This is a genomic window from Xenorhabdus sp. Sc-CR9 (genome assembly GCF_963897815.1).
In the GTDB taxonomy this organism is placed as follows: Bacteria; Pseudomonadota; Gammaproteobacteria; order Enterobacterales; family Enterobacteriaceae; genus Xenorhabdus.
In genome coordinates this window covers 1-57,671 of sequence record NZ_CAWQTY010000129.1, presented here as the reverse complement: position 1 = coordinate 57,671, position 57,671 = coordinate 1, and the positions used below count along the sequence as shown (strand labels likewise).

48 protein-coding genes, 4 tRNA genes and 2 pseudogenes (1 of these 54 running past the window's edge) are annotated in these 57,671 nt (G+C 41.3%); 34 read left to right on the top strand and 20 right to left on the bottom strand.

Annotation, left to right across the window (positions count from 1 at the left end):
* The 8 genes and pseudogenes from AACQ81_RS06455 to AACQ81_RS06420 all read right to left on the bottom strand — a co-directional run.
* Window positions 1-160: the beginning of a PhzF family phenazine biosynthesis protein gene (locus AACQ81_RS06455; RefSeq protein ID WP_237386669.1), read on the bottom strand. 692 nt of this gene lie to the left of the window's left edge; the window shows 160 of its 852 coding nt (coding positions 1-160); its start codon is at window positions 158-160; the stop codon falls past the left edge of the window.
* Window positions 153-2,060, bottom strand: a complete 1,908-nt coding sequence (locus tag AACQ81_RS06450; RefSeq protein WP_237386668.1) for an anthranilate synthase family protein — start codon at window positions 2,058-2,060, stop codon at window positions 153-155. The genes AACQ81_RS06455 and AACQ81_RS06450 overlap by 8 nt, the downstream gene beginning before the upstream one ends.
* The gene (locus AACQ81_RS06445) at window positions 2,053-2,682 is read right to left on the bottom strand and encodes an isochorismatase family protein (RefSeq protein WP_237386667.1); all 630 of its coding nucleotides are present in this window, start codon (window positions 2,680-2,682) and stop codon (window positions 2,053-2,055) included. The genes AACQ81_RS06450 and AACQ81_RS06445 overlap by 8 nt, the downstream gene beginning before the upstream one ends.
* Before the next feature lie 140 nt (window positions 2,683-2,822).
* Window positions 2,823-3,299, bottom strand: coding sequence for a PhzA/PhzB family protein (locus AACQ81_RS06440; RefSeq protein WP_237386666.1), 477 nt, complete (start codon window positions 3,297-3,299; stop codon window positions 2,823-2,825).
* Between the two features lie 996 nt (window positions 3,300-4,295).
* Window positions 4,296-4,424: pseudogene (locus tag AACQ81_RS06435) on the bottom strand (IS5/IS1182 family transposase); the annotation flags it as partial.
* Window positions 4,425-4,469: 45 nt separating this feature from the next.
* The gene (locus AACQ81_RS06430; protein ID WP_237386665.1) at window positions 4,470-5,336 is read right to left on the bottom strand and encodes a DUF817 domain-containing protein; all 867 of its coding nucleotides are present in this window, start codon (window positions 5,334-5,336) and stop codon (window positions 4,470-4,472) included.
* Between the two features lie 126 nt (window positions 5,337-5,462).
* A complete protein-coding gene (locus AACQ81_RS06425) occupies window positions 5,463-5,978 on the bottom strand; it encodes a sigma-70 family RNA polymerase sigma factor (RefSeq protein ID WP_237386664.1) in 516 nt (171 codons plus the stop codon).
* Window positions 5,979-6,116: 138 nt separating this feature from the next.
* Window positions 6,117-8,426: pseudogene (locus AACQ81_RS06420) on the bottom strand (TonB-dependent hemoglobin/transferrin/lactoferrin family receptor).
* A gap of 322 nt (window positions 8,427-8,748) precedes the next feature.
* Between AACQ81_RS06420 and AACQ81_RS06415 the strand changes: the two are divergent.
* Together AACQ81_RS06415 and AACQ81_RS06410 are read left to right on the top strand one after the other, a co-directional pair.
* Entirely contained in the window at window positions 8,749-9,270 is a 522-nt protein-coding gene (locus AACQ81_RS06415; RefSeq protein ID WP_237386663.1) for a YtxH domain-containing protein, read from the top strand.
* 184 nt (window positions 9,271-9,454) lie between these two features.
* Window positions 9,455-9,892: a GNAT family N-acetyltransferase gene (locus AACQ81_RS06410; protein ID WP_237386662.1), complete on the top strand. Its 438-nt coding sequence runs from the start codon at window positions 9,455-9,457 to the stop codon at window positions 9,890-9,892.
* Between the two features lie 104 nt (window positions 9,893-9,996).
* Here AACQ81_RS06410 and betA read toward each other — a convergent pair whose 3' ends face one another.
* From betA to betI, 3 genes are read right to left on the bottom strand one after another with little or no spacing between them, the layout of a single operon-like run.
* Window positions 9,997-11,682 carry a choline dehydrogenase gene (gene betA / locus AACQ81_RS06405; protein WP_237386661.1) on the bottom strand — a complete coding sequence of 562 codons (1,686 nt, stop codon included), beginning with the start codon at window positions 11,680-11,682 and terminating at the stop codon, window positions 9,997-9,999.
* Window positions 11,683-11,709: 27 nt separating this feature from the next.
* Window positions 11,710-13,188, bottom strand: a complete 1,479-nt coding sequence (gene betB, locus AACQ81_RS06400; RefSeq protein WP_237386660.1) for a betaine-aldehyde dehydrogenase — start codon at window positions 13,186-13,188, stop codon at window positions 11,710-11,712.
* A 36-nt stretch (window positions 13,189-13,224) separates the two neighbouring features.
* The gene (gene betI / locus AACQ81_RS06395) at window positions 13,225-13,821 is read right to left on the bottom strand and encodes a transcriptional regulator BetI (protein ID WP_237386659.1); all 597 of its coding nucleotides are present in this window, start codon (window positions 13,819-13,821) and stop codon (window positions 13,225-13,227) included.
* Window positions 13,822-14,031: 210 nt separating this feature from the next.
* On the opposite strand from betI, the gene AACQ81_RS06390 reads away from it, so the two are divergent.
* The gene (locus AACQ81_RS06390; protein WP_237386658.1) at window positions 14,032-16,068 is read left to right on the top strand and encodes a choline transporter; all 2,037 of its coding nucleotides are present in this window, start codon (window positions 14,032-14,034) and stop codon (window positions 16,066-16,068) included.
* 82 nt (window positions 16,069-16,150) lie between these two features.
* Here the strand turns inward: AACQ81_RS06390 and AACQ81_RS06385 are convergent, their stop codons facing one another.
* Entirely contained in the window at window positions 16,151-17,437 is a 1,287-nt protein-coding gene (locus AACQ81_RS06385; protein ID WP_237386657.1) for an MFS transporter, read from the bottom strand.
* 331 nt (window positions 17,438-17,768) lie between these two features.
* Between AACQ81_RS06385 and AACQ81_RS06380 the strand changes: the two genes are divergently transcribed.
* Both AACQ81_RS06380 and dinB read left to right on the top strand, forming a co-directional pair.
* Window positions 17,769-18,950, top strand: a complete 1,182-nt coding sequence (locus tag AACQ81_RS06380; protein ID WP_237386656.1) for a Cmx/CmrA family chloramphenicol efflux MFS transporter — start codon at window positions 17,769-17,771, stop codon at window positions 18,948-18,950.
* Between the two features lie 87 nt (window positions 18,951-19,037).
* Window positions 19,038-20,093 (top strand): DNA polymerase IV, encoded by a 1,056-nt coding sequence (gene dinB / locus AACQ81_RS06375; protein WP_237386655.1) that lies wholly within the window; start codon window positions 19,038-19,040, stop codon window positions 20,091-20,093.
* Window positions 20,094-20,203: 110 nt separating this feature from the next.
* Here dinB and pepD read toward each other — a convergent pair whose 3' ends face one another.
* Window positions 20,204-21,664, bottom strand: a complete 1,461-nt coding sequence (gene pepD, locus AACQ81_RS06370; RefSeq protein WP_237386654.1) for a beta-Ala-His dipeptidase — start codon at window positions 21,662-21,664, stop codon at window positions 20,204-20,206.
* A gap of 260 nt (window positions 21,665-21,924) precedes the next feature.
* Here pepD and gpt point away from each other — a divergent pair, with 260 nt between their 5' ends.
* The 18 genes from gpt to luxS all read left to right on the top strand — a co-directional run bounded on the left by gpt (window position 21,925) and on the right by luxS (window position 39,328).
* Window positions 21,925-22,386: a xanthine phosphoribosyltransferase gene (gene gpt, locus AACQ81_RS06365; protein WP_237386653.1), complete on the top strand. Its 462-nt coding sequence runs from the start codon at window positions 21,925-21,927 to the stop codon at window positions 22,384-22,386.
* Window positions 22,387-22,401: 15 nt separating this feature from the next.
* The gene (gene frsA / locus AACQ81_RS06360; RefSeq protein ID WP_237386652.1) at window positions 22,402-23,649 is read left to right on the top strand and encodes an esterase FrsA; all 1,248 of its coding nucleotides are present in this window, start codon (window positions 22,402-22,404) and stop codon (window positions 23,647-23,649) included.
* Between the two features lie 72 nt (window positions 23,650-23,721).
* The gene (gene crl, locus AACQ81_RS06355; protein WP_237386651.1) at window positions 23,722-24,123 is read left to right on the top strand and encodes a sigma factor-binding protein Crl; all 402 of its coding nucleotides are present in this window, start codon (window positions 23,722-23,724) and stop codon (window positions 24,121-24,123) included.
* 163 nt (window positions 24,124-24,286) lie between these two features.
* The gene (proB, locus tag AACQ81_RS06350; protein ID WP_237386674.1) at window positions 24,287-25,390 is read left to right on the top strand and encodes a glutamate 5-kinase; all 1,104 of its coding nucleotides are present in this window, start codon (window positions 24,287-24,289) and stop codon (window positions 25,388-25,390) included.
* Window positions 25,391-25,419: 29 nt separating this feature from the next.
* Window positions 25,420-26,673 (top strand): glutamate-5-semialdehyde dehydrogenase, encoded by a 1,254-nt coding sequence (gene proA, locus AACQ81_RS06345; protein WP_237386650.1) that lies wholly within the window; start codon window positions 25,420-25,422, stop codon window positions 26,671-26,673.
* Window positions 26,674-26,845: 172 nt separating this feature from the next.
* Entirely contained in the window at window positions 26,846-27,376 is a 531-nt protein-coding gene (aroL, locus tag AACQ81_RS06340) for a shikimate kinase AroL (RefSeq protein ID WP_237386649.1), read from the top strand.
* Between the two features lie 125 nt (window positions 27,377-27,501).
* A complete protein-coding gene (gene aas / locus AACQ81_RS06335; protein ID WP_237386648.1) occupies window positions 27,502-29,649 on the top strand; it encodes a bifunctional acyl-ACP--phospholipid O-acyltransferase/long-chain-fatty-acid--ACP ligase in 2,148 nt (715 codons plus the stop codon).
* Window positions 29,650-29,653: 4 nt separating this feature from the next.
* Window positions 29,654-30,850 carry a lysophospholipid transporter LplT gene (gene lplT / locus AACQ81_RS06330; RefSeq protein WP_237386647.1) on the top strand — a complete coding sequence of 399 codons (1,197 nt, stop codon included), beginning with the start codon at window positions 29,654-29,656 and terminating at the stop codon, window positions 30,848-30,850.
* 25 nt (window positions 30,851-30,875) lie between these two features.
* Window positions 30,876-31,379, top strand: coding sequence for a nicotinamide-nucleotide amidase (pncC, locus tag AACQ81_RS06325; RefSeq protein ID WP_237386646.1), 504 nt, complete (start codon window positions 30,876-30,878; stop codon window positions 31,377-31,379).
* 103 nt (window positions 31,380-31,482) lie between these two features.
* Window positions 31,483-32,559 carry a recombinase RecA gene (gene recA / locus AACQ81_RS06320; RefSeq protein ID WP_237386645.1) on the top strand — a complete coding sequence of 359 codons (1,077 nt, stop codon included), beginning with the start codon at window positions 31,483-31,485 and terminating at the stop codon, window positions 32,557-32,559.
* A 304-nt stretch (window positions 32,560-32,863) separates the two neighbouring features.
* Entirely contained in the window at window positions 32,864-35,491 is a 2,628-nt protein-coding gene (alaS, locus tag AACQ81_RS06315) for an alanine--tRNA ligase (RefSeq protein WP_237386644.1), read from the top strand.
* Window positions 35,492-35,737: 246 nt separating this feature from the next.
* Window positions 35,738-35,923, top strand: a complete 186-nt coding sequence (gene csrA, locus AACQ81_RS06310; RefSeq protein ID WP_010845367.1) for a carbon storage regulator CsrA — start codon at window positions 35,738-35,740, stop codon at window positions 35,921-35,923.
* Window positions 35,924-36,383: 460 nt separating this feature from the next.
* Window positions 36,384-36,476, top strand: a tRNA-Ser gene (locus AACQ81_RS06305).
* Window positions 36,477-36,491: 15 nt separating this feature from the next.
* Window positions 36,492-36,568: transfer RNA gene (locus AACQ81_RS06300), tRNA-Arg, on the top strand.
* 85 nt (window positions 36,569-36,653) lie between these two features.
* A tRNA-Arg gene (locus AACQ81_RS06295) sits at window positions 36,654-36,730 on the top strand.
* An 85-nt stretch (window positions 36,731-36,815) separates the two neighbouring features.
* Window positions 36,816-36,892, top strand: a tRNA-Arg gene (locus AACQ81_RS06290).
* Window positions 36,893-37,090: 198 nt separating this feature from the next.
* Entirely contained in the window at window positions 37,091-38,650 is a 1,560-nt protein-coding gene (gene gshA, locus AACQ81_RS06285) for a glutamate--cysteine ligase (protein WP_237386643.1), read from the top strand.
* 162 nt (window positions 38,651-38,812) lie between these two features.
* Window positions 38,813-39,328, top strand: a complete 516-nt coding sequence (gene luxS, locus AACQ81_RS06280; protein ID WP_237386642.1) for an S-ribosylhomocysteine lyase — start codon at window positions 38,813-38,815, stop codon at window positions 39,326-39,328.
* Between the two features lie 88 nt (window positions 39,329-39,416).
* On the opposite strand, the gene AACQ81_RS06275 is transcribed toward luxS, so the two are convergent.
* Together AACQ81_RS06275 and AACQ81_RS06270 are read right to left on the bottom strand one after the other, a co-directional pair.
* Window positions 39,417-40,691 (bottom strand): HlyC/CorC family transporter, encoded by a 1,275-nt coding sequence (locus tag AACQ81_RS06275; RefSeq protein WP_237386641.1) that lies wholly within the window; start codon window positions 40,689-40,691, stop codon window positions 39,417-39,419.
* Window positions 40,692-40,746: 55 nt separating this feature from the next.
* Window positions 40,747-41,538 (bottom strand): cytochrome C assembly family protein, encoded by a 792-nt coding sequence (locus tag AACQ81_RS06270; protein WP_237386640.1) that lies wholly within the window; start codon window positions 41,536-41,538, stop codon window positions 40,747-40,749.
* Window positions 41,539-41,775: 237 nt separating this feature from the next.
* On the opposite strand from AACQ81_RS06270, the gene ffh reads away from it, so the two are divergent.
* The 5 genes from ffh (at window position 41,776) to rplS (ending at window position 45,298) form a co-directional block, all read left to right on the top strand.
* Window positions 41,776-43,137: a signal recognition particle protein gene (ffh, locus tag AACQ81_RS06265; protein ID WP_237386639.1), complete on the top strand. Its 1,362-nt coding sequence runs from the start codon at window positions 41,776-41,778 to the stop codon at window positions 43,135-43,137.
* A 137-nt stretch (window positions 43,138-43,274) separates the two neighbouring features.
* Complete coding sequence (gene rpsP / locus AACQ81_RS06260) at window positions 43,275-43,523, top strand: 30S ribosomal protein S16 (protein WP_092551758.1); 249 nt, start codon at window positions 43,275-43,277, stop codon at window positions 43,521-43,523.
* 18 nt (window positions 43,524-43,541) lie between these two features.
* Window positions 43,542-44,090: a ribosome maturation factor RimM gene (gene rimM / locus AACQ81_RS06255; RefSeq protein ID WP_237386638.1), complete on the top strand. Its 549-nt coding sequence runs from the start codon at window positions 43,542-43,544 to the stop codon at window positions 44,088-44,090.
* 37 nt (window positions 44,091-44,127) lie between these two features.
* Window positions 44,128-44,868, top strand: coding sequence for a tRNA (guanosine(37)-N1)-methyltransferase TrmD (gene trmD / locus AACQ81_RS06250; protein WP_237386637.1), 741 nt, complete (start codon window positions 44,128-44,130; stop codon window positions 44,866-44,868).
* A gap of 76 nt (window positions 44,869-44,944) precedes the next feature.
* A complete protein-coding gene (rplS, locus tag AACQ81_RS06245; RefSeq protein ID WP_010845356.1) occupies window positions 44,945-45,298 on the top strand; it encodes a 50S ribosomal protein L19 in 354 nt (117 codons plus the stop codon).
* A 172-nt stretch (window positions 45,299-45,470) separates the two neighbouring features.
* Here the strand turns inward: rplS and AACQ81_RS06240 are convergent, their stop codons facing one another.
* Window positions 45,471-46,814, bottom strand: coding sequence for an anaerobic C4-dicarboxylate transporter (locus AACQ81_RS06240; RefSeq protein ID WP_237386636.1), 1,344 nt, complete (start codon window positions 46,812-46,814; stop codon window positions 45,471-45,473).
* Window positions 46,815-47,374: 560 nt separating this feature from the next.
* On the opposite strand from AACQ81_RS06240, the gene AACQ81_RS06235 reads away from it, so the two are divergent.
* Together AACQ81_RS06235 and tyrA are read left to right on the top strand one after the other, a co-directional pair.
* Complete coding sequence (locus AACQ81_RS06235) at window positions 47,375-48,469, top strand: 3-deoxy-7-phosphoheptulonate synthase (RefSeq protein ID WP_272903034.1); 1,095 nt, start codon at window positions 47,375-47,377, stop codon at window positions 48,467-48,469.
* A 5-nt stretch (window positions 48,470-48,474) separates the two neighbouring features.
* Window positions 48,475-49,596 (top strand): bifunctional chorismate mutase/prephenate dehydrogenase, encoded by a 1,122-nt coding sequence (gene tyrA / locus AACQ81_RS06230; RefSeq protein ID WP_237386673.1) that lies wholly within the window; start codon window positions 48,475-48,477, stop codon window positions 49,594-49,596.
* A gap of 56 nt (window positions 49,597-49,652) precedes the next feature.
* On the opposite strand, the gene pheA is transcribed toward tyrA, so the two are convergent.
* Both pheA and raiA read right to left on the bottom strand, forming a co-directional pair.
* Window positions 49,653-50,807 carry a bifunctional chorismate mutase/prephenate dehydratase gene (pheA, locus tag AACQ81_RS06225; RefSeq protein WP_237386634.1) on the bottom strand — a complete coding sequence of 385 codons (1,155 nt, stop codon included), beginning with the start codon at window positions 50,805-50,807 and terminating at the stop codon, window positions 49,653-49,655.
* 401 nt (window positions 50,808-51,208) lie between these two features.
* Window positions 51,209-51,541, bottom strand: a complete 333-nt coding sequence (gene raiA / locus AACQ81_RS06220) for a ribosome-associated translation inhibitor RaiA (RefSeq protein WP_237386633.1) — start codon at window positions 51,539-51,541, stop codon at window positions 51,209-51,211.
* A 101-nt stretch (window positions 51,542-51,642) separates the two neighbouring features.
* Between raiA and AACQ81_RS06215 the strand changes: the two genes are divergently transcribed.
* On the top strand, window positions 51,643-51,765 hold the full coding sequence (locus AACQ81_RS06215; protein ID WP_272903033.1) for a hypothetical protein: 123 nt from the start codon (window positions 51,643-51,645) through the stop codon (window positions 51,763-51,765).
* Between the two features lie 240 nt (window positions 51,766-52,005).
* On the opposite strand, the gene bamD is transcribed toward AACQ81_RS06215, so the two are convergent.
* On the bottom strand, window positions 52,006-52,728 hold the full coding sequence (gene bamD, locus AACQ81_RS06210) for an outer membrane protein assembly factor BamD (RefSeq protein ID WP_237386672.1): 723 nt from the start codon (window positions 52,726-52,728) through the stop codon (window positions 52,006-52,008).
* Between the two features lie 147 nt (window positions 52,729-52,875).
* On the opposite strand from bamD, the gene rluD reads away from it, so the two are divergent.
* From rluD to clpB, 3 genes are all read left to right on the top strand, one after another.
* The gene (gene rluD, locus AACQ81_RS06205; RefSeq protein ID WP_237386632.1) at window positions 52,876-53,853 is read left to right on the top strand and encodes a 23S rRNA pseudouridine(1911/1915/1917) synthase RluD; all 978 of its coding nucleotides are present in this window, start codon (window positions 52,876-52,878) and stop codon (window positions 53,851-53,853) included.
* A 4-nt stretch (window positions 53,854-53,857) separates the two neighbouring features.
* The gene (gene yfiH / locus AACQ81_RS06200; RefSeq protein ID WP_237386631.1) at window positions 53,858-54,589 is read left to right on the top strand and encodes a purine nucleoside phosphorylase YfiH; all 732 of its coding nucleotides are present in this window, start codon (window positions 53,858-53,860) and stop codon (window positions 54,587-54,589) included.
* Between the two features lie 129 nt (window positions 54,590-54,718).
* Window positions 54,719-57,292, top strand: coding sequence for an ATP-dependent chaperone ClpB (clpB, locus tag AACQ81_RS06195; protein ID WP_237386630.1), 2,574 nt, complete (start codon window positions 54,719-54,721; stop codon window positions 57,290-57,292).
* A gap of 174 nt (window positions 57,293-57,466) precedes the next feature.
* Here the strand turns inward: clpB and AACQ81_RS06190 are convergent.
* Window positions 57,467-57,671 (bottom strand): hypothetical protein (locus AACQ81_RS06190; RefSeq protein ID WP_237386629.1); only part of this gene is annotated, 205 nt, incomplete at its 5' end.

The following is a 57,671-nucleotide window of genomic DNA, read 5'->3' as shown; positions in this document are numbered from 1 at the left end:
TAAATGTGGTTTCTGAGAGCTGTAGTTGACGGGCAATCGCTTGCATTACCGGTGCAGACAACACCTCACTATCGTGAAATACAGCAACAGGGTTCCCTTCCAGCGGTATATGGGTAAATGCATTCATTACGTTATAATTAATTACTATATTGTTAGGCATTTTCTCTGCTTCCTGAACATTGCGTTTGCAAAAGAGGTTTAACAAAACGGTCTAAAATCTCCAGCCCATCAATGGTCAGAAAAGACTCCAGATGGAATTGAACAGATGAGAACTGAGCATTGCTAATGGCATGTACTTGTTTACCATCATCAAAGTACAGGGTGATCCCTGCTTTATGCAGTTTGTTGATAGTTTGCTCATCCGCCTTGGCGCAAAATGTGTTGTAAAAACCAACACGTTCTTGTCGGTCACCAAGCCAAATCGTTTTCTGAATACCTTGATTGGGCGGTGATAAGCGAACAATCGGCAATCCCAATAATGCCGAGAGAATTTGGTGGCTAAGACATACCGCAAAAAAAGGGTATTCAGCTGTAATCATGCGCTGGATGACACTGCGCATGTCTGTAACACGCCTGTCGTGCTCATCAAGCGGGTTGCCTGGCCCGGGACCGGCGACAACAAGGTCATAAGGTTTAAAATCGACATCGTTGTGGACTTTCTCAACGAATGCGGTTGCACCAAGGGATACGAACAACGTTTTAAACATTGATGTGAACGTATCATTACCATCCAGAATCAATACCCGCTTTCCTCCGAAATGAGGTAAACAACGCATACGTTCGTCAGGTGCTGTTAGCCAGAAACGAGATACTCTTGCATTCCGGTTTATCAATGCATCAGATATGGCCGGAATATCGCTTAAGTTTTTCATCTTATTTTTATGCACATTCATGTTCAGGAGCCGATTTGTCTCTGGTAACATGGCGCTGTATAACGACTGTGCTTTACTACGGGTTTCATTTGCTTCATCAACGGGATTAGAATCTCGCACTATCGTTGCCCCCACGCTGATTTCAACATGTCCCTGAGGGGTAATTTCTGCAGTGCGAATCGCAATCGCCGAATCAAGCGATATCTGATCAGAGGAATGACTGACTAACGCAATAACACCACTGTAATAACGGCGTCCTTCTGGCTCATAACGCATAACGACATCACATGCGCTTTGTACCGGGCTGCCTATCACTGTCGGCGCAGGTAAGGTCTCACGCAGAATATCAGCAATCCCGGCATGACTTTCCCCGCGTAAAACGTATTCCGTGTGTGCGACATGGCTCAGTTGCTTCAATTTCAGTTCACTAACTTGTGCCCCTTTTTCACACAACTGAGACATCACTTTTAGCTCTTCATCTACAACCATGAAAAGTTCGTTGGTCTCTTTTTGACAGGAAAGAAAAGTTAATAATGACTCAACCGTTGGCCCATCAACGGGATACGGGTATGTGCCACTGATAGGGTTCATACTCACTTCACCCTCATTCAATGACGCATGTAATTCCGGGGAAACCCCAATAAATGCCTGCTCACCCGTATTGATTAAAAAGACCCAGTAAGCAGAAAATTCCATTTTCAATAAGCGTCGATAAAGGCTTAATAAATGTGCAGGCTCATACTCTGAAATCGTTGCGCGTAGCTTACGGTGCAGAACAAAGTTAGAACCGGCACCTTGGCCAATTTCATTTTCAATCAGGCGTGTTACTCTTTGGCCAAACTGTTTATCATTCAGATTGAAATGGACATTATCTACAGCAAAAGAAGCTTCAGGTAATTGTTCTACCAATGACGAAACTGAAATTTGCTGACGTGCAATGATAGGTAAACTTAGAATCGGCATCCCATCATCAACGGCTGAATAACCACGTTCAATCACTTGTCGAAAAGGCAGCAATAGCAACTTTTCTTTATAAAGCGGATCACGACTGACAGCATGTTCAATGGTGTCAGTTTTTCCTAAATGTAATTGAAAAATCTCAACCTCGCCTGAATTGACTGTTGGGCGATACAACAATGCAAAAGGTTGTTCAGGAGAAGAAATAATAGAAGATAAGAGATTACTCATAATCCACCACGTCCGCAGAGGTCAGTACTTGTGCACAATTGTCCGACATATAATTGACCGCATTTTGATGCCCTGCCTGAGTGAAATCAGCAAGGGCGTCGGCCACAATAAAAGGACGAATACCATGACTAAAGGCATCAATACTCGTGGCTTGAATACCAACGGAGGCATAGATACCCGTAATAATGAGTGAATCACACTGACGTTCACGTAACTTGTCAGCAAATTCAGATTGATAAAAAGCGCTATAACGCCACTTTGTCAGTATGACATCCTCTGGACTCGGAAAAAGCTCATCAATAATTCGCTGATCATCTTCCGTTGTACGCATACCCGGTCCCCATAAATCAACAAGTAACCCTCGTTGCTCCACTGTCATTCGCCCAGGCTGTGCACTATAAAAAACAGGGATACGGTTATCTCTGGCCCAACGTAATACTTTTGTTGTGGAATTAATCAAATTGATTACTAGTTTATTAGGTAAAGCATTCACAAAATAACGCTGCATATCATGAATCAATAAAGCACACGTTTCTTTCTTTATTTTCCAATTTAAAGGTTGATGAGAGGGAATATGAATGCTGTCTATGTTATAGGACTCAGATTTTAATGTTCTGCTCATTTTATTAACTTGCCTTTTAATTATTACCTAAGAGCATGACTCAGAAAAAGAACTGAATTGATTTTAATTAACTACTATATAAATAATAGTAGTTAATTATTTTAAATATTTTACTCAGAGAATCATTAATTAATGAAAATTTAAGTGGGGATTCCTTGGCGATTTATTTTTGGCACAATAATATCAAGTGCTTTGAGCTGATTAATAGGGTTCATAAATTCCCGGTTACGTATGATAAGCCCATCACGTAATTCAAAAGAATGAATAAAATGATTTTCATAGTAACGTTCAGGATAATTAGGGAAACGAATAACACCATGGCCATCACACTCAACCCAAATATGATTAGGGTTGTCAGTAGTGAAAATTTTGATATTGTACCATTCCCAGTCGGGAAAACATTGAAGCGACCAGTGGGCATGGCGTTCTAATTTCTCAATACCCCGTATAATAATTGGTTCACCCGTTTCTGTGGTCCAGAGCCCACCTTCTGCATCTTCTGCAAAAAGTTCATGTCTTTTTAAGCGTGCTTCACCCTTGGTTAATTCCAAATACTTCTCTACAATCTTACGATTTTTTTCGCGAATCTGATCAAACTCATCATTATACTTTATCATAAAGAACCTATTGAAATAGTAAGTTGAAAATAGCCAGAATCTTTATTAACCAGATGGCAATTTCGATCTGACCTAGATCTAGTAATAATGCGGCTTTTGGAACATATGAAATAGATATAAACTACCATCTAATTAATATTGTTGAACAATAAGTAGGCTCAAAATGCAATATTATTGTAGATGGTTAAATAATAAATAATAAATAATAAAAGACAAATATATTATGAAAAAATTGTCTATTACTCCCTGTTTTACAATTTTATAAGTAATTATAATCTCGTCATTTTTTACCCAATCATTAGATTTATTATCGTGATTGTTATGAAAATTTATCACATGAAATATATTTTATTTTAAAATGAAAGTATATTTAAGATTTTTGTAATTAATGAAAATTCTGTTGTTCCTTTTAAGGATGGTTCATGTTTTTAGTCCTGAAGTAATATTGGTACATTGAATGATATGAATAATTCTTTGTCATAGAGATAAGAAAAAATAATAAACTTTTGTAAATTGCATAGACATTTACGACTGAATAAAATTTAAAAATCATTATGAAATATAGGATAACTGCCTAATTAATTTCGTATTTTTTAATCTAATGGGAAAATACGAATAATATAACCAAGCGTAGGTTAGTAAAGACAGGATCTGTTTTGAATAAAAATTTGTAGAAAACGGTTGCACGTTCAATATCAGAAAAATAGCCAGTTGCAAATTGGCAGTCATTGGAACAAAAGTCGTACCACACATAAAAAACCTCGAATTTAACAAAGTATCGATGTCAGAATTATCGGTATAATTAGTAATGTACACACAACTAAGGAGATAAATACTGATAAAACAATGTGTTATAAAGGATCTTACTGCTAGTAAAACCTTATTTTAACAAAACATTAAACTTATTAAAACAAAAATGCAAGGGGTTTTTTGTTATAGATAAGTTCGGGGTTGTTGATGTTTTATGTTCATAAATCAATCAACCCACATAGGTAATCAGATAATGATAAATGCCAGTGCTGACATGCTGGCATAATTTCGTTCTAATTTATCATATCTCGTTGTTATAGAACAAAAATGTTTGATTATGGCAAACGCATTCTCCACTAAATGTCGGTGATAATATCGCTTCATACTGTTATGCATGAGTGAGAAAGAGACATTACTAAATTAACGGGAAATGGCTACATTCGCTTTGATATGTTTAAGGTGAACTACAATCGTAAAGGTAACCACCACCAATAATGACCATGCTCCCCATTTTCCCGCATGAACAACAGACCAAGCGCCTAATTGATGTGGGTATTGCCAGATCCCAAAGAAAGTCCCGAAGTTTTCCGCCAGCCAAATAAAAAAACCAATTAGTATAAAAGCAAGTAATAGTGGCATTTTGCGTTCTTTATCCAACGGAGTATAAAAAACAGTACCACGAGCATACAAACCGAAAATAAAAGCAGTTAAGTACCCGCGATAATCATCAATATAATGATGACTAAAGAAGTTGATATAAATGGCCAATGCCACCAGTGTTGCCATCCAATACGGTGGGTAATGCTCAATACGTACCTTAAAAAAGCGCCATGATTGTATAATGTAGCTCCCCACAGCCGCATACATAAAACCTGTAAATAGCGGGACTCCCCAAAGTTTAGTAAACGCAGCGTCAGGATATTGCCATGAACTGATAGATGCTGATGTTTTAAATAGCTCCATTATGAAGCCGACTAAGTGGAAGACACAGATCGCTTTCAATTCATCCCATGTTTCGAGTTTTGACCATATTAGTAATGCTTGAAAGGCCACTGCAAATACGAATAGTACATCATAACGTGGTATGCCTATGATGCCTTTTGCCGGAACCAAAAATAAAGCCAAAAAAAAGAAACCAGCAAATAAGCACGAGCGTGCATTAATCAATCCAAAGAAAAGAAACTCTAAGATAAATCGCTTAATACCCTTGCTGCTATTGGGATTGTGAGCCATTAATAAGTTATCAACTTTACGCAGAATATTCAGTTTTTGGCTCATACTTTCCATTTAATTAACCTGTTGGTATTATTTTCCGTCAACTCACTACGATAATGTTTATTTCACGCCGCGAATTCTAACAGGATTTTAATAACCATTCACCAGTACCTATTCTGCTGCCGGAGCATTGATTTATTACAGGAGAAAAAGAGGGGAGCACTTCTTATGGGCTTGCTGTAAGTAGGTTTTTACCGAACTTATTGAAACACCGAGGTCTTCCGCTACATCTTTATAACGCATCCCTTGAAGTTGGGTCAGCAAAAATGCCAGCCGAACTTTTGTCGGAAGTTCATCAAGAGTTTTATCTATACTGTCTAACTGTTCTAACAGTAAAAACTGATACTCAGAAGAAATTGATGAGATTTTCGGGACTGTACTCACATATTTCAGATAATTGTCTTCAAGTTTTTTCCTGCGGTAATGATTAGAGATGGTTCTGCGGGCTATCGTCATTAAAAAGGCTTTTGGCTGGCAGAGATTGGTGAGATCTGACGACTGCATCAGTTTGATGAAAATTTCATGAGCGAGATCTTCGGCATGATTTGAATAAGCACTGTTTTTTCTGATCCAGCAGCATAACCAAGAGTAATAATCGGAATAGAGTTGTCGGGCAATTTCATTATGCCCAAGTGTGTGTTTTTGCACCGTCATGATTATATTGCCTAGTAGGAGGGGTAAGGGTGATGATAATAATAATTATTTGTATTTAATGGAGGGAAGTCAACGCCACATTTCAGATCTAACCCCCTTAATTTTTAAGAGGGTTAGGGATTAAGTAGTTAAATGCAGTTAGAATTGCTGCGAAATACTGAGCTTGTAATTACGGCCAATACCGGAAACTGCTTCTCCTAAGTAAGGATAATAACCACGATTGAACAAATTATCGACGGTGATACGTGCTTCAAAACCATTCATGAAAGTAGGATGCCAGCTCGCAAACAGGCCGTGCAAGGCATAACCTTTACTTTTAGGTAATGCCCAATATCCAGCCATTGGATCATCATCCACAGGTGAGCGATCTTGTTTGCGGACAAATTCTCCTTTCCATCCCATCTCCATCTGCAATTGTGGGATTTTGAAACCTAGCATGGCATGGACAGAGGTCGGCGGAATTTCCGTAAACCAGGTTTTATGGCCTATCCATGGGTCTCGCATAGAAGTATCACGCTGGCCGCGGATAGTAGAGAAAGATAATTTCCCGAATAGTTTGCTGCTGTTGTAGAAGGTTTCAATTTCCAGACCTTCGATGGTATATCCCGGCAAATTGCGGTAGTTTGACAGGTTTTTTTCACATGAACTGCTGGAGCCACTGTCAGTTTGAACTTTACAGTAAATCCCTCGTCTTTTGAAGATTTCATCCTTACCACGGTTATGGAATAAAGTGGTACGAATTTGCAGGCTGTCATCCTCAAACATCAGATTATCGAAATCAAGAATTGCGCCGAATCGTACTCCTGTCATCCTTTCAACATCAAGGTTACGGCTGGAGCCAGTGAGGCTGGTGAGAACTGATTGAACCTCATATTGTTCATCAACCAATGGTGCCCGCCATGTACGGCTGATATCTGCAAACAGGGAAATATTTTTGCTGGCTTGCCACATTACGCCCAAATGAGGCGACCAGCCAGTATAAGTTACACTGCGGTAGTCATGGTTTGCTTCAGGTGATTTGTTGTTAAATCTCGGTGCCTTATTCTCTTCACCAGTATTTTTGATATGGTCGTAGCGGACACCTGGAATTACAGTTACACGCCCCAGTTTCAAAGAATCCTTAATATATAAGCTGTAAGCTTGCTGACTACCGGCTGGCATATAGCTAGGTTGATAATAGCCATAATTGTACTCTGCTTCATTTTTCTTCCCCCTGTCAAACATTAAAATATCGCTATCCTTTTTATGCCAACGTGTTCCCAGCAATAATTCATGCTCGATTATGCCTGTTGAGAATACACTCTTATTCTGGATTTCCGCGCTATTATCGATGTAATTAACCCAGCTTTTATTGCCCATTAATCCGCTGAAAGTATTAGCAGCATTTTCCGCACGGCTATCGTCTTGTTTGGTTTTGGAATACCCATAAGTCATCGTCAGATTTAGCCACCGATTGTCCTCTGGCGCGATATTCCACTTAGCTGTGTAGTTTTGATCAACTTGTTCACGGAAGACCAGTTTCCTTTTCCATGCATCATCCTAGCCATATTTTTTTACCTCGGCAGCCGATGGAACTACCATTCCATCTCGTTTAGCTGCCCATGGTTGCCAACCATCCGCTTCGGAACGCATAGCAGACAGGCTTATGGTATGGGTATCATTGGGGTAGAAGTTGGTTTTTAATAAATAAGATGTTTGGTCGTTGTGTGAAAACTCAAAACGAGTACCATCAGGGCGTTTAATATTATGACCATCGCGCTTACTCACATAGAGTAACCCATCTGCAAAACCATCAGGATCTCTGCCAAACAGGGCACCACTGCTGATCCATTGTCTGTCATTGGTGTGATAGCTTTGTTTGATCAAGCCTCCCCAGTTTTCATCAGGCCTCAGCAAATCATTGGCATCCTTGGTGACAATTTTAACAGATCCACCAAATCCACCATTACCATTCAGTAAATTGTGCGGCCCTTTATCAATATCTATGCGTTTAACTAACTCTGGCTCAATAAAGATAGAACCCTGACGATATTTCTGGAAACCTTTTGGGGCATCATCCAGCGTGATTTTTACATCTTCATTTGCCCCCATCCCCCAAATGTTTAATGTTTGCCCGCCAGGACGCGGAGATCCTGACATCGAAACACCCGGCAGTTGATCGAGCAATTGAGCAATGTTATCAGCTTGTGTCCGGTCAATATCAGCCTTTTTAAGTACTGAACTGCCCGCATCATTGCTATTGTATAAACTTTCCACAACAGAAAGTGTGGATAATTTCATCACCTCACTTTTCTTTTCAGGTTCTTGCTCAGTTGAATTTGCAGTAGCGTAAACCGAGCCGGAAAATACAGCACCTAGCACTAATGTTCCTGAGACTGTGCTGGTTAAAATTTTCTGAATCACGGTTACAAGTGGGCGTTTTTCCAATTTTTGACTATTATTTGCCATAAATTTCCTGAAATATGATCAAGTAAAATATTTTCATTGTTATAAGTCATCTGAGAAACTAAATCGGGCAAACAAAAATGAGAATTATTTTTATTTGTGGATTTTGTTAAGCAGTACGGTGATAGCTTTTATACCCAACCAACAAAGCTAGCAGCTTGGAAGACGACGGGTATATTCTATAAATTGTGTGATCTTTATTCATTGCAGTTGATTGAAATAATTGTTTATTTCGTTTCACCTTCTCAATCGCTGACTATGTCAGCAATGAGATCAAAGTGCTTATTACTTAAGTTAAATTTCTGTAAGTACAAGGGGTTAGTCAATGAAGAAGAAAATTTTTGGTTCTTTGATAGTGGCTGGTTTCGTAACACTGATTGTGGGTTGTGATGATGCGTCGAAAAAAGCCGAAGATGTTGCTCAGCAAGCTGAAGAAAGTGCAGTACAAATGAAAAAGGATGATGAACAAAAAGCGACGAGTGTGATGGATAGAACAAAAGAAAAATCACATGATATTAAGGAAAATACTCAGCATGAAAGCCACGGCATGGTTGATAAGTCTAAGGATGCGCATGGCGGAATCAGTAATTCTGTCAGCGACATTGCCGATCAGGCGAAGTCAAAAATGGCTGATATGCAAAATGAAGCCGCTAAGACAGCAAATGATCTGATGGATAATGTGAAATCGAAAGCCGGAGAAATAAAAGATCAGGCTACTGACAAGCTTAATCATCTTTCAGATGGAATAAAATCGAAGACGGAAGATATAAAGTCTGAGGCCGATAAAAAAACGGATGATTTGACCAATAGTCTGAAAAGTAAGGATGATAAAAAAGATGAAGATTAATTTATCAATGTGATCTCCTGTCAGTATGAAAAATGATTTAATATTGGAAGGGTGATCTGAAAAGATCACCCTTATCCTTACATAAATTAAGCTAAATATTCTTTTTATTACCCTAACTTGACTTAATCTATCCATTTAAACATAGGTCAGGGTTTACTCTGAGAACCACATTCAGGACATAATAATGAAAATAAAACACAGCTTAGGAAGACAGAATTCTGAAGTAATTCAGCAAGCATTCGACATCCGCAAACAGGTATTTACGGATGAACAGGGATTTGCGGCTGAGATTGATATTGATGAGTATGATGATATTGCTCTGCATGTAGTGATATATGATGATGAAAAGCCGATTGGTGTATTACGGGCAATTCTGATGGACAATAATATGCTTAAAGTCGGTCGTGTTGCGATATTAAAGGGTTATCGTGGTCGGGGAATTGGTCGTAACATCGTGGAGTTTATTGAAGATTATGGGCGCAAAAATAACATTACGACTATTAGTTTATCCTCACAATGTCATGCTCAACCATTTTATGAAAGCCTGGGTTATCAAGCCCATGGTGAAATTTATTTGGAAGAGGGCGCGGAACATATCTTTATGACATTGGATTTGGTCTAAGTTAGTTGAATATCAATACGGGAAAAAATGACGATGTAAAAAATATTACAATATATTTCAATTTTCCCGTATTGATGGTTTATCACATTTTTATGTGAATAAATTTATTGGTGATTATTTTTCGTCAATTGACGAACTGGCGTGTCATTGGCAATGTAATATTTCGCCTGACTACGTGGCAGGGGGGCAATTCCCCGAATTCTATCGGCGATTTTTTCTGCCATCATAATTGTTGTGGCGTTCAAATTTCCGGTAATGATGCTTGGCATAATAGAAGCATCAATAACACGTAAATTCTTAACGCCGTGTACACGCCCTTGACCATCCACAACAGCCATTTCGTCTGTTCCCATTTTGCAGCTGCTTGATGGATGGAATGCCGTTTCGGCATGTTCGCGAATAAACGCATCCAACTGTTCATCTGTCTGAATTTCAGCACCCGGACTGATTTCTCGTCCACAGTAGGGAGAGAGCGCGGGTTGTGCCATGATTTCCCGTGTTATGCGAATAGCATCGCGGAATTCCTGCCAATCTTGCTCCGCAGACATATAATTGAACAAAATACTGGGATGCTGACGTGGACACCGTGACTTAATTTTCACTCGGCCACGGCTTGGGGAACGCATAGAACCGACGTGAGCCTGAAAGCCATGCTGATTGACGGCATTGCTGCCATTGTAATTAACAGCAACAGGCAGGAAGTGAAATTGAATATTCGGCCAGGCAAATTTTTCACTGGTACGAATAAAACCACCCGCTTCAAATTGATTGCTGGCACCAATACCCGTGCCTTTGAATAACCACTCAGCCCCAATCTGAGGTTGGTTATACCATTTTAAGGCAGGGTAAAGAGAGATGGGTTTGATGCATTCATACTGTAAATACATTTCAAGGTGATCTTGCAGGTTCTGACCGACTCCCGGTAATACTTGTACAACCGGAATGCCAAGTTCGTTCAAGATTTTTTCAGAACCAATACCTGAGCGTTGCAAAATCTGTGGGGAAGCGATGGCTCCGGCACAAAGTAAAACTTCTTTACGAGCTTTGGCTTTCATCACAGTAGCGCTATTACCCCGATAAAAATCAACGCCAACTGCTGTTTTTCCTTCAAATTTGAGGATATCAGTTAAGGCATGGGTAATGATTGTGAGATTAGCCCGAGATCGTGCTTGATCCAGATAGCCACGAGCGGTGCTGGCCCGACGCCCATTAAGGGTGACAGTGCGATCCATTGGACCAAAACCTTCTTGCTGATAACCATTGAGATCATCAGTACGTGGGTAACCTGCTTGGATACCCGCTTCGACCATAGCGTGAAAAAGTTCATTATTTCCCGGCTTGGGCGTTGTGACACTGACAGGCCCTTCACCACCGTGATAGTCATTTGCGCCGATATCCCGTGATTCAGCTTTGCAAAAATAGGGGAGGCAATCAAGATAAGTCCAGTCTTCCAGCCCTGGCTGCATCGCCCAATTGTCAAAGTCCAGTGCATTGCCACGGATATAGCACATACCGTTAATCAGTGAAGAACCACCAAGCCCTTTTCCGCGACCGCATTCCATGCGTCGATTATTCATATGAGGTTCAGGATCGGTTTCATAAGCCCAGTTATAACGGGTTCCCTGCAAGGGATATGCCAGTGCAGCCGGCATTTGAGTGCGGAAATCGAATCGGTAATCCGGCCCGCCAGCTTCCAACAGCAGGACAGTCACATTGGGATCTTCCGTCAGACGAGTTGCAAGCACATTACCCGCTGAACCAGCACCGATAATAATGTAGTCAAATACCATTGTTATCTCCTCTGTTTCAGTTATGGATTAAAATAGGGATTCAAAATCGCCCAGTTCCACCTGTATTGATTTAGTCTGTGTGTAATGTTGCAGTGTCATCAGCCCATTTTCACGACCAACACCAGAATGTTTATAACCGCCCACAGGCACGGTAGCCGGAGATTCACCCCACGTATTGATCCAACAAATTCCGGCTTCCAGTTGATGGATGACCCGGTGTGCACGAGAAAGATCTTTTGTCACTAATCCGGCACCTAAGCCGTAATTGGTGTTATTGGCTCGCATGATAACTTCATCTTCCGTTTCATAAGTCAGGATACACATGACAGGGCCAAAGATTTCTTCCCGTACAATCAGCATGTCATCAGTACAATCACTGAATACCGTTGGTGCAACAAATGCGCCTTTTGCCAGTTCGCCTTCCTGTATGCGTTCACCACCACAGAGCAAGCGGGCATCAGTGTTTTTGCCACTGTTGATATAGCGTAAAACAGATTCCATATGCGGGAAGCTGACCAGAGGGCCAAAATTGGTGTTGAAATCAAGAGGTGAACCAATGCGAATACGTTTAACTCGCTCAAGAATTTTGGCTTCAAATTGTGAGAGCATGGCTTTGGGAATAAAAACGCGTGTTCCGTTAGTACAAACCTGACCTGAACTGAAAAAGTTTGCCATCATCGCAATATCAGCTGCGCGATCCAGATCTGCATCATCAAAGATAATCAGAGGGGACTTGCCACCCAGCTCCATTGTGACTTCTTTTAAGGTGGAACTGGACGCATTTGCCATGACTTTTTTGCCGGTGACTGTGCCGCCGGTAAAAGATACCTTGGCAATTTTCGGATGGATTGCCAGATAGTGCCCTGCTTCATGACCTGCGCCAGTCAGGACGTTAAACACGCCATCAGGCAAACCGGCTGCGGTATAAATTTCAGCTAATTTTAGAGCAGTGAGAGAAGTGAATTCACTGGGTTTGAAAATCATTGCATTACCGGCAGCCAGTGCGGGTGCAGATTTCCAAAGAGCGATTTGAATAGGGTAGTTCCATGCACCAATGCCTGCCACAACACCCAGTGGCTCTCGACGTGTATATACAAAAGATGATTCACGCAATGGAATTTGCTGCCCTTCAAGGGCAGGGATTAAACCTGCATAATATTCCAATACATCAGCACCAGAAGCAATATCAAGTTGCCGGGTTTCAGAAAGTGGTTTCCCTGTATCCAGTGTTTCCAGTTCAGCCAGTTCATCATTGCGCTCACGCAAAATATTCACTGCCTTGAGTAAGATCCGGGAACGTTCCACTGCTGTCATGGCTGCCCAAATTTTCTGTCCTTGAAGAGCACTCTGGACAGCCAGATCAACATCCTGCTCTGTTGCGGACTGAAATTGAGCAATAATCCCGCCATTAGTGGGATTGATTGCATCAAAGGTCTTGATGTCAGGGGTGATGCTATCAACATAAGCACCATGGATATAAAGTTTCTGTAATCCAAAATGGGTCATAGATTCTCCTTAAGAGCCTATCCATAAGGTTTGAACTCAGGTCATACCAGATGTACTGAGTTTCTGTTTGATGTAATCGATAGTGATTTTAAATGCCCCTTCAATGTCAAAGGGCTTGCTGCTTAATGCACTTCTTAACCAAATACCGTCAATCAATGCTGCAAGTCCCTGAGCCGCCAGCCGTGCTTCTGCTTTGGGAAGAGCGCGCCTAAATTCAACACAGATATTAGAATACAAGCGGCGTTCATTAACTTGTTGTAAACGATACAGTTTGGGCTGGTGAATGCTGCTTGCCCAAAATGCCAACCAGGTTTTCATTGCCGCATTGCTGATTTGGCTGGGATCAAAGTTCCCTTCGACAATCGCTTTTAGCCGCTGCGCGGGAGTTGCGTTGTCAAGCAGACGTAATCGACGTGCTACTGCCATGCCCAGTTGATTCAGCAGATAACGCATGGTGGCTTCCAGTAGCCCATTTTTATCTTTGAAGTAGTGGCTGATAATTCCGTTGGAAACGCCTGCTTTTCGGGCTATTTGCGCAATACTGGCTTCCTGCATTCCAACTTCATTGACAACGGTTAATGTCGCATCAATGAGTTGCTGTTTTCTTATCGACTGCATTCCAATTTTGGGCATTATCTTAGGCTCAGAAAATCAATCATTAGGCGGGTATTAAACTTTTTTTTAATTGAATGTTCAATCAAAATTAAATATGTTTTATTACAATATTTTTACAATGTGAAATCTAAATTATTAAATGTAATTTAAAATTTAATTTTAATTCATATGGTTATACCCGTTATTCTTTTTCTGTTTTTCTACACTCATTAATTTCAGGAACTGCCTATGAACACACAAGACAGTCCAAAAAACACTCAGAAGGACATACTAAATTCTGTCGTTTTTTTCTTCTCGGCTGGACTAATTATTATTTTTTCTCTATTCACGATTTTCTTTACTGATGCGACAAGTATCTGGATAAAAAATACGCTGAATTGGGTTTCTAAAACCTTTGGTTGGTACTATTTGCTTGCTGCGACGCTTTACATCGTATTTGTCGTTTTTGTTGCTGCTTCCCGTTTTGGCTCCATCAAATTGGGACCAGAGCAATCCAAGCCGGAATTTAGCCTGCTTAGTTGGGCCGCCATGCTGTTTGCTGCCGGGATAGGTATTGATTTGATGTTTTTCTCGGTGGCAGAACCTGTGACGCAATATATGCGACCACCAACGGGTCAAGGAGAAACGATAGAAGCAGCCCGTCAGGCGATGGTGTGGACGCTGTTCCACTATGGCCTGACGGGCTGGTCTATGTATGCCTTGATGGGCATTGCGTTGGGGTATTTTAGTTATCGTTACAATTTGCCCCTGACCATTCGTTCAGCACTTTATCCCATTTTTGGTGATCGCATAAAAGGTCCTATTGGTCATGCCGTGGATATTGCGGCAGTGATAGGAACTATTTTTGGGATTGCAACCACGTTGGGAATTGGGGTGGTGCAGTTGAATTACGGCCTGAAAGTGCTTTTCGGATTACCGCAAGGCTTGGGCGTTCAGGGCGGTTTGATATTGTTGTCCGTGGTGATGGCAATTATTTCTGTGACTTCTGGTGTGCATAAAGGGATTCGTTTTCTGTCCGAATTGAATGTACTGCTGGCTCTGGGACTTGTCTTGTTTATCTTGTTTGTGGGCGATACCGAGTTCCTGCTCAACGGATTGGTGCAGAATGTTGGAGATTATATTAGCCGATTCATGGGAATGACGCTGAATAGCTTTGCATTTGAACGTCCGACTGAATGGATGAATAGTTGGACGCTATTTTTCTGGGCATGGTGGGTGGCTTGGTCGCCGTTTGTTGGATTGTTCCTGGCACGTATTTCCCGTGGCAGAACCATTCGTCAATTTGTTATGGGAACATTGGTTATTCCATTTGTTTTTACCCTGTTATGGCTTTCGATTTTTGGTAACAGTGTGTTGTATGAAATCCTTCACGGTAATCGTCAGTTGGCTGAAACTGTGCTGCAACATCCAGAACAAGGTTTTTATGGTTTGTTGGCACTTTATCCTGCCTTCACGTTCAGTGCATCGGTTGCCACAATCACGGGATTGCTGTTTTATGTGACATCAGCAGATTCGGGTTCATTGGTCTTGGGTAATTTCACGTCCAATCTCAGTGATATCAATAATGATGCCCCTAATTGGTTAAGAGTCTTCTGGTCTATAGCTATTGGGGTATTAACATTAGGTATATTAATGACTGATGGCATTTCTGCTTTGCAAAATATGACAGTTATAATGGGGTTGCCTTTTAGTTTTGTGATCTTCTTTGTGATGGCAGGGTTATATAAATCTTTGCGGGTAGAAGATTTCCGCAAAGCCAGTTCATTGCAAAATACGTCACCTACTCTCGTACATGACAATGGTTCTTTGAATTGGAAGCAGCGTTTAAGCCGCATGATGCATTTTCCGGGGACAAAAAACACACAACGAATGTTAGATATGGTGTGTCGCCCAGCCATGTTGGAAGTCGCGAAAGAATTAGTGGTGAGTGGTGCAAGGGTTCAGTTTAATGCTTTGCCCCCGAAAGAAGACAAGCGATTGAATCCACTTGAGTTGATTGTTGATTTGGGAGATGAACAGAATTTTGTTTATCAAATCTGGCCGCAACGTTACTCAGTACCCGGGTTTACCTATCGGGCAAGGTTGGGTAAATCCTATTATTATCGATTAGAAACATTTCTGATGGAAGGAACTCAGGGAAATGATTTAATGGATTACACAAAAGAGCAGATTATCAGTGACATTCTTGACCATTATGAAAAACACCTGAACTTTATTCATCTGAATAGGGAATCTCCGGGACAGACATTGATATTTCCGAGCTAAAAGTTAATACTGAATAATAAAAAACTGCCTGTAATTTTATATAAAACAGGCGGTTTTTACCGAAACAGAAAGTGAATGTTATTTATGATTTTTTTATTCCCTCGGAATAGTAAGCTTCAGGGTAAATCTTACCGTAATAACCCTCTAATTGAGATTCTGACATTTTTGATATCTCTACGTATTTGGGTGAGAATAAAACAAAAAATGACATTAATCCCATTAAAGCTGAAAATCCAAGTAACAAAATTCTTATATCATAGCTTTCCACAATATATGTTGCAGATATCATGCCTAACGGAATTGATACAATGCAAATGGCAAGGAATTTAGACTCCATTGTATTGCGATACGACTCTGGTGTAGCCAGGCATCTAATTGAAGTTGTGTTTATATTATAAATAACTAAACCCACTCCACTAATTAACATATAACAGCATAATTGAAATAATGATGTTGCAGTTGATATTCCAGCTATGCAAAGAGCCATAGTTAATGCAGAAATAAAGGCAGTATGAGCTTTACAAAATATCTTATTTATATATTTAATGACAATGGTACTGCCAATCATCATGCCTATGCCAAATGTTGCTTCGGCTATTCCTACCTGTAGGGCACTTAGTTTAAACTCATTTATAATGATAATGATAATGATAATGATAATGATAATGATAATGGGAATAATATAGGCGACTAAAGGAACAATAGTGAAATTAAAAAACGAAGAAACAATCACTAAAGTTGCTTCTGTCGGATTTTTGGTGATGATTTTAAGGCTCCCGACATTACTTTTATGAGAGTGTGATGGTTTTTCTTTTTGTTGATTTTTTATGAAATAAAAACCAAGAATTGATGAAAGGGACATTAAAGAAATAAAAGCTAACGCCCCATTCATATTTAAATAATGTATTACGATCCCGGATATTGCAGGGCCAAGTATGATATTAACAGAGTTAACAATACCTCTATATTTAAATGCGGATTCTAGCTTATTGGTATCGCTTATTTCTGGAAGAATGCTGGTGCCGATGGGTTGAATGAGTATGGCTGAAATTGAGGAAAAAATGTATATAATTCCTAATGGTAGATATAGATTGCTATCTATAAAATTAGAAATTATGAAAAGTAAGGAGGTTGGGGTAATGCAAAATAAGATTATATTTTTTTTATTGAACCTATCACCGAGATTACTCATGAATATCAAGAATAAGACTTGCAAAAGCCAAGATGAAAAAATAAACCATCCAAGTTGAAAATCCAGATTTAATATTTCAATCATCCACCATGAGAATAGCATGCCAAACGCTCTTGTAGAGGATGTGAATAAAATATCAGATATTTGATATAAGAAAAATGAAATATTATTTTTCATTACTACCCTTATTTTTATTAATAATCATGTTTATTGATAAATCACATTAATGATACATATTAAATTCACTTATGTCACTTTTATATTGGGTCAGAGTGAAAGGTTTGATTGGTTATTTATTGCTTTTGTGGATTAAGATTCTAATAATGTAACATAGTGCGAATTTTTATATTGACATGTAAGTTGGTTAGGTCTATCTCCATACTTTTTTCTGTTATTGGCATTTAAATTAATCATTAAATTGATTTATTGAACGTTTGTGTTGTAATTTATTCATCAATGATAATTTATATCTGTATTGCATTAATCACTAAGGAATCGGGAGCTTACTATGTCTGTTATGAATGCCACGCAACTGAGACTTCCTTTTGCTGTGTATTTACTGGGTTTAAGTTTATTTGCAATGGGAAGTTCAGAATTTTTGATTGCGGGGGTATTACCCAAGATAGCGGAAGATTTGCAAGTTTCTCTGCCATCCGCCGGTATGTTGATTTCTGCATTTGCAGTAGGGGTGTTGTTTGGTGCCCCTCTATTGGCAATGGCAACATTGCGCTGGCCGAGACGCACAACATTGTTAGTCAGTCAGGTTCTGTTTGTTGCTGCAACAGCAATTGGTATGCTTTCTCCCGGTTATTGGCCATTATTAATTGCTCGCGTAGTCAGTGGTGTTGCTTATGCAGGATTCTGGGCTGTTGCGGCGACTACAGCGGTGAATTTAGTCACTCAGGATCGTACTGCGAGAACGCTGGCTGTTGTTGTCAGTGGTTTGAGTTTGGCAATGGTTGTAGGTGGGCCATTAGGAACAGTTATCAGTGATATCGCGGGTTGGCGTGCAGGGTTTTGGGCTGTTGCAGTAGCTACATCAATCACAGCAATCGCATTATGGTTTATGTTACCTGATACGCAACAGAATGAAGGAGATATTCCGGTATTAGAGGCTGAATTAAAGGTGGTGGCGCAGCCAAAATTATGGGTTGCTTATACAACGACAATCCTGACAACAGCAGCTTATATGGCAACGTTTGGTTATCTGGGCGCTTTGTTGATTGATGTCAGCAAGTTGATGGTGAATTGGATTCCGGCTGTTTTGGCGCTTTTTGGTATCGGTGCTTTTATTGGATTGAGCATTGGTGGGCGTACAGCAGATAAATATCCCTTCAAAACGTTATTGCTTGGCATCTTTGGCATGATTATCACTTCGGTTGCGCTGGCATTGGTGGCTCATGATGCGGTGGTCACCATTTGTTTAGTATTTTTGCTGGGAATATTTGGGTTTGTTGTAAATCCGGCAGCCATGAATAGGGTTTACACCATAGCCGCGGAAGCTCCCACGTTAGCAGGAGCAACCAATGTCTCTGCATTCCAGTTGGGGATCACATTAGCCCCTTTATTGGGGGGATTAGCAATCAGCGCCGGATACGGTTTACCTTCCATTGGTTGGGTTGGCGCATTCCTTGCTATGGCGGCATTGGTGCCAGTTTTAGTGGATATGTGTTTGCATTCAGAAAAATAAATTTGCTTAAAATTTTCTGAAAAAAGGGGCTAGAGTTTCATGATCTCTTTCTGTATATTCATACAGTGTTTTGATATGGGGGATCTGATGCGCAAAATTATTCATGTTGATATGGACTGCTTTTTTGCTGCCATTGAAATGCGGGATAATCCATCATTTAGCAATATTCCTATTGCAGTAGGCGGAAGTGCTGATCGGCGGGGAGTAATCAGTACAGCAAATTATCTCGCCCGCCATTTTGGGGTACATAGCGCGATGTCTACTGCCATGGCTCTAAAACTTTGCCCTCAATTGAAAGTCATCCCGGGAAGGATGGCGCTTTATAAAGACGTATCTCAACATATTCGCCAAATTTTTTCCCGTTATACTGAACTGATTGAACCTCTTTCTCTGGATGAGGCGTATTTGGATGTTACGGATTGTCACCATTGCCACGGCTCCGCCACGTTGATTGCTCAGGAAATCCGTCAGATAATTTTTGATGAGTTAACATTAACCGCCTCCGCAGGCATTGCTCCGATCAGGTTTTTAGCTAAGATTGCGTCTGATATCAATAAACCTAATGGTCAATATGTTATCTCTCCTGAAAATGTAGACACTTTTGTTAAGTCATTACCATTACGCAAAATTCCCGGGGTTGGAAAAGTCACGGCCAAGCGTCTGTCAGATATGGGGCTGGAAACCTGTTCTGATGTTCAGCAATACGATAAATTGTCATTAATTAAAAGATTGGGCAAATTTGGTCTGGCACTTTGGGATCGCTGCCACGGTATCGATGAGCGGCAAATTACACCTGAACGTTTGCGTAAATCTATTGGGGTGGAAAAAACTTTGGCGCAGGATATTCATGAATGGGGTGAATGTGTTGAATTAATCGAAAAACTTTATCCTGAGCTGGAAAGACGATTGGAAAAAGTTAAACCTGATCTTCGGATTGCTCGTCAGGGAATTAAATTAAAGTTTGACGATTTTCAATTGACGACACAAGAGCATGTCCATCCTTTGTTGGATAAGTCTGATCTGATTAAAGTCGCAAGACAGGCTTGGGATATGCGAAGAGAAGGGAGAGGCGTCAGGTTAGTCGGGATACATGTTACATTGCAAAGCCCACAGTTGGAACGGCAGCTTTTATTAGAGTGGTAAGCCCAAAATGGCAAAACCGATGCGGTATGTGATGTAAAAAAGGATCTCTCCCACACTGCCTGCCGTGGGAGAGATAGTGTAGTTTTATTGCTTTCTACGGTTGTTAAGTATCACTCTTTAACCGGAATAGATTTCAGAATAGCGGTGAGTAATTGCCAGTATTGACCAACACTCTTAATGTGAACTTTTTCATCAGGGGAGTGAGCGCCACGAATGGTCGGGCCAATGGAAACCATGTCCATATCAGGGTAAGGTTTTTTGAACAGGCCACATTCCAGACCCGCGTGAACTACCATGATATTTGGAGTTTTGTCAAAGAGTTGGTGATAAGTTTCACGAACTAAATGCATGACCGGAGAATTGGCATCAGGCTGCCAGCCCGGATAGCTACCACTTACCACTGTTTCTGCACCAGACAATTTCGCGAGAGAATGCAGCATGTCAACGACATAAATCTTACCGCTTTCAATCAGTGAACGAATCAGGCAAATAACTTCGGTTTTCTCTTCATCCATTGTCACAACTCCAACATTCAGAGAGGTTTCTACAACCCCTTTAACAACGTCACTCATACGAATAACGCCATTAGGCATAGCATTGAGCATGGATAAGAAACGAGTTTGGCAATCTTTCGTTAACGTCTGTGATGAGGTTTCGATTTCATCCAGTAAGAGCGTAAGATTAGTTTCAATTACCGAATATTCGTTTTTCAGTGTTTCCAGATAACTATCTTTCAACTGGTACAATTTTTCGAGTTTATCGGCAGGAACTGCAATGACAGTATAACCTTCACGAGGAATGGCGTTACGCAGAGTTCCACCTTGCAAATGGATTAATTTCATATCTAGATCATCGGCATGGGCTGAGAGGAAACGAGCCAATAATTTATTGGCATTACCGAGTCCCTGATGAATATTCCCACCAGAGTGACCGCCTTTTAATCCCTTAATTGTCAGTTTCAGGGTTTTGTAACCCTCCGGCAATGCTTTACGGGAAAGCACCAGAGTGGTGATAAAATCAATGCCACCAGCACAACCCATGTAGATTTCGCCTTCTTCTTCTGAATCGGTATTGATCAGAATGTCGGCCTGTAACCAGCCAGATTTAAGGCCAAATGCGCCATCCATGCCCGCTTCTTCAGTCATGGTCAATAAAACTTCCAATGGACCATGTTTGACTGATTCGTCTGCCAATACCGCCAGAGCAGAAGCCATACCAATACCGTTATCAGCTCCCAGCGTTGTACCATCTGCCGTGAGCCAATCTCCGTCAATATAAGGACGGATAGGATCTTTTATAAAATCATGCTGGGTATCATTGTCTTTCTGTGGAACCATATCAAGGTGTGCTTGAAGTACGACCGCCTTGCGGTTTTCCATCCCTTTTGAAGCGGGTTTTCTGATCAGAATATTACCGACTTCATCCCTCTCTACATGGAATCCTTTGTTTCTGGCCCACTCAATGATATGGGATGCCAGTGCTTCTTCATGATAAGACGGATGAGGGATAGAACAAATTTCGGCAAAAATATCCCATAGGGGTTGAGGGGTTAATGTTGATAATTCGGACACGGCGAATCTCCTGTAATGACATCTGGTGAGATGAAAATGGTAATTTTTGACACATTGGGGAGCTTTTGTCATTTAGCGTTAGCCCAATGCCCACTCCATGCCTGAGGATACCATTTTATTGCCTGCAATGCTTAGTCAGAATGAGGATTTACCTTGTTTTTACTGGTTTTTGTCTACTCAAATCACTATAATCTTGCGCAACCTTTTTCCCGCAAAAAAACGCTTTTTTGAAATATTATTAGTTTTCAGGATCAAATTTTATGAGTGAAAAATATGTTGTAACGTGGGATATGTTGCAAATACATGCACGTAAATTGGCGCAACGTTTACTTCCCGTAGAACAGTGGAAGGGTATCATCGCAGTTAGCCGTGGTGGCCTTGTGCCGGGAGCATTATTGGCTCGTGAATTAGGGATTCGCCATGTCGATACTGTTTGTATTTCCAGTTATGATCATAGTAATCAGCGTGAATTGACCGTATTGAAAAAAGCGGAAGGTGACGGTGAAGGCTTCATCGTTGTTGATGATTTGGTTGATACCGGTGGTACTGCGAAGGCAATTCGCGATATGTATCCTAAAGCCCATTTTGTAACTATTTTTGCGAAACCCGCTGGTCGCCCTCTTGTGGATGATTATGTTGTTGATATTCCGCAAAACACATGGATTGAGCAGCCATGGGATATGGGCGTAATGTTCATTCCACCTATTTGTGATGAGCAGTAAGATTTTTCTTTTGACATGACTAAAAAAAACCTTTCAGAATCGTTGTTTAAGCCGGGTTTTAAACATCGGGAAACCTCTACACTGGTAAAATTCACTCGCCCGCAGTCTGCAACTACCAGTGAGAATATGCTTGGTGGGGAGCGCCGTGAGCATTGGTATCGAATGATCGATTGGCTTGCTTGGATCTGGAGGGGAATAGATCCGCTGGAGATCCAAGAAGTTCTCAGCCGGATTGCTGTAACGGATGCCGAGCGCAGTACTGACCATCTGTTGGATACTGTGATCGGTTATCGCAAAGGAAACTGGGCATTTGAGTGGTCGCAACTTGCAATGTACTGGCAGCAAGAAGCATTGTGTGCCGAAGAGGCAGAACAAGCCGGAGCATGTTGGTTAAAGGCTTCGACTTTATATAGTATCGCGGCTTACCCTCATTTACACGGTGATGGGTTGGCAGCTCAAGCTATTGTGCTTGCCAATAAAGCGTATGAAAATGCAGCGCGATTTTCTGATTATGAATTGAAAAAGTTGGAATTTCAGTTAGAAGATGGCAAAAGTGTCACAGGTCTACTGCATATTCCTTCCCATGTTAAAGGGCCTTGCCCGACAATATTAGTCTGTGCCAGCCTTGATAATGTACAGAGTGATTGTTGGCGTCTATTCCGTGAACATTTTTCCCCCCTCGGCTTTGCTATGCTGACGCTGGATGTGCCTTCTGTAGGTTATTCTGCCAAATTTACATTAACGCAGGATACCTGTGCGCTTCATCAGAAAGTTTTGCAGCAATTGAATAGCGTACCGTGGATTGATCATACCTGTGTAGGCGTATTTGGTTTCCGTTTTGGGGCAAATATTGCTGTTCGCCTCGCCTATCTGGAACCAAAGTTGATTAAAGGGGTATCTGTAGTCGGGCCGATTGTGCATGAATTACTGCATGATGAAAAACTACAGCAGAAAATCCCGTCAATGTATATTGATGTATTGGCTAATCGTTTGGGTATCTACCATGTCGATGAAGAACGATTGCGTTCAGAGCTGAGTTGTTATTCGCTGAAAAATCAAGGTTTGCTTGGGCGTCGCTGTAGTGTCCCTATGTTGTCGGTATATTGGGAAGATGACATTTTCAGCCCAAGAAAAGACTCAAAATTGATTGCAATGTCATCAATAGATGGTTCGTTGAAGGCAATTCCTGCTAAGTCAATTTATGGTGGTTTCAATAAGGCGTTACACGAAATAAGTGTATGGCTGAAAGATAAAGTTTTATAAAATAAAATTTATTACTTGATATTTTTTAATCATTTGATACAAAGGTGATTCTGTATATAAGGAGACCTTTGTATGACTTTACCCGCAAGTTATTCTAAAAATAAGTTGTTAAAGCGTTTTTCTGCATTAGGGCCGTATGTACGTGAATTAAAATGCCAAAACGGTTATTTTTTCTTTGACTGTTTAGCTGTTTGTGTCAGTGCAAAAGTGGTGCCGGAAAAACGTGAATTTTGGGGATGGTGGTTAGAATTAGAAGAACAGGGACAGGGCTTTGTTTATAATTATCAGATAGGCTTATTTGATAAAAAAGGCGAATGGAATTCAATGAATATCAGAAAAAAGGCTGATCTTGAACACCTTGAATCAACTTTACAGGCATTCCATAAACGTTTGGCCGATTCTTTCGATACTCTCAAACTTATTTTGGTTCCATCTGAAAATACCATCACCCTCCAAACTCAAACCATGGTATGAGTCTTCTTTCTTTAAATTTTGCGTTATGCCAGTTGGCATAACGCTTCTCTCCTGTTAAAACTGAATATTGTTTTTTAACGGTTCGTCTTTTTAAGCGAATTGTTTTTTAAACATATTGTTTTTCTCAAATTTTTTTTCAAATAACTGTAATGGCAGAAATATGATGAATGGCAGCCAAACGTTGGTTGTGAAACTGGGGACGAGTGTATTGACCGGCGGCTCTCGTCGTTTGAATCGTGCCCACATTGTGGAATTGGTTCGCCAATGTGCTAAACAGCATGAAAAAGGCCACCGCATTATTATTGTAACTTCTGGCGCAATTGCGGCTGGACGTGAGCATTTAGGATATCCGGATCTTCCTGCAACAATTGCTTCAAAACAGTTGTTGGCAGCGGTTGGACAAAGTCGCTTGATTCAATTATGGGAACAGCTTTTCTCAATTTATGGTATTCATGTCGGTCAAATGTTGCTGACTCGTGCAGATTTGGAAGATCGTGAACGTTTTCTGAATGCGAGAGATACACTGCAAGCGTTGCTTGATAATCACATTGTTCCCATTATTAATGAAAATGATGCCGTTGCTACGGCAGAAATTAAAGTTGGTGACAATGATAATCTTTCTGCGTTGGCCGCCATTTTGGGCTGTGCGGATAAATTATTGCTCCTGACTGATATTGAAGGTCTTTATACTGCTGATCCTCGTAGTAACCCCGATGCAGAATTGATCGCAGAAGTGCATGACATCAGCGATGAGTTGAAAATGATGGCCGGAGACAGCGTTTCCGGTTTAGGTACGGGAGGAATGGCCACAAAGCTCCAGGCGGCAGGTGTGGCCGGGCGTGCGGGAATTGATGTTATTATCGCTGCTGGTGACAAGCCGGATGTGATTTCCGACGTTATTGAAGGAAAACCAGTTGGAACACGTTTTCATGGCTTGTCTAGCCCGATGGAAAACCGTAAGCGCTGGATTTTTGGAGCGCCTCCGGCTGGAGAAATCATTATTGACCATGGCGCAGAAACGGCCATTCTTCAGAAAGGCAGTTCTTTATTGCCAAAGGGGATCAAAAACGTCAAAGGTAATTTTTCCCGTGGTGAAGTTATTCGCATCCTCAGTTTATCCGGCAAGGATTTGGCTCATGGAGTTTGCCGTTATAATAGTGACGCTTTACGTTTGATAGCTGGGTATCATTCACAACAAATTAGCCAGATACTAGGTTATGAGTATGGCGCCGTTGCGGTTCACCGTGACGATTTGATCGTAAGTTAATTAATTGATCATGAGTTAAGGATTCCACCATGCTAGAACAGATGGGAAAAGCAGCCAAAGCAGCATCATGGCAATTGGCACAATTAAGTACCAGCCAGAAAAATCAGGCGTTGAATCACATTGCTGATTTGCTTGAAACAGAAAATGAAGTAATCCTTGCAGCCAATCAACAAGATATGGATCATGCTCGTGGGCAAAGCATGAGCGAAGCCCTACTTGATCGGTTACTGCTGACACCAGAACGGTTGAATGCCATTGCAAATGATGTACGTCAGGTCTGTCATTTGGCTGATCCGGTAGGGCAGGTTATTGATGGGCAGTTACTGGATAATGGATTGCAATTGAGCCGTCATCGGGTTCCTTTGGGTGTCATTGGCGTGATTTACGAAGCCCGTCCTAATGTGACCATTGATGTGGCATCACTGTGCCTGAAAACGGGTAATGCAGTAATACTGCGCGGTGGAAAAGAGACCCACCATACCAATCAGGCTATGGTTAAAGTTATTCAGCAAGCGTTGGAACAAAGTGGTTTACCTGCTGCGGCAGTTCAGTCTATCAATAGACCAGATCGTGAGCTGGTAGCTGAATTACTGAAAATGGATCGTTATGTAGATATGTTGATCCCGCGCGGTGGTGCTGGATTACATAAACTGTGTCGTGAACAATCTACGATCCCAGTGATTACTGGAGGCATTGGTGTTTGCCACACTTATGTAGATGAGAATATCAATACTGAAAAAGCATTAGAAATCATCACTAATGCGAAAGTTCAACGACCAAGTGCCTGTAATTCATTGGAAACCCTGTTGGTGAATGAGAAAATTGCAGCTGGTTTCCTGCCAATTCTGAGCACCAAAATGAAGGAACAGGGAGTGACACTACATGCGAGTGCATCAGCAATGGTATTGTTGAAAGATGGCCCAGCGACTGTCGTCGAAGTAGTGGAAGGGGATTACTGTGATGAATGGTTATCGCTGGATATGAATGTGGAGATTGTCAGCGATATCGATCAGGCTATCGATCATATCCGTACTTATGGTACTGCTCATTCTGATGCAATTTTGACTGAATCTTTGCGGCAGGCTGATTATTTTGTGCGTCATGTGGATTCTGCTGCTGTCTATGTGAATGCAAGCACTCGCTTTACTGATGGCGGTCAGTTTGGTTTAGGGGCTGAAGTGGCTGTCAGTACTCAGAAATTGCACTCCAGAGGCCCAATGGGGCTTGATGCTCTGACAACATATAAATGGATTGGCTATGGCGATTATTTACCCCGCCGCTAATCAAATTCTATTTTAATTAGAATTCATTCAACTATGTTGAGTCACACTTAATTTAGGTGTGACTTTTTGTTTGATGAAAAAATCATTTACATTATTTACATTAGTGTAAACTTTTAGTTACTATACTTTATATTTAAGCTTAATTTTATATCACCTTCAGGAAAACAACGAAATGAAACAGACTCTATTTATCGTAGGCGCACGAGGTGCAGGGAAGACGACAATAGGTAAGTTGTTGGCTGAAGCATTGTCGTACAAGTTTATTGACACTGATGACAGTATTCAAACCTCCAGTAAAATGACTATCTCCGATCTTGTTGAAGAACATGGCTGGGAATATTTCAGAAGAGTGGAAAGCCAGATATTGAAAACGGTTAGCCAAAATGAATGTACTATTTCAACGGGAGGGGGAATGGTATTGTCATCGGAAAATCGCCATTATATGCAACAAAATGGTATCGTGATTTATTTACAAGCATCCGCAGAAGTTTTAATCAAACGATTATCCCTCAACCCAGAAAACTCACAGCGCCCTAGCCTGACAGGGAAATCTATCATTGAAGAAATCGAGGGCATATTGGTTGAAAGAGAGCCATTATACCGTGAGTGTGCTGATTTCATTGTAGATGCCAGTTTAGCGACAGAAAATATCGTATCCAATATTAAGGATTATATTTTAACGCGAGAAAATAAACTAATTTGATATATTAAGGTATTTAAAGTTTATTTTTTATAGTGTGGGGAAATCTTATATATCAGGCTGCTTATACAAATTATAGTATTATCCTACTCACTTTAATTTTATTTAATTATATTTGAGATATGGATATGCTCTTAAATTTTATTCGGTTACTTGTTCGTGTACTTTTTAGGGTCACGGTAGAAGGTGATGATAAGCAGCTTAAACACCCTAAATGTATTATTACACCCAATCATATTTCGTTTCTGGATGGTCTTCTCATTGGCTTATTTCTTCCGGTAAAGCCTGTATTTGCTATCTACTCTAATATTACGGCCAGTCACTTTCTCAAATTCATCAAACTTTATGCGGATGTTGTCCCTTTAGATCCGACTAATCCGATGGCAGTGAGGACTCTGGTTAAAGAAGTAGAGAAAGGACGTCCCATCGTGATTTTTCCAGAAGGGCGGATCACTGTAACCGGCTCTCTAATGAAAATCTATGATGGTGCCGCTTTCATCGCGGCTAAATCAGGCGCAAAGGTGGTTCCTATCCGTATTGATGGTGCGGAACAAACCATTTTTGGTCGATTGAAAGGAATTATGAAACTGCACTGGTTCCCGAAAATCTCTATCAAAATCTTACCGGCCGTTGATTTGCCAATGCCTGATGCTCTCGATGCAACAACACGTCGTCGTTTAGCCGGAGAACGTCTCCATGCCATTATGATGGATGTGAGAATGCAAACGCGCCCAAAGGAAACATTGTTTAGTGCTTATTTGGCCTCGCAGAAACGTTTTGGTCGTTTTAAACCATGTATCGAAGATGTGAATTTCAAAGAAGATAACTATCATTCATTGCTGAAAAAAATATTGGGTGTCAGCCGAATTTTAGAACGCTTTACGAAAGAAGGTGAGCGAGTTGGTTTGCTATTGCCGAATGCGACTGTAATGGCAGCAGCTATATATGGTGCCTCCTTGAAAAAACGTGTGCCTGCACTGCTGAACTATACGGCAGGAAGTAATGGAATTAAAAATGCCATGCAGGCAGCAACCATAAAAACTATTATGACATCTCGTCAATTTCTGGCGAAAGGACAATTAACCCATTTGCCAGAACAGGTGGCAGAAGCTAATTGGGTATACCTCGAGGATTTGAAAGATACAATTACTCGGGAAGATAAGCGTTGGATATTGTGGCACTTGATTTTCCCTTCCAAGGCTATCATGGTTTCGCAGAAACCGGACGATGATGCCCTGATCCTGTTTACATCAGGTTCAGAAGGAGCGCCTAAGGGGGTTGTTCACAGCCATACCAGTTTATTGGCAAATGTTGAACAGATAAAAACGATTGCTGATTTTACTCCACAAGATCGTTTCATGTCTTCCTTACCATTGTTCCATGCTTTTGGTTTGACGGTAGGTCTACTTACTCCATTAATGACGGGAAGCCGTGTATTTCTTTACCCAAGCCCACTGCATTATCGTGTAGTGCCTGAGCTGGTTTATGATCGCAACTGTACTGTGCTGTTCGGTACTTCGACTTTCTTGGGAAATTATGCCCACTTTGCACATCCTTATGATTTTGCACGTTTACGCTATGTAGTCGCTGGCGCAGAAAAATTATCAGAAAACACTAAACGCGTTTGGCAGGATAAATTTGGTATCCGTATTCTGGAAGGTTATGGTGTGACCGAATGTGCGCCTGTTGTAGCAATCAATGTCCCGATGGCGGCAAAAACGGGAACAGTCGGACGGATTTTACCGGGTATGGAAGCTCGTTTACTGCCTGTTCAGGGGATTGAGGAAGGTGGACGCTTGCAGCTGCGCGGGCCGAACATCATGAAAGGTTATTTACGTGTCGAAGCGCCTGAACGTCTGGAACCGCCCTCAGCGGAAGATGCGGAAGGAAATATCCAAACGGGCTGGTATGACACTGGAGATATTATCTCTATTGATGACGAGGGTTTTTGTACGATAAAAGGACGTGTGAAGCGTTTTGCCAAACTGGCGGGGGAAATAGTTTCTCTCGAAGCAGTGGAACATATTGCATCATGCATTTCCACTGATGCGTTGCATGCAGCAACGGCCAAAAGCGATAAAAGTAAAGGAGAAGCACTGGTATTGTTCACGACCGATGCGAATTTGCATAGAAATGCAATGCTGGAAGTTGCCCGTAAAATAGGTATGCCAGAGTTGTCGGTTCCACGCGATATTCGTTATGTGAAGCAATTGCCTTTGCTTGGCAGCGGTAAGCCGGATTTTCTCACTCTAAGAAAGATGGCTGAACAGGAGTAAGGAAATGAATGGCACTATAGAAGCACAACCGCTGTTGAATCGGGGAATGAAAGCTGTATTGTTGTCGCAATTTTTTTCTGCTTTTGCCGACAATGCACTGTTTTTTACTATCTTGGCTCAATTGAAGGCTGAGGCTTATCCTGGCTGGAGTTTACCGGCCTTACAAATTGTCTTTGTACTAACTTATATAATGCTAGCACCTTTTGTGGGGCAAATTGCTGATCGGTTTTCAAAAGGGCGCGTTATGCTCTTCTCCAATGGTATCAAATTGCTTGGTGCCATTAGTATCTGTATCGATATGAATCCGTTCCTAGGGTATACCTTAGTGGGTATTGGTGCCGCAGCTTATTCTCCTGCTAAATATGGGATCTTGGGAGAACTGACAGACGGAGGGCGTTTGGTAAAAGCCAATGGCATGATGGAAGCGTCAACCATAGCCGCTATCTTAATTGGCGCGGTCGCTGGTGGTTTCCTTTCTGACTTTAGTCTGATAATGGCATTGGGGCTTTGCGCTCTGCTGTATAGTGCGGCAGTTGTAGCCAATTTCTATATTCCTCGTTTGGCGGCCGCACGTCAGGGAAAAGGCTGGAATCCTAAAAAGATGCTGGTGGACTTTATGGAGGTCTGTGTCTCGCTTTGGCGTAATCAAGAAACACGGTTTTCACTGGTTGGAACCAGCTTATTTTGGGGAGCAGGTGTCACACTGCGACTGCTTCTGATTGCTTGGGTTCCTGTTGTACTGGGAGTTGAAGGAAATACAACACCTACATTGATGAATGCGGTGGTTGCGATTGGTATCATTCTCGGTGCGGGAGCCGCTGCGCGGCTGATTACGTTGAAGACTGTCCGCCGCTGTATGCCTGCGGGTATTTTAATTGGCTTCATGATTATTCTTTTTGTCACACAGCAATCAATATGGCTTTCTTATCTAATTTTGGTTGTCCTCGGTGTATTTGGTGGACTTTTTGTCGTTCCACTAAATGCGTTATTGCAGGAACATGGAAAACATACCATGGGCGCGGGTAAAGCTGTTGCTGTGCAAAATCTTGGTGAAAATAGTGCCATGTTGGTTATGCTGGGGTTGTATCTGGTTTCCATGTGGTTTGGGGCATCGGTCGTTGCTGTTGGCATTGGCTTCGGTATCTCGCTCTCTTTGGCAATAGGCGGATTATGGATTTGGGATATGCTTCGGAAAAATTAATTTCTTATAGAGTTGAAGGCTTGTTATGGGTGAAAAAATCCTGAATCAGCTTAGTATTGAACTGAGTGATAAATTAAAACAGAAGAAACTATCTATAACCTGTGCAGAATCCTGCACAGGAGGCTGGATTGCCAAAGTGATCACAGATATTGCGGGAAGTTCAGCCTATTTTAATCGTGGATTCGTGACATACAGTAATGATGCCAAGTATGAAATGTTAGGGGTTTCACTGGACTCATTGGCACAATTTGGGGCAGTAAGTGAACAAGTTGTAAAAGAGATGGCTACGGGGGCGTTAAAAGTTGCCAAAGCGGATTTTGCTATTGCTGTCAGTGGCATTGCCGGACCAGACGGAGGCAGTGAAGAAAAACCGACTGGCACGGTTTGGTTTGGGTTTGCCTTCTATGTTAATGAGAATATACAGGTTTTGACATATCGTCAGCATTTTGCGGGTGATCGCAAAGCCGTGCGTTTGCAGGCTGTTATTTTTTCTTTAAAAAAATTGCTGACAGAAATCACAAAAAATTAGCTTGATGCTGTATGATTATACAGTATAATCATACAGCACTTTGGTATCAGAAACAGTTTATCAGCAGTGGGGCAGCCCCTTCATTGCTTGCGAAGGAGTAAACATGGCTAACGATGAAAACAAACAAAAAGCACTAGCAGCAGCATTGGGTCAGATTGAGAAACAATTTGGTAAAGGTTCCATTATGCGTTTGGGTGAAAATCGCTCAATGGATGTTGAAACCATCTCTACCGGTTCTCTGTCACTGGATATTGCGTTAGGCGCAGGTGGCCTGCCAATGGGTCGTATCGTTGAGATATACGGGCCTGAGTCTTCCGGGAAGACGACACTGACATTGCAAGTGATTGCAGCTGCTCAGCGTGAAGGCCGGACGTGTGCTTTTATTGATGCCGAACATGCCCTTGATCCAGTTTATGCCAAAAAGCTGGGTGTAGATATTGATAATCTGTTGTGTTCTCAGCCTGATACAGGTGAGCAGGCATTGGAAATTTGTGATGCTTTATCACGTTCCGGTGCGGTTGATGTCATCATTGTTGACTCTGTTGCGGCATTGACACCAAAAGCAGAGATTGAAGGTGAAATCGGTGATTCTCATATGGGGCTGGCAGCACGTATGATGAGTCAGGCTATGCGTAAGCTGGCGGGTAATTTGAAAAACTCGAATACCCTGTTGATTTTTATCAATCAGATCCGTATGAAAATAGGTGTGATGTTTGGTAACCCTGAAACTACGACTGGTGGTAATGCACTGAAATTCTACGCATCTGTTCGCTTGGATATTCGTCGTACTGGCTCCGTGAAAAATGGCGATGAGGTTGTTGGTAGCGAAACCCGTGTGAAAGTGGTCAAAAACAAAGTTGCAGCACCATTTAAACAGGCTGAATTCCAAATCCTTTATGGCGAAGGTATCAACACTCTCGGCGAGTTGATCGACCTCGGTGTTAAACACAAGATGGTGGAAAAAGCGGGTGCATGGTATAGCTATAACGGTGATAAAATTGGGCAAGGTAAAGCTAATGCCACTATTTATCTGAAAGAGCATCCAGAAGCTGCGGCTGAGTTGAACAAAAAACTTCGTGATCTGTTGTTGCATAATACAGGAGATTTCAGCAGTGCAGCTTCAGACTATGTGACAGATTACGAAGATAATGCTGAAGAAGTGAAAAACGAAGAATTCTAATTTCTTCTCAATCGTAATTTTGTTTTTTAAAACCACATCTATATCGGGTGTGGTTTTTGTTTTTAATGAGGAAATAAACATTCTTGAAATAGGCGTATCGAAACTGGCTTAACGAACAGACTTTCAGAAAATGCCCAGACGAATTACAATGCTGAAAAGCGAATGGATTTATATGGGATTTTACTTCTTACGGAAGACACTCTATCTTAACCCTATTTTAATTTATTCGTGAGTTGAAATGGTAATGCGTTATACCATCTCAACCATTCACACATCTGTTTTTCAGCTTGATTTCGGGACAATTATGAGCAAAAGCACCGCTGAGATCCGTCAAGCGTTTCTTGACTTTTTTCATACTAAAGGCCACCAAGTAGTACCGAGTAGTTCGCTGGTGCCAAACAATGATCCAACATTGTTGTTCACCAATGCAGGGATGAACCAGTTCAAAGATGTATTTCTAGGATTGGATAAAAGGCCTTATTCTAGAGCAACAACGTCTCAGCGCTGTGTTCGTGCTGGCGGTAAGCATAACGATTTAGAAAATGTGGGTTATACAGCCCGTCATCACACTTTCTTCGAAATGTTGGGTAACTTCAGTTTCGGTGACTATTTTAAACAAGATGCAATCAAATACGCATGGGAACTGTTGACCAGCGAAAAATGGTTTAATCTGCCAAAAGAAAAACTGTGGGTTACTGTCTATGAGACAGACGATGAAGCCTATGATATTTGGCATAAAGAAGTCGGTGTTCCAGCAGAAAGAATTATTCGTATTGGCGATAATAAAGGTGCCTCTTATGCGTCAGATAACTTCTGGCAAATGGGTGATACCGGTCCTTGTGGACCTTGCACCGAAATTTTTTATGATCACGGTGAACATATTTGGGGTGGCCCTCCAGGAAGTCCAGAAGAAGACGGTGACAGATATATTGAAATTTGGAACATCGTTTTCATGCAATTCAACCGTCATGCTGATGGTATGATGGAACCGCTGCCAAAACCTTCAGTTGATACTGGAATGGGACTGGAGCGCATCGCAGCAGTTTTGCAACACGTCAACTCCAACTACGAGATTGACCTATTTCAACGTTTAATTGCTTCGGTTGCAGAAGTAACAGAATCGACAGATTTTACCAATAAATCTCTGCGTGTTGTTGCAGACCATATCCGTGCATGTGCATTCTTAATTTGTGATGGTGTCATTCCATCCAATGAAAACCGTGGATATGTACTTCGCCGCATCATTCGCCGTGCAGTTCGCCATGGTAACATGCTGGGAGCAAAAGAAGCTTTCTTCTATAAACTCGTTGCACCATTAATCAATATCATGGATGCAGCTGGTGAGGAGCTAAAACAACAGCAGGCTTTGGTTGAGCAGGTATTGAAAACAGAAGAAGAACAATTCGCCCGTACTTTAGAACGAGGTTTGCAGCTTCTGGATGACGAGTTGTCTAAATTATCTGGTGATATTCTCGACGGTGAAGCCGCTTTCCGTTTGTATGACACTTATGGATTCCCTGTTGACCTTACTGCGGATGTTTGCCGTGAGCGTAACATCAAAGTGGATGAGGCTGGTTTTGATTTGGCTATGGAAAACCAGCGCCGCCGTGCTCGTGAATCCAGCGGTTTTGGTACAGATTACAATGGATTAATCAAAGTCGACGGCCAAAGTGATTTTTGTGGTTATGAACATAATTCTCAGCAGGCTGTTGTTATTGCCATCTTCCGTAATGGTGAGTCTGTTGAACAAATTCATGCAGGTGAAGAAGCGATCGTTATACTTGATAAAACGGCTTTCTATGCTGAATCTGGTGGACAGATTGGTGATACGGGTAATTTATTGAATGGCAATGGTGTATTTGAAGTCCTCGATACACAGAAATATGCTCAGGCAATTGGTCATGTTGGTAAATTGATAAGTGGCACTTTAAGCGTTAATCATACTGTTAATGCTGAAATTGATGTGGTACGTAGAGGTGAGATCCGTTTGAACCACTCTGCGACTCATTTATTACATTCAGCATTACGGCAAATTTTGGGAGAGCATGTTGCCCAGAAAGGTTCTTTGGTTAATGATAAGTACTTGCGTTTTGACTTCTCTCATTTTGAAGCAATGCAACCAGAACAGATCCGTCAGGTAGAAAACTTGGTGAATGAAGAAATTCGCAAAAACTCACCAATTGTTACAGACCTAATGGAACTGGAAGAAGCAAAGTCTAAAGGTGCCATGGCGTTGTTTGGTGAGAAGTATGATGAGAAAGTACGAGTACTGAGCATGGGCAGTTTTTCTACCGAGCTATGTGGTGGTACTCATGCGAGCCGTACTGGTGATATTGGGTTATTCCGTATATCCAGTGAGTCAGGTACAGCTGCAGGAATTCGGCGCATCGAAGCTACTACAGGGCAAACCTCGTTGAATACAATCTATCAGCAAACTGATTTACTGCAAGATATTGCTCATTTAGTGAAAAGTGATATCAGCAGCCTGAATGATAAAGTGAAAACGACACTAGACAGAACGAAACAGTTGGAAAAAGAGTTGCAACAATTGAAATCTCAGCAGGCAGCTCAGGAAAGTTCTTCTCTAGCAAATCAGGCTAAAGAAATTCAAGGTGTTCGTTTGTTGGTAACGCAGTTAGGTGATGTTGAGCCGAAAATGCTCAGGACGATGGTTGATGATCTGAAAAACCAATTAGGATCAGCAATTATTGTGCTTTCTACAGTGACTGGTGATAAAGTCAGCCTAATTGTTGGTATAACAAAGGATTTGACTGCTAGAATAAAAGCAGGTGATTTAATCTCTTTTGTTGCCCAACAAGTTGGGGGTAAAGGAGGAGGGCGTCCTGATCTGGCACAGGCTGGTGGAACGGATGTAGTTGCTCTACCTTCAGCATTGGCTAGTATAGAAGAGTGGGTAGCACTGCGGTTATAGTTGGTATTGCCGTGACAGCAGCGGCATTGTGAAAGAATTTTTTATGATGCCGGATGTTTTTTGTTGTGAAATTGTTGAAATGTTGGGCACATACTTATATTTTAGCTATCCTATAGATATAGGAAATGTGTTCAAAACTGCTTATACTTTAAGTAGATATCATTGCTTTACGTTTTCACGGTGTTTGATGGATAATAGCGGGGAAACCTAGAGACCCGACTCTTTTAAATTTTCAAGGAGCAAAGAATGCTTATTCTGACTCGTCGAGTTGGTGAAACACTCATGATAGGCGATGAGGTAACAGTCACAGTACTGGGAGTTAAAGGCAACCAAGTTCGCATTGGTGTAAATGCACCCAAGGAAGTTTCTGTTCACCGTGAAGAAATTTATCAACGGATCCAGGCAGAGAAATCTCAGCCTACAACTTTTTAATTCAAGAATGGCGTCCATGCTTTTTTAAGACTTGGGCGCTACTCTACCTTTATTTCCCTTCCCTTCCTTTCTTATGAACCTAGCTGTTATATCCTTCTTGTTAGTCTAATTCTATTCTCTCACGCCTTTTTATTTTCTATCTGTCGAAAAGACATTGTTCATGAGGCTATAGCGATGAATAATTATCTTCATAAATTTTAACGGCGATTAGATGATTTCACTGTTGATAAAACAGCCCCTTAGATGTTAATCCAAGCATTTTGCGTGCTAAGTGTTCAAACGGAAAAAAGTTGCGAAAAATTGTTTGACTTATCAGGCAGGAAAAGTAATATGTGCGCCATCGCAGCGACGAAGAGCTTAGAGAAAAGCTTCTGAGTAAGATTCAGAAGTAAAGCTTCAAAAGCTAAGAAGTTAAAACTTCCGAGTTGTAATTTTTTAAAGCGAATATTTTTAGAAATATGGTGAGGTGGCCGAGAGGCTGAAGGCGCTCCCCTGCTAAGGGAGTATGTGGTTAAGAGCTGCATCGAGGGTTCGAATCCCTCCCTCACCGCCATTATTTATAAGCAATGCATCCGTAGCTCAGCTGGATAGAGTACTCGGCTACGAACCGAGCGGTCGGAGGTTCGAATCCTCCCGGATGCACCATTTTAAATACCGCGATTTTTAGATGTCTTAATTCTGTCAAGTCAGGCAATTATCAACGTCTGAACAGAAATAGTAAACCGACAATGCATCCGTAGCTCAGCTGGATAGAGTACTCGGCTACGAACCGAGCGGTCGGAGGTTCGAATCCTCCCGGATGCACCATATTCAATATTGTGATTTTATCACGATATTTACATTTTGAAGAAAGACAGCAATAGTGTCTGAACAGAAATAGAAAACTGATAATGCATCCGTAGCTCAGCTGGATAGAGTACTCGGCTACGAACCGAGCGGTCGGAGGTTCGAATCCTCCCGGATGCACCATTTTAAACCCTTGCCTTATTAAGGCAGGGGTTTTTTGTTTTTACTCTCTTTCCAACCATAATATTTTCTCATTATTTCTCTTGTTTGAAATTTAATCGGTGGTATGGCGCTACCTATATGTAATCAGCGACAATTTGGTCTGTTTAATATAAAGTAAACTCTTAGTAATAATCTTTTAAAACTCCACGGGAGGTCAAATTGATCCCGGACGTATCAAAAGCATTGTCATGGTTAGAGGCAAACCCTACCGTATTAGATGGGATTTGTCGCGGTATTGAACGTGAAACATTGCGTGTTACTCCAGATGGTCATTTAGCTAGCACGAAGCATCCAGAATCACTTGGCGCTTCTTTAACGCATAAATGGATTACAACTGATTTTGCTGAATCTCTATTGGAGTTTATTACCCCTGTTGATAACAATATAGATAGAACCATTGATTTTCTTAAAGATTTGCATCGTTATACTGCGCGGAATCTGGATAATGAAAAAATGTGGCCTCTGAGTATGCCATGTTTTATTGACAGAGAAGAGAATATCATTCTAGCACAATATGGTACGTCTAATATAGGCCGTTTTAAGACCTTGTATCGTGAGGGATTAAAGAATCGTTACGGCGCATTAATGCAGACGATTTCCGGTGTACATTATAACTTTTCTCTGCCGATAAGTTTTTGGCAGGCTCGGTTAGGTGTTAAAGACGTAGAAACTGGAAAAGAACAGATTTCGGATGGTTATCTTCGCTTGATCCGAAATTATTACCGCTTTGGATGGGTAATTCCTTATTTATTTGGTGCATCACCAGCGATTTGTCCCTCTTTCCTGCGCGGACGAAACACCACATTATCCTTTGAAGAAACGGAAAAAGGAACTTGTTATCTACCTTACGCGACTTCATTAAGGATGAGTGACTTAGGATATACTAACAAATCACAAAGTGATCTGAATATTACCTTTAATCATCTCCATACATATGTAGAGGGCCTGAAGAAAGCGATTCATAAACCGTCAGCAGAATTTGCGGCAATTGGTATCAAAAAAGAGGGTAACTATTTACAGCTCAATACTAATGTCCTCCAGATTGAAAATGAATTATATGCACCTATACGGCCCAAACGTGTTACTAAAGAGGGAGAGTCGCCTTCAGATGCCTTGCTGAGAGGTGGTATAGAGTACATTGAAGTTCGTTCTCTGGATATCAACCCGTTCAGTGCAATTGGTGTGAATGAAACTCAGATTCGTTTTCTTGACTTGTTTTTGATATGGTGTGCTTTAGCTGATGCTCCTGAAATGGGAAATAAGGAGCTTGATTGCTGCCGTCAAAACTGGAGTAAGGTTATTTTGGAAGGGCGTAAACCAGGGCTGAGTATTGGCATTGGTTACGATATTGAACAACAGCCCCTTAAAATTGTGGGACAGAAGTTATTCAGGGACTTAGAAAGAGTTGCTGAAGTCCTGGATACCTGCTCAGGAACGCAGTATCAATCAGTCTGCAAAGAACTGGTGACTATGCTCGAAGATCCATCACTGACATTTTCAGGCCGTGTACTGGATAAAATGAAAGCTCAAGGAATCGTAGGTTTTGGGTTGGAGTTAGCAAACGGGTATCATCAGGAATTGATTGAAGAACCTTATTCAATTTTGAATGAAGACAGTTTCTCCATTCAGCGTGATGCTTCTGTATCGCTTCAACACCGTATTGAACAGCAAGACAGTATGAGTTTCGAAGACTATCTAAAACTTCATGCTGGGTGTTAAAAAAAGAAAATGGCCACCACTGGTGGCCGAATAAAGTATCTTAGAGAATAGGGATGATAACAATTTGCGCGTCTTCATATATTATGACCAGCCGCAAATGAAAAGGTTTCATTTATCTGGAAAAACTTTTGTAAAAAATCTGATGCCTAAGGAGGTAGAGTAATGCCTTTATTGGATAGTTTTACAGTTGACCATACTCGCATGTCTGCACCTGCTGTTAGGGTTGCCAAGACAATGCAAACACCTAATGGTGATATCATCACGGTATTTGATTTACGTTTTTGTGTTCCCAATGAAGCAGTGATGCCAGAAAAAGGTATTCACACACTTGAGCACTTGTTTGCGGGTTTTATGCGCAATCATTTGAATGGTGATGGTGTTGATATTATCGATATTTCTCCAATGGGATGCCGTACTGGTTTTTATATGAGTTTGATAGGTGCCCCAGATGAACAGAGAGTCGCTGAAGCTTGGAAAGCTGCAATGGCTGATGTACTGAAAGTTCAAGATCAGAGCAAGATACCTGAATTGAACATTTATCAGTGTGGCACTTATGAAATGCACTCATTAAAAGAAGCTCAAGATATTGCTCAGAATATTCTTGATGCTGGTGTTCGTGTCAATCATAACGATGAATTAGCATTACCTGAAGAAAAGCTCGTGGAGTTACAGGTATAGGCTATTTGTAAAGGGAAAACCTAGCTTATATTGTCCACTGGCCTATATTTTCCAGAGGGCTTGTTTTGCTGGCCCTCTATTATTCACTTTATTTTATGTTTTTATTTATCGGTGTGACACGAACCTGCTTGATAACATTGTCATGTACCGCAAGAACCTCAAAGTTATATTCATTAATCTGCACCTGAACGTGCAATTCGGGAATTTCACCTAATTCTTCCAGAATCATTCCATTCATTGTTCTTGGGCCATCCTCAGGAAGTGCCCAGCTAAATGCTTTATTTAATTCGCGAATATTGGCTGTGCCATCAACCAGAACGGTTCCGTCACTTTGAGGAAGAACTTCTTCTGCCAGAGTGGGAGACATGGATGTAGTAAAGTCACCGACAATTTCTTCCAAAATATCTTCGACAGTCACTAGCCCTTGAATATCGCCATATTCGTCAACAATCAAGCCAACTTTTTGCTTGTTGCGCTGGAAGTTGACTAGTTGAATATTTAACAGGGTGCTGACAGGGATAAAGTAGATTTTATCTGCTGCTTTGATCAAATTTCTTTTCGTGAACTCTTTTTTCTCCGTCATCATTCGATAGGCTTCTCGAACTCGCAGCATACCAATCGCATCGTCCAGAGAGTCACGGTAAAGTACGATTCGTCCATGTGGAGAATGCGTTAACTGCCGGATAACGGATTTCCAATCAGAGTTGATATCAATGCCGACAATTTCATTACGAGGTACCATAATGTCGCCAATAGTCACTTTCTCAAGATCCAATATTGAGATCAGCATATCCTGATTACGGCGTGATAGATTGGTATTTGATTCATTTACTATTGTGCGCAATTCATCTTTACTAACAGCATCATTGCGAATATTTGACGTCTTGATGCCCAGACACCTCATCAGCAGTAAACTGATCCTGTTAAATGCCCATACAAGAGGTAACATGATTTTTTCTAGTGGACGGAGCAGAAAACTACTGGGAAATGCCACTCTTTCTGGATAAAGTGCTGCAATAGTTTTTGGCATCACCTCAGAGAAGATGAGAATCACGAAAGTGAGTATACCTGTTGCAATAGCAACACCTACATCCCCATAAAGGCGCATACCGACAATAGTAGCGAGAGAAGAGGCCAAAATATTGATGAGATTGTTGCCAATAAGGATAAGACTGATAAGCCGGTCTGGATGACGGAGCAAAGACTCTACTCTTCGTGCAGGGGTGCTTCCTTGTTTAGCTAAATGACGTAAGCGATAGCGATTGATGGTCATCATGCTAGTTTCTGAGGCAGAGAAATAAGCCGAAACGATAACCATGACAACAAGAATGATAATTAATGTGCCTGTTGAGACGTGCTCCAAAACAGAATTCCTTCCTAATATTTATACGAACTGGATACAGAGATCTTTTAACTGCTTAATAAACCAATATTTCCTGCAATAGTCGGCTACCAAAAAACGCGAGTGTCAAAATAAACGCACCAATCAGATTAAACCAAATAACTCGCTTACCGCGCCATCCTTCATGATAGTGTCCCCAAAGTAAAATAACGTAGACGAACCATGCAATGATAGACAAAATGGATTTATGGATATTTTCTTTATTAAAAATATCATCCATATACATGATGCCGGTGCATAACGTCAATGTTAGTAAAATTACACCAACTTGGGTAATGTGGAACATTTTGCGTTCAATAACCATTAGCGGAGGCATGCCAGACGTAAAGGTGAGCTTTTTCTTTTTAAGCCGATAATCTAACCAGCCAAGTTGTAACGCATAAAGGGCTGCAATGAGCAAGGTGGCGTATCCAAGTAATGCCAGCCCGATGTGAATAAATAGTTCGATACTGCCTTCAAGGTGCGTAATAAATTCTCCCGGCATCAGACTAGTCAGTATCAAATTTATCATGGCAAAGCTGTAAACTATTGGCAATAAAAACCATGCTCGGCCGCAGAATGCTACGATTGTCATAATAATGGACATCAGCAAACTAACAATTGAACCTAAATTCAATAGGGTCAGATTCTGACCACTGCTGACATAAAACACTTGGTATTTCAAGGCAATAGAATGATTAAATAATGCTAGCATTGCGAAAAAAAGAGCCAGTTTTTGATAACTGTTTTGTTGGCGCAATAAACCTGGCACGATGAGCATCAGGCTAATGAGATAGGTAAGTAAAGCAATAATTGAAAATACCAGCATAACGTTTATCGTTTTCGCAATAATAATATTTACCCTCCATCTTTCAAACCGTAGCTTTTTGAAATCTATTGGGTGTGGATTGGACTTAAAATTTAAGTATACCGCTAGCTGGGGTAGCCTCCAACCGTTGTTAATGATACTTGGGAATCTCTTTGCAGTGATCACGTGATCATCGTGTTATAATTCGTAAAATTTGCCTTACAGGTAGACCCACTTGTAGATATCTGAGCTGAGACAATGTTTGATAATTTAACTGACAGACTATCGCGCACACTGCGCAATATCAGCGGCCGAGGAAGGCTGACTGAAGATAATATTAAAGATACGCTGCGCGAAGTTCGTATGGCTTTGCTCGAAGCGGATGTTGCATTGCCTGTCGTGCGTGATTTCATTTCACGAATCAAAGAGAGTGCAGTAGGGCATGAAGTTAACAAAAGTCTGACGCCTGGACAGGAATTCGTCAAAATAGTTCAGAATGAACTGGTGACGGCGATGGGGGAAGTTAACAGTGAGTTAAACCTTTCTGCACAGCCTCCTGCTGTTGTTCTGATGGCCGGTTTACAAGGTGCCGGTAAAACAACCAGTGTTGCCAAATTAGGTAAGCTTCTAAAAGAAAAAAATAAGAAAAAAGTATTGGTCGTCTCTGCTGATGTTTACCGTCCTGCGGCAATCAAACAACTTGAAACACTGTCTGAAACGGTTGGAATTAATTTCTTTCCTTCAGATCTGCAAGAGAAGCCAGTTGATATTGTCAACAAGGCAATTCAGCACGCCAAACTGAAATTCTATGATGTGTTGTTAGTCGATACCGCAGGTCGTCTGCATGTCGATGAAGCCATGATGGATGAAATTAAAGCGGTTCATGCAGCTATCAATCCTGTTGAAACCCTGTTTGTTGTTGATGCAATGACAGGTCAAGATGCTGCAAATACGGCAAAAGCATTTAATGAAGCATTGCCATTAACTGGGGTTGTCCTAACTAAAGTTGATGGAGATGCGCGTGGCGGTGCTGCGCTTTCCATCCGACATATTACTGGCAAGCCAATTAAATTCCTCGGTGTTGGTGAAAAAACAGATGCGTTGGAACCTTTTTATCCTGATCGCATCGCATCCCGCATTCTCGGTATGGGAGACATGCTTTCACTAATTGAGGAAATTGAAAGTAAGGTTGACCGCACTCAAGCGGAAAAATTGGCATCAAAACTGAAAAAAGGCGATGGCTTTGATTTAAGTGATTTTCTGGAACAGCTCAAACAAATGCGTAACATGGGTGGAATGACCAGCATGTTGAGCAAAATGCCTGGAATGTCACAGGTTCCTGATGCCGTCAAATCTCAAATGGATGATAAAGTCCTAGTTAAAATGGAAGCAATTATTAATTCCATGACTCGCAAAGAGCGAGAAAAGCCAGAAATTATCAAAGGTTCCCGTAAGCGTCGTATTGCTACGGGGTCTGGTACGCAAGTGCAGGATGTTAACCGTTTATTGAAACAGTTTGATGAAATGCAGCGCATGATGAAAAAAATGAAGAAAGGTGGCTTGGCGAAAATGATGCGGGGCATGAAAGGCATGCTGCCACTCGGATTTATGGGTCGATAATCGATAAAGTTGCGAAAGAAAATGTTCTTTGGATTGCTTTTTGCGCCAAAGTGAGTAAAATTTTCGGGCTTTTAAATGGACAGCCGGACTCCATTCCCCGATGAAGTCTGGTTGTTTTGCTAACTAATGAGGATGTTATGGTAACAATTCGTTTAGCTCGTGGCGGCGCAAAAAAGCGTCCGTTTTATCAAGTAGTAGTGACCGATAGCCGCAGTGCGCGTGACGGTCGTTTTATTGAGCGTGTTGGTTTCTTCAACCCAATCGCTTCAGGAAATGCAGAAGCCCTGCGTTTAGATCTAGACCGTATCGAACATTGGGTTGGTCTGGGTGCATCTATGTCTGATCGTGTTGCTGCACTGATCAAAGACGCTAAGAAAGCAGCTTAATCTGTCACGGTGGTAACAATGAGCAAACAATCTGGCCTAAAGCACCCTGTTGAGCCAATTGTATTGGGGAAATTAGGATCGGCATATGGCATTCGTGGTTGGCTCAGAGTTTTTTCTTCCACCGAACACACCGAAGACATTTTTGAATATCAGCCGTGGTTTATTCAACGTTCTGGCCAGTGGCAGCACGTTGAGCTAGAGGCGTGGAAATATCACAACCAAGATATTATCGTCAAAATCAAAGATATTGACGATCGGGATGCGGCAAATTTATTCACCAATTGTGAGATTATTGTGAATTCTAGCCAATTGCCAGAGCTGGAAGCAGGAGATTATTACTGGAAAGACCTTATTGGTTGCCAAGTGATAAATACTGCGGGTTATGACCTTGGAACCATCAGTGACATGATGGAAACAGGTTCTAACGATGTGATGGTAATAAAAGCAAATCTGAAAGATGCATTCGGTATCAAGGAGCGGTTAGTTCCGTTTCTTGATGGGCAGGTTATCAAGAAAGTCGATCTCGCTACCAAATCTATTGAGGTAGATTGGGATCCTGGTTTCTAATCTCCGGTAAAAACGGTTTAAATGAGTGGGACGCAGTATGTGGATTGGGGTTATTAGCCTGTTTCCTGAAATGTTCCGCGCAATAACCGATTACGGGGTAACTGGTCGGGCAGTCAAGAATGGCCTGTTGAGTATCGAGTGCTGGAGTCCAAGGGATTTTACCTACGACCGGCATCGTACTGTTGATGATCGTCCTTACGGCGGTGGTCCAGGCATGCTGATGATGGTGCAACCGTTAAGGGAAGCCATTCATGCAGCCAAAGTTTCGGCAGGTACCGGCGCAAAGGTGATTTATCTTTCACCTCAGGGACGCAAACTCGATCAACAAGGAGTTTGTGAACTGGCAACAAATGAGAAATTAATTCTGGTTTGCGGCCGTTATGAAGGTATTGATGAGCGTGTAATCCAAACCGAAATTGACGAAGAATGGTCTATTGGTGATTACGTTCTTAGCGGGGGAGAACTTCCTGCAATGACAATGATTGACTCGATTTCTCGGTTTATTCCAGGAGTATTAGGGCGTCAAGCGTCGGCAGAAGAAGACTCATTTGCTGATGGATTATTGGATTGTCCGCACTATACTCGCCCTGAAGTATTGGATGGAATGGAAGTTCCCCCTGTGTTGTTATCGGGAAACCACGCCGAAATAAATCGCTGGCGGATGAAACAATCACTTGGCCGAACTTGGTTACGAAGGCCCGAACTTCTAGAAAGCCTAGCTCTGACTGACGAGCAAAGGATGTTGCTATTTGAATTCCAACAGGAATATCAAGAGTAAGCAACAAATTAATCCAGATATGTCCTGTAAAGGAATGTCTTTGATATATCAGTTTACCTAGGGTAAGAGAGTTATTATGAGCAACATTATTAAACAACTTGAACAAGAGCAGATGAAGCAAGACGTACCATCATTCCGTCCGGGTGACACCGTGGAAGTTAAGGTATGGGTCGTTGAAGGTTCTAAAAAGCGTCTGCAGACATTCGAGGGCGTGGTTATTGCGATTCGTAACCGCGGTCTGCACTCTGCATTCACTGTTCGTAAGATTTCTAACGGCGAAGGTGTTGAGCGTGTATTCCAGACTCACTCCCCAGTCGTAGACAGCATCAACGTTAAACGTCGTGGTGCTGTTCGCAGAGCTAAACTGTACTACCTGCGTGAGCGTTCTGGTAAGGCAGCTCGTATTAAAGAGCGTCTGAACGCGAAATAATACGCTTTCGCTACATCCGAAAGTTATCGTTAAAGGCCAGCACATTTGCTGGCCTTTTTTACATTTTTAAATAACCTACCAATAAATAACCCGCCATATAGAGTCTCTAATATAGGAATTAATTCAATGAACGGGCTATATTAACATTCAGATTTTTAGCTCTAATTTAGCATTACATGAATGTGCTAACTAAAACGTATCCTACCGTGCATGAACCACTGACACTAATCAATCCAGGTATAATAAAACTATGGTTGATAATGAATTTCCCAATTTTTGTTGTACCTGAACGGTCAAAACCGATACAAGCCAGATCGCTTGGGTAAGTAGGCAAAACAAAATAACCATAGGCAGCTGGAAAGAATGCAATCAGCAGTTTGGGATCCACACCAAGTTGTAATCCCATTGGCGCTATGGCTGTTAAAGCTGCTGCCTGACTGTTAACCAATTTTGAAACTAAGAACAGCACTAGAGCGTAGGTCCATGGTTGAGTTTGGACAACATCCTCCAAGACCAGTTTTAATTCCCCTAGATGTGAATGGAAGAAAGTATCACTCATCCACGCTACGCCAAAGACAGAAAAGATCGCAACCATGCCAGCTTTGAATACTGCACTATTAGCGATTTCATTAGCCTTGACTTTGCACACCATCAACATGATGGCTCCTGCAATTAACATCATCATCTGGATCACCAGATTCATAGAGAGAGGCTTTAAAGCCCCTTTTACTTCAAAAGCTGGACGTAAATTAGTAAAGGCACCAAATAAGACTACAACTGCAATTGCAGCAAAGAAAATCCAGGTGGCCCAATAAGCCTGTTTAGGAAATACCTGATCTAATAATGTTTCTGAACTACCATAAATAAACTCACGTTGTTTTGGATCTTTGAGTTTTTCTTGGAACTCTTCATCTTTATCAAGATCTTTCCCACGATGCAAACTCCATAATGCAGAAAGAATTACCCCTGTGAGTGATGAAGGTATTGAAACCGCCAATATTTCCAAGATCCCGTAAGATTGCCCAATCCCATGGCTGGCAGCAATAATTGACACCAAAGAAACAACGGCAACGGAAACGGGTGAAGCGGTAATTGCTATTTGAGAAGCAACAGAAGCAACTGCCATTGGGCGTTCAGGGCGAATTCCTTTTTTCAGAGCGATATCACCAATGATTGGGAACATGGTATAAACCACATGCCCTGTACCACAAAGAAAAGTTAGAGTCCAAGTTGTCAATGGTGCCAAAATAGTGATGTGTTGTGGATGACGACGCAGAAGACGTTCTGCAAACTGCATCATGATATTGAGTCCCCCTGCGGTTTGCAGTACAGATGCACAACCGATTACAGCAAGAATGGTGAGCATCACATCAACAGGGGGCTTGCCGGGTTCCAAGTCAAAAATAAATGTCAGTATAAAAAGCCCAATACCACTGATCAGCCCTAATCCCATTCCTGCATAACGCGTACCTATCAATAAGCATATAATTATTATGGCAAATTGTAGCGTTATCATATCTGTCCTTAATGAATGATTTAAAAATAAACAAAAGCTGTAATGCAGGCTTTAAAAACTGCATCACTTATACCTGTCATCGTTCAAATTGCAGCTAACAAATCTGCAATTTGAAACCTATTAGATATATCTATCCTCTATAAACATTATTTTATAGTTTCATAGAAATACTAAGAGAATACATATTAATATTATTTAAATCTGAGTATAAAAACGGGATTGAGATCTTGTTTTTACTATATGATTTTAAAAAGAAATTTATATTGACTATAAATAATATTTAGATGGTAAATAAAATATTTATATTGTGAATGAAATTGTAAAAATCAACTTACAAAAATTTAACTTGAAAATTTATTTATATATTCATTAGTAAAATTAAACAATAATTAATTGTTTCAGAACGTACGGTATCAAAAATACAAATCTTTTATGTAAACAAAAGTTTACGATAAGCGAAATTAATTTACATATTTGGATTGTATTCTTTACGATGCGTGGTATGTTATCCAGCAGACACTCAAAAAACATAATATAGATATAACAAGGCAGGTAGAGAAATGATCATGCAAAAAGATGCTCTTAATAACGTTCATATTCTTGATGAACAGGTTCTTATCACTCCAGAAGAACTGAAACAGAAATACCCATTGAGTAGCAACGACCTGCATGCCATCACGAATGCGCGTAATACTATTGCGGATGTTATTCAACATCGTGATCCTCGTTTACTAGTGGTATGTGGCCCATGTTCAATTCACGATGTGGATGCTGCTCTTGATTATGCCCGTCGTTTGAAAACGCTCTCTGCTGAATTGAGTGATTGTCTGTATATTGTTATGCGTGTCTATTTTGAAAAACCTCGTACAACGGTTGGCTGGAAAGGTTTAATAAGTGATCCCTATATGGATGGTTCATTTGATATGGATGCCGGGTTACATATTGCCCGCCGTCTGTTATTAAACTTGGTCGAAATGGGATTGCCGTTGGCCAATGAAGCGCTGGATCCTAACAATCCGCAGTATTTAGGTGACTTATTCAGTTGGTCAGCGATTGGTGCGAGAACGACAGAGTCACAAACCCACCGGGAAATGGCATCGGGATTGTCTGTATCAGTTGGGTTTAAAAATGGTACTGACGGGAATTTGAACACGGCGATTAACGCGATGAAAGCAGCCTCAATGCCTCATCGTTTTATGGGCATCAATCAATCTGGTCAGGTCTGTTTGTTGCAAACTCAGGGTAATCCTAATGGGCATGTTATCCTGCGAGGTGGTGCAGCTCCGAATTACAGTGCTGAGCATGTTGCTGATTGTGAACACCAAATGATTAAAGCAGGATTAACGCCATCATTGATGATTGATTGTAGCCACGGTAATTCCAACAAAGATTTTCGCCGTCAGGGCATCGTAGTGGATTCTGTTGCAGAACAAATTATGGCTGGAAATCAATCTATTATCGGTATTATGTTGGAAAGCCATCTTAATGAAGGGAATCAATCCTCAGAGCAGCCTTGTTCTGAAATGAAATATGGTGTTTCAGTAACAGATGCTTGTATTAACTGGCAAACTACGGAGCAAGTGTTAAGAAAATTGCACCAACAAATTGTACCACATTTGGCAAATCGAAATATGATGATGGAAAAAGCAGGGTAATGAAAATGGCCGCAGAATTGTCACAATTGAGGGAACAAATTGATGAAGCAGACAAAGCATTATTGTCTTTGTTGGCAAAACGCATGAGTTTAGTCACACAAGTTGGTGAAGTTAAGAGCCAACTTGGTTTGCCTATCTACGTACCTGAAAGGGAAACTGAAATGCTGGCTTCTCGTCGTCAGGAGGCGGAAGATATGGGTATTCCGCCTGACTTAATTGAAGATATTCTGCGTCGTATAATGCGAGAATCCTATGTCAGTGAAAACAGTAAAGGTTTCAAAAAACTTTGTACTCATTTGGGACCAGTAGTCATCGTAGGTGGTTCAGGTAAAATGGGAAAACTGTTTAGCCGTTTGTTGACGCTCTCTGGGTACGAAGTTAGAGTGCTTGAAACTGATGATTGGAATAATGCCGAGCATATATTAGCAGATGCCGGAATGGTTATGGTCAGTGTTCCCATTCATTTGACAGAAAAAGTTATCCGACGGTTACCTCCTTTGCCAAAACACTGCATTTTGGTTGATTTGGCTTCCATCAAATACAGACCATTAAATGCGATGCTTGATGTACACGAAGGCCCTGTTTTAGGGCTGCATCCTATGTTTGGGCCTGATGTAGGTAGTTGTGCTAAACAGGTAGTGGTGTATTGTGACGGTCGTTACCCAGAAGCTTATCAGGGGTTTTTGGATCAAATATTGGTATGGGGTGCACGTTTACATCAAATCAGAGCAGATGAACATGATAAGAATATGAGCTTTATTCAAGCGCTGCGTCATTTCACTACTTTTTCTTACGGACGACATCTTGCAAAAGAAGATATTGATTTGCAGCAATTGCTTTCATTATCGTCACCCATTTATAGATTAGAGTTGGCGATGGTAGGGCGGTTATTTGCACAAGATCCTCAGTTATACGCTGATATAATTATGTCTAGCCCTGAAAATATTGAGCAAATCCGACGTTATCACCAACGTTTTGCTCAAGCTTTGGAAATATTAGAAAATCAGGATAAATCGGCTTTCATTGAGAGTTTTAAACAAGTAAGCGAATGGTTTGGAGATGAGGCGACCCGGTTTATGAAAGAGAGCCGAGTGCTTTTGCAGCAAGCCAGTGACAGCAGAAAATAATCTATTGATAATTATACAATAAATTAAAACCGGATGAAAACATCCGGTTTTTTACTTTAGATCGGATCGATTGGAACTATATTTTCTGATGGATAACATCCCAATACTTTCAAAAAGCGCGTTATTTCTGCTAGTTCTTTAAGTGTTTGTTGCATCTTAATTGAGCGCAGATTGGTTTGCACATCAATATAAAACATTTCTTCCCACGGTTTGCCATTTATTGGTCTAGATTCCAACTTACTCATGACAATATCGTGTTTCTTCAAAATAATAAGTGCATCGACTAAAGAACCAGCTTGCTGTCCTGTTGACATGATAAACGTGGTTTTGGCGGGAACTTGCTCTGATACTTCAATCGGTTTGCGGGCAACAACAATAAAACGAGTGCTATTATTTTGCTGATTCGCTAAATCTCTTTCGAGAACTTGTAATCCATAGAGAGCGCCTCCAGCCTCACTGCCTAGTGCTGCCACTTCAGGGGAATTGAGTTCAGACACTTTTTGCATGGCGACCGCAGTGCTTTCGCAATAGATAATATTCCAGTGAGGATATTTATTGAGGTATTGATTGCATTGTTGGAAAGGCTGAGAGTGGCAATAAACCGTTTTTATCCTTGAGGTATCAGTTTGTCCGGTAATCAATAAACAGTGATTGATTGGCAGGGTTATTTCTCCGACAAGGGATAAAGGTGTATGTTGCAGTAAATCATAAACCTCATTGATTGCCCCTGAGCTGGTATTTTCCAGAGGCAGAATGCCATAATCTGCTTGCCCAATCTCAACTAATGAAAAAATGTCTGGAAACTTGTGGCAGCTGCATTCAATTAGTTGGTTAAAGTGGCGAGCCGCAAATTGACGCGCAGCAAGATGAGAATAGGAACCTTTTGGCCCTAGAAAAGTAACGCGAGCTGAGTCAAAGTGAGTCTGATTCAGATGTTGTTGTAATAACGCTTGCTGAGTAAGAACTGAATCTTCAATGATCATGTGAAATAGCCGGGTAATGTAAAATCCATCTAATCCATGGGATTTACCCTTTGTAATTAATACATTTAGTAGTTCCTGCTCACGGTTTTTATCTCGGATAGGGCGGTGATCGAGAAGTTTTGTCTGGGCGATATTAGTTGCTAATTGCCGGCGTTTAGCGAGTAAATCCAGCAATTCAGCATCAATACTACTAATCTCTTCTCGTAAATTAACTAAATCTTGTTCCATAGCGTGTTCCTGACATTCTTATTATGGGTATAGTGTATTATGGGTATAGTCTATGGCCTGTAAAACAAAAAACCTCCCGTTAGTAGGGAGGTTTCTATTCGTCTGCTTAATTTCTTTTTAAACGAAATACCCCCTCATGAGAAGGTAAAAAAGAAAAATAAGAAAGACAGGTTGATAGCCATTTTGTTTGTTAGCACATTACTTTATGGTTTCAATAGTGTACTTTAATTAACCTATTTAGAGTGGGGTGTCAACAGAAGGAGGTTGTTAACTTCATTTTTTACTCTACTACCCTATTGGTTTCAACGTATATAATTATTGTATGTAAGGACAATTATTGGATATAAGGATAGTAAAAAACGCGCTCATTGAGCGCGTTAGATTAGAAAGAAGTGTGTTTGTTATGCTTCTAAATTGAGGTTTGATTCTTTAACGCTGTTATCTGCACGTCGAGCTTCTGATTTATGTTGTACTTTATTAAGTTGGCGCTCTAATTTTGTTAGTAGCTCGTTGATGGCAGAGTACATATCTTCATGTTTTGCACTGGCAACTAATGTACCATTTGGGGTGCCAATTGTGGCATCAACTAAGAATCCCTGAGGTTCTTTTGATAGCACTATGTGTGGGTTAATTAAAGTCACTTGCCACTTATTCAACTTGCTTAGACGGTCTTCCACGTGGCTACGAATTGCGGGGGTAATTTCCATTTGTTTGCTGGTAATGTTTACTAACATATAGTTACCTCTTAATGTTACTCCGTCTTTGATGGATTCAGCATACCGCGCTTTTACGTAAAAAGAATGATCTAAATCACTTTTATTGGGTGATTTAGGACGTGAATGACAGAATTGTGACAGTCAAGGAAGATGTGGAGAATATTTGTTGCGGACTGGAGCATAATGCGCCATTATCGGTCAGTTATGGTATTGTCAATTTTGTTGATAATGTCATTATGTAAACTATTTTCGATATAAAAATATTAGAAAAATAACCCAAATATACCAATGAGTTTCAAGATGCTGCGAGACAGTAAGGGAAGGTATTTCAGGGAAGATTGATAACTAGGTAACCTGAAAAGAGAATGATCGGAAAAAAAGGTGAGCGTCGCTGACAAAACGGCAACTTGAAAGATAATGGGTATGTCTGAATAAAAAAAACAGCAGCCGAAAGCTGCTGTTTTTGATCATAATCTTAAATTTTATTCAGGATTGGCCGCAATCAGTTTTGTCACTTTACCTGCTTCAGTTGTCAGCCCTAATTTCTTATAAGCCGATTCCATATAAGAAAGCGCTTCCCGGGTTGCATGAGTATCAGGATAATCTCGTAACATTTGTTCTACGCGATTGACAACTGCCACATAAGCACTGCGTTTAGTGTAATATTTCACGACTGCAAGTTCGTATTTGGCCAAACGCTCTTTGATAAATGCTAAACGCTTAGTAGCATCGGTTGAATATTGGCTGTTTGGATAATAGCGAACGAGTTGACTGAAATCACGGAACGCAGCACGAGCATGTTCAGGGTCGCGATCCGAACGATCAATACCGAAAAAGCCTTGTAGTGCACTGTCATCCAGAGCCTGTGAGACCAAACCACGCATATATAAGACATAATCGATATTAGGGTGGGTTGGATTCAAACGCATGAAACGGTCAATTGATGCAAGAGCCAGTGGGAATTCCGCTGATTTGTAGTAGGCATAGATCAAATCAAGCTGAACCTGTTGGGAGTACGGCCCAAAAGGATAACGGTTATCAAGAGATTCCAATTGCTTGATGGCCGCTTTATAGTTACCTTCTTGCAGCTTTTCTTGCCCGACTGAATAAATTTGAGATGGTGGGATATCAGGAACAGCATCCTTATTGCTGGAGCATCCAGATAGAATCAGGCTCAATGTGGCCGCTGCCACTAGATATTTCATGCGAATCATCACGTGTTGATTATCCTCTGAGAGTTTTCTGGGAGACTGTCCGTGAAGCTCCCGGCAAAATATAGAGTTACAATAGCACACTATTTTAAATGAAACGGCTTTGCCGTCAAAACTCAACGTAAAATATAGAAGTTATATATGGCACAACAAATCCGACTCAACGCAATAGTCGCTGAATCTCAGCTTGGTCAACGTTTAGATCAAACTTTGGCTGAATTGTTTTCCGATTATTCAAGGTCACGTATAAAAGAGTGGATCTTGGACAATAAAGTTCAAGTTAATGGTAAATTAATTAATAAACCAAAAGAAAAAGTTCTCGGAGGGGAAGAAATTTCCATCAATGCTATCATTGAAGAAGATGCTCGTTGGGAACCGCAGGATATTGAATTGAATGTAGTCTATGAAGACGACGATATTCTGGTTATCAATAAGCCACGGGATTTGGTTGTTCATCCGGGGGCAGGTAATCCTGATGGAACCATACTGAATGCCTTGTTATACCGTTATCCTGAAATAGCGGATGTGCCTCGTGCCGGCATTGTTCATCGTCTTGATAAGGATACAACGGGATTGATGGTTGTCGCAAAAACCGTACCAGCCCAAACCCGTCTGGTGGAATCTTTGCAGTTGCGTGAAATAACCCGTGAATATGAAGCCATTGCCTTGGGATGTATGACGGCAGGGGGCATGGTAGAAGAGCCTATTTCTCGCCATCCAACCAAAAGAACGCATATGGCTGTACATCCGATGGGAAAACCAGCTATTACCCACTACCGTGTTATGGAACATTTCCGGGCACATACCCGTTTGCGTTTACGCTTAGAGACGGGTAGAACACACCAAATCCGTGTACATATGGCACACATTAAGCATCCTTTGGTTGGTGATTCATTGTATGGCGGACGTCCTCGCCCTCTAAAAGGGGCATCGGACGAATTTCGAGAAGTAATGCGCAATTTTGATCGCCAGGCATTGCATGCCACCATGTTGCGCCTTTACCATCCGATTACTGGAATTGAGATGGAATGGCATGCGCCATTACCAGATGACATAGTTAAACTTGCTGAAGTAATGAAAGCGGATGCTGAAGCTTTCAAAGATGAAATGGATTGGTAAGTAAATGACACCCCTGATTTTTCCCGATTGGCCACAGCCTGAGAATGTTGCTGCTTGCAGTACAACCCGCGAGGGAGGTTTAAGTTTGCCCCCTTATGACAGCCTTAATTTGGGGAGTCATGTTGGGGATGAACCAGAATGTGTAGAGCGAAATAGAAAACTTCTGGTTGAATATGCTCAGTTGCCACAGCAACCAATTTGGTTGGAACAAGTACACGGAACACGTGTTATCAGGCTTGAGGGTCAGTTACTGGGAAATAATCAGGCTGATGCTGTTTACACAAATGTTCCCGGGCAGGTTTGTGCTGTGATGACAGCAGATTGTTTGCCAGTTTTGTTTTGCAGTATTCACGGAGATGAAGTTGCAGCAGCTCACTCTGGGTGGCGTGGATTATGTGACGGAGTATTAGAAAATACTGTATCTCAATTTAACGCGAAACCTGAAATGATTCGTGTATGGCTGGGAGCAGCTATTGGCCCTAATAAATTTGAGGTAGGCGCTGAAGTCAGGGAAGCCTTTATGTTGACCAATCCTGAACTGGAGCAAGCTTTCATACCTTATGGCGATAAATTTCTGGCAAATATTTATTTACTGGCTAAATTAAAGTTGCAGTCTGTCGGAATAACAGACATTTTTGGCGGGGTCGCATGCACTGTGACGGAGAAAGAAAGATTTTTCTCTTATCGTCGTGATGGTAACACCGGACGAATGGCAACTTTAATCTGGTTAAGATAATCTATTCCACAGGACGATCTTTGGCGTATAGCGGTAAGTTTCCAATTAACTTTTCAGAAGACCTTGAATATTTAAGGAATGACCTTATCTAATCTCCAGTAGCAAATTCTGACCAGTATTGGAGGTGTTATGCGTCTGGATCGTCTTACCAACAAATTCCAGCTAGCTCTCTCTGACGCCCAATCTCTTGCATTAGGGTGTGATAATCAATTCATAGAGCCTATCCATTTGATGTCCGCATTGCTTAATCAAGAAGGCGGCTCCATTCGTCCTTTATTGACATCGGCTGGAGTGGATACAGCGAGTTTCAATAATCAACTTAACCTAGTTCTAGATCGATTGCCGAAAGTCGAAGGCAATGGTGGAGATGTACAGGTATCCAATGAGCTTGGGCGTTATTTAAATTTGTGCGACAAACTTGCGCAAAAAGCAGGGGACAATTTTATTTCCTCCGAACTCTTTATTTTGGCAGCGATAGAGGAACGTGGAACATTAAGTGACATCCTTAAAGCTGTCGGTGTAACTAAAGATAAAATCACTAAGGCAATAGAACAAATGCGTGGTGGTGAGAAAGTGAATGATCAAGGTGCAGAAGATCAGCGCCAAGCATTAAAGAAATATACAATTGATCTGACTGAACGTGCTGAACAAGGAAAATTAGATCCTGTTATTGGACGCGATGAAGAAATTCGCCGCACAATCCAGGTCTTACAGCGTCGAACTAAAAACAACCCTGTACTTATTGGTGAACCAGGAGTAGGGAAAACTGCCATTGTTGAAGGTTTGGCGCAACGCATAGTCAATAGTGAAGTTCCCGAAGGATTGAAAAACAAGCGTGTTCTGTCTCTTGATATGGGGGCGTTGTTAGCAGGTGCGAAATACCGTGGCGAATTTGAAGAACGTCTGAAAGGTGTTTTAAACGATCTGGCTAAACAAGAAGGTTCAGTCATCCTATTTATTGATGAATTGCATACCATGGTAGGAGCTGGTAAAGCTGAAGGTGCTATGGATGCCGGTAACATGCTAAAACCTGCTCTGGCACGTGGTGAATTGCACTGTGTGGGAGCGACGACACTGGATGAATATCGGCAGTATATTGAGAAGGATGCAGCTTTGGAACGCCGCTTCCAGAAAGTTTATGTCGCAGAACCCACGGTTGAGGACACTATTGCAATTCTGCGTGGGCTGAAAGAGCGTTATGAGCTGCATCATCATGTACAGATAACCGATCCGGCAATTGTCGCTGCTGCAACTTTATCTCATCGTTATATTTCTGATCGCATGTTGCCAGATAAAGCAATTGACCTGATTGATGAAGCCGGAGCCAGTCTGCGTATGCAGATGGACTCTAAACCAGAATCATTGGATCGCCTTGAACGCCGTGTTATTCAATTGAAACTTGAACAGCAGGCGCTGAAAAAAGAATCAGATGATGCCAGTAAAAAACGTTTAGAAATGCTAAGCGAAGAATTGTCAGAAAAAGAACGCGAATATTCTGAGCTGGAAGAAGAATGGAAAGCAGAAAAAGCTGAGCTTACCGGTACTCAGAATATCAAGGCAGAGTTAGAAAATACGCGCATTGAATTGGAAAAAGCTCGCCGTAGTGGCGACTTAGCCAAAATGTCTGAAATTCAGTATGGAAAAATTCCGGAATTAGAGAAACGTTTGGCTACGGCAACAACAGCAGAAAATCGTCATATGAAATTGCTGCGCAATAAAGTCACTGATGCTGAAATTGCTGAAACTCTTGCTCGCTGGACAGGAATTCCTGTATCCAGAATGTTGGAAAGTGAAAAAGATAAATTGTTGCGCATGGAACAAGAGTTGCATAAACGTGTTATCGGGCAGAATGAAGCTGTGAATGCCGTATCGAACGCCATTCGCCGTAGCCGAGCGGGATTATCTGATCCTAATCGTCCCATTGGCTCTTTTATGTTTTTGGGGCCAACGGGGGTAGGTAAAACAGAATTATGCAAGGCACTGGCTAATTTCTTGTTCGACAGTGATGATGCAATGGTTCGTATCGATATGTCGGAATTTATGGAGAAACACTCCGTTTCAAGACTGGTGGGTGCTCCTCCCGGATATGTTGGATATGAGGAAGGAGGGTATCTGACTGAAGCGGTACGCCGCCGTCCTTATTCAGTTATATTGCTGGATGAAGTGGAAAAAGCTCATCCAGATGTTTTCAATATCTTATTACAGGTATTGGATGATGGTCGCCTGACAGATGGGCAGGGAAGAACGGTTGATTTTCGCAATACAGTTGTGATTATGACCTCTAATTTAGGTTCCGATATGATTCAGGAACGTTTTGGTTCGCTGGATTATACAGGAATGAAAAATATGCTGATGGAAGTAGTTGGTCATCATTTCAGACCTGAGTTTATTAACCGTGTCGATGAAATTGTCGTGTTCCACCCATTAGGAAAAGAACATTTGGTATCCATTGCGAATATTCAATTGCAGCGTTTATACCATCGGCTGGAAGAACGTGGTTATCTGGTTACGATGACACCTTCTGCATTGGAGAAATTGAGTGAGGCTGGTTTTGATCCTGTGTATGGTGCTCGCCCTCTGAAACGAGCCATTCAGCAAGAAATTGAAAACCCTCTGGCACAACAGATTCTTTCTGGCAAATTGATACCAGGTGAATTAGTGACTCTGGATCTGGAAAACAATAGTATAGTTGCAAAACAATAGTATTGTCTGCGTAGTAATAGCTTTTATAAGTAATCGTCTATATTTATAAGAGACTGGAAGCGGTTTTCATGACAAACAGTTTGATAATTTGTCGTGGAATAATAGAAACAGATCTTACAAAGATAAAAAGAGGTGGGAAAAACACCTCTTTTTTCTTTTTTTAGGATAAAAAAACTACAATGCAAACTGTTTTGACGAAGAAGCGAGCGATTGGCGATATTTTTTAAAATAACTATTGCCACTATCATAAAACTCCCTATAATGCGCATCCGTTGTCACGACAAATACACAAATCTGTCGGGATGACAAAGTGAAAAGCCTTGAAAAATAAGGCTTGACACTGACAGAGGAAAGCGTAAGATACGCAGCCTCGCAACCC

Coding starts and splice junctions, on each gene's coding strand:
- AACQ81_RS06450 (WP_237386668.1), bottom strand. CDS start 2,060: ATGAGTAATCTCTTATCTTCTATTATTTCTTCTCCTGAACAACCTTTT.
- AACQ81_RS06445 (WP_237386667.1), bottom strand. CDS start 2,682: ATGAGCAGAACATTAAAATCTGAGTCCTATAACATAGACAGCATTCAT.
- AACQ81_RS06440 (WP_237386666.1), bottom strand. CDS start 3,299: ATGATAAAGTATAATGATGAGTTTGATCAGATTCGCGAAAAAAATCGT.
- AACQ81_RS06430 (WP_237386665.1), bottom strand. CDS start 5,336: ATGGAAAGTATGAGCCAAAAACTGAATATTCTGCGTAAAGTTGATAAC.
- AACQ81_RS06425 (WP_237386664.1), bottom strand. CDS start 5,978: ATGACGGTGCAAAAACACACACTTGGGCATAATGAAATTGCCCGACAA.
- AACQ81_RS06415 (WP_237386663.1), top strand. CDS start 8,749: ATGAAGAAGAAAATTTTTGGTTCTTTGATAGTGGCTGGTTTCGTAACA.
- AACQ81_RS06410 (WP_237386662.1), top strand. CDS start 9,455: ATGAAAATAAAACACAGCTTAGGAAGACAGAATTCTGAAGTAATTCAG.
- betA (WP_237386661.1), bottom strand. CDS start 11,682: ATGGTATTTGACTACATTATTATCGGTGCTGGTTCAGCGGGTAATGTG.
- betB (WP_237386660.1), bottom strand. CDS start 13,188: ATGACCCATTTTGGATTACAGAAACTTTATATCCATGGTGCTTATGTT.
- betI (WP_237386659.1), bottom strand. CDS start 13,821: ATGCCCAAAATTGGAATGCAGTCGATAAGAAAACAGCAACTCATTGAT.
- AACQ81_RS06390 (WP_237386658.1), top strand. CDS start 14,032: ATGAACACACAAGACAGTCCAAAAAACACTCAGAAGGACATACTAAAT.
- AACQ81_RS06385 (WP_237386657.1), bottom strand. CDS start 17,437: ATGAAAAATAATATTTCATTTTTCTTATATCAAATATCTGATATTTTA.
- AACQ81_RS06380 (WP_237386656.1), top strand. CDS start 17,769: ATGTCTGTTATGAATGCCACGCAACTGAGACTTCCTTTTGCTGTGTAT.
- dinB (WP_237386655.1), top strand. CDS start 19,038: ATGCGCAAAATTATTCATGTTGATATGGACTGCTTTTTTGCTGCCATT.
- gpt (WP_237386653.1), top strand. CDS start 21,925: ATGAGTGAAAAATATGTTGTAACGTGGGATATGTTGCAAATACATGCA.
- frsA (WP_237386652.1), top strand. CDS start 22,402: ATGACTAAAAAAAACCTTTCAGAATCGTTGTTTAAGCCGGGTTTTAAA.
- crl (WP_237386651.1), top strand. CDS start 23,722: ATGACTTTACCCGCAAGTTATTCTAAAAATAAGTTGTTAAAGCGTTTT.
- proB (WP_237386674.1), top strand. CDS start 24,287: ATGAATGGCAGCCAAACGTTGGTTGTGAAACTGGGGACGAGTGTATTG.
- proA (WP_237386650.1), top strand. CDS start 25,420: ATGCTAGAACAGATGGGAAAAGCAGCCAAAGCAGCATCATGGCAATTG.
- aroL (WP_237386649.1), top strand. CDS start 26,846: ATGAAACAGACTCTATTTATCGTAGGCGCACGAGGTGCAGGGAAGACG.
- aas (WP_237386648.1), top strand. CDS start 27,502: ATGCTCTTAAATTTTATTCGGTTACTTGTTCGTGTACTTTTTAGGGTC.
- lplT (WP_237386647.1), top strand. CDS start 29,654: ATGAATGGCACTATAGAAGCACAACCGCTGTTGAATCGGGGAATGAAA.
- pncC (WP_237386646.1), top strand. CDS start 30,876: ATGGGTGAAAAAATCCTGAATCAGCTTAGTATTGAACTGAGTGATAAA.
- recA (WP_237386645.1), top strand. CDS start 31,483: ATGGCTAACGATGAAAACAAACAAAAAGCACTAGCAGCAGCATTGGGT.
- alaS (WP_237386644.1), top strand. CDS start 32,864: ATGAGCAAAAGCACCGCTGAGATCCGTCAAGCGTTTCTTGACTTTTTT.
- csrA (WP_010845367.1), top strand. CDS start 35,738: ATGCTTATTCTGACTCGTCGAGTTGGTGAAACACTCATGATAGGCGAT.
- luxS (WP_237386642.1), top strand. CDS start 38,813: ATGCCTTTATTGGATAGTTTTACAGTTGACCATACTCGCATGTCTGCA.
- AACQ81_RS06270 (WP_237386640.1), bottom strand. CDS start 41,538: ATGCTGGTATTTTCAATTATTGCTTTACTTACCTATCTCATTAGCCTG.
- ffh (WP_237386639.1), top strand. CDS start 41,776: ATGTTTGATAATTTAACTGACAGACTATCGCGCACACTGCGCAATATC.
- rpsP (WP_092551758.1), top strand. CDS start 43,275: ATGGTAACAATTCGTTTAGCTCGTGGCGGCGCAAAAAAGCGTCCGTTT.
- rimM (WP_237386638.1), top strand. CDS start 43,542: ATGAGCAAACAATCTGGCCTAAAGCACCCTGTTGAGCCAATTGTATTG.
- trmD (WP_237386637.1), top strand. CDS start 44,128: ATGTGGATTGGGGTTATTAGCCTGTTTCCTGAAATGTTCCGCGCAATA.
- rplS (WP_010845356.1), top strand. CDS start 44,945: ATGAGCAACATTATTAAACAACTTGAACAAGAGCAGATGAAGCAAGAC.
- AACQ81_RS06240 (WP_237386636.1), bottom strand. CDS start 46,814: ATGATAACGCTACAATTTGCCATAATAATTATATGCTTATTGATAGGT.
- AACQ81_RS06235 (WP_272903034.1), top strand. CDS start 47,375: ATGATCATGCAAAAAGATGCTCTTAATAACGTTCATATTCTTGATGAA.
- tyrA (WP_237386673.1), top strand. CDS start 48,475: ATGGCCGCAGAATTGTCACAATTGAGGGAACAAATTGATGAAGCAGAC.
- pheA (WP_237386634.1), bottom strand. CDS start 50,807: ATGGAACAAGATTTAGTTAATTTACGAGAAGAGATTAGTAGTATTGAT.
- raiA (WP_237386633.1), bottom strand. CDS start 51,541: ATGTTAGTAAACATTACCAGCAAACAAATGGAAATTACCCCCGCAATT.
- bamD (WP_237386672.1), bottom strand. CDS start 52,728: ATGAAATATCTAGTGGCAGCGGCCACATTGAGCCTGATTCTATCTGGA.
- rluD (WP_237386632.1), top strand. CDS start 52,876: ATGGCACAACAAATCCGACTCAACGCAATAGTCGCTGAATCTCAGCTT.
- yfiH (WP_237386631.1), top strand. CDS start 53,858: ATGACACCCCTGATTTTTCCCGATTGGCCACAGCCTGAGAATGTTGCT.
- clpB (WP_237386630.1), top strand. CDS start 54,719: ATGCGTCTGGATCGTCTTACCAACAAATTCCAGCTAGCTCTCTCTGAC.